This window comes from Streptomyces tateyamensis, assembly GCF_003205575.1.
GTDB classification, from domain to species: domain Bacteria; phylum Actinomycetota; class Actinomycetes; order Streptomycetales; family Streptomycetaceae; genus Kitasatospora; species Kitasatospora tateyamensis.
The window spans coordinates 21334-78138 of record NZ_PYBW01000070.1; the positions used below are offsets into that span (position 1 = coordinate 21334).

55 protein-coding genes and 2 pseudogenes (1 of these 57 only partly in view) are annotated in these 56805 nt (G+C 72.6%); 42 read left to right on the forward strand and 15 right to left on the reverse strand.

What is annotated here, in order from left to right:
• Positions 1-26: 26 nt before the first annotated feature.
• Together C7C46_RS19505 and C7C46_RS19510 are read right to left on the reverse strand one after the other, a co-directional pair.
• A complete protein-coding gene (locus C7C46_RS19505; RefSeq protein WP_110671152.1) occupies positions 27-698 on the reverse strand; it encodes a response regulator in 672 nt (223 codons plus the stop codon).
• The gene (locus tag C7C46_RS19510; RefSeq protein ID WP_181442423.1) at positions 699-1589 is read right to left on the reverse strand and encodes a RecB family exonuclease; all 891 of its coding nucleotides are present in this window, start codon (positions 1587-1589) and stop codon (positions 699-701) included.
• A gap of 198 nt (positions 1590-1787) precedes the next feature.
• On the opposite strand from C7C46_RS19510, the gene C7C46_RS19515 reads away from it, so the two are divergent.
• The 3 genes from C7C46_RS19515 to C7C46_RS19525 all read left to right on the forward strand — a co-directional run bounded on the left by C7C46_RS19515 (position 1788) and on the right by C7C46_RS19525 (position 4762).
• Positions 1788-3002: a site-2 protease family protein gene (locus C7C46_RS19515; protein ID WP_245984550.1), complete on the forward strand. Its 1215-nt coding sequence runs from the start codon at positions 1788-1790 to the stop codon at positions 3000-3002.
• Positions 3003-3045: 43 nt separating this feature from the next.
• Entirely contained in the window at positions 3046-4002 is a 957-nt protein-coding gene (locus tag C7C46_RS19520; RefSeq protein WP_110671155.1) for a tRNA (adenine-N1)-methyltransferase, read from the forward strand.
• 178 nt (positions 4003-4180) lie between these two features.
• The gene (locus C7C46_RS19525; protein ID WP_146259144.1) at positions 4181-4762 is read left to right on the forward strand and encodes a hypothetical protein; all 582 of its coding nucleotides are present in this window, start codon (positions 4181-4183) and stop codon (positions 4760-4762) included.
• Between the two features lie 72 nt (positions 4763-4834).
• On the opposite strand, the gene C7C46_RS19530 is transcribed toward C7C46_RS19525, so the two are convergent.
• Positions 4835-5137, reverse strand: coding sequence for a ferredoxin (locus C7C46_RS19530; protein WP_110671157.1), 303 nt, complete (start codon positions 5135-5137; stop codon positions 4835-4837).
• 221 nt (positions 5138-5358) lie between these two features.
• Here C7C46_RS19530 and arc point away from each other — a divergent pair, with 221 nt between their 5' ends.
• The 26 genes and pseudogenes from arc to C7C46_RS19655 all read left to right on the forward strand — a co-directional run bounded on the left by arc (position 5359) and on the right by C7C46_RS19655 (position 29822).
• Positions 5359-7125 carry a proteasome ATPase gene (arc, locus tag C7C46_RS19535; RefSeq protein ID WP_110671158.1) on the forward strand — a complete coding sequence of 589 codons (1767 nt, stop codon included), beginning with the start codon at positions 5359-5361 and terminating at the stop codon, positions 7123-7125.
• Positions 7126-7239: 114 nt separating this feature from the next.
• On the forward strand, positions 7240-8751 hold the full coding sequence (gene dop / locus C7C46_RS19540; RefSeq protein ID WP_110671159.1) for a depupylase/deamidase Dop: 1512 nt from the start codon (positions 7240-7242) through the stop codon (positions 8749-8751).
• A 138-nt stretch (positions 8752-8889) separates the two neighbouring features.
• A complete protein-coding gene (locus C7C46_RS19545; RefSeq protein WP_110671236.1) occupies positions 8890-9108 on the forward strand; it encodes a ubiquitin-like protein Pup in 219 nt (72 codons plus the stop codon).
• A gap of 327 nt (positions 9109-9435) precedes the next feature.
• Positions 9436-9639: pseudogene (locus C7C46_RS37575) on the forward strand (endonuclease VII domain-containing protein); the annotation flags it as partial.
• A 20-nt stretch (positions 9640-9659) separates the two neighbouring features.
• Positions 9660-10502 carry a proteasome subunit beta gene (gene prcB / locus C7C46_RS19555; RefSeq protein ID WP_110671160.1) on the forward strand — a complete coding sequence of 281 codons (843 nt, stop codon included), beginning with the start codon at positions 9660-9662 and terminating at the stop codon, positions 10500-10502.
• A gap of 33 nt (positions 10503-10535) precedes the next feature.
• Positions 10536-11345 (forward strand): proteasome subunit alpha, encoded by an 810-nt coding sequence (prcA, locus tag C7C46_RS19560; protein ID WP_110671161.1) that lies wholly within the window; start codon positions 10536-10538, stop codon positions 11343-11345.
• Between the two features lie 139 nt (positions 11346-11484).
• On the forward strand, positions 11485-12846 hold the full coding sequence (gene pafA / locus C7C46_RS19565; protein ID WP_110671162.1) for a Pup--protein ligase: 1362 nt from the start codon (positions 11485-11487) through the stop codon (positions 12844-12846).
• A gap of 131 nt (positions 12847-12977) precedes the next feature.
• On the forward strand, positions 12978-13961 hold the full coding sequence (locus C7C46_RS19570; protein ID WP_245984552.1) for an FKBP-type peptidyl-prolyl cis-trans isomerase: 984 nt from the start codon (positions 12978-12980) through the stop codon (positions 13959-13961).
• Between the two features lie 165 nt (positions 13962-14126).
• The gene (locus tag C7C46_RS19575) at positions 14127-15437 is read left to right on the forward strand and encodes an FKBP-type peptidyl-prolyl cis-trans isomerase (protein ID WP_110671163.1); all 1311 of its coding nucleotides are present in this window, start codon (positions 14127-14129) and stop codon (positions 15435-15437) included.
• Between the two features lie 173 nt (positions 15438-15610).
• On the forward strand, positions 15611-15985 hold the full coding sequence (locus tag C7C46_RS19580; RefSeq protein ID WP_110671164.1) for an FKBP-type peptidyl-prolyl cis-trans isomerase: 375 nt from the start codon (positions 15611-15613) through the stop codon (positions 15983-15985).
• Positions 15986-16135: 150 nt separating this feature from the next.
• Positions 16136-17116, forward strand: a complete 981-nt coding sequence (locus tag C7C46_RS19585; RefSeq protein WP_110671165.1) for a helix-turn-helix transcriptional regulator — start codon at positions 16136-16138, stop codon at positions 17114-17116.
• The gene (locus C7C46_RS19590; protein ID WP_110671166.1) at positions 17113-18066 is read left to right on the forward strand and encodes a helix-turn-helix transcriptional regulator; all 954 of its coding nucleotides are present in this window, start codon (positions 17113-17115) and stop codon (positions 18064-18066) included. Before C7C46_RS19585 ends, C7C46_RS19590 begins: the two co-directional genes overlap by 4 nt.
• Positions 18063-18317, forward strand: coding sequence for a hypothetical protein (locus C7C46_RS19595; protein ID WP_110671167.1), 255 nt, complete (start codon positions 18063-18065; stop codon positions 18315-18317). The genes C7C46_RS19590 and C7C46_RS19595 overlap by 4 nt, the downstream gene beginning before the upstream one ends.
• A 9-nt stretch (positions 18318-18326) precedes the next feature.
• Positions 18327-18500, forward strand: a complete 174-nt coding sequence (locus C7C46_RS35135) for a hypothetical protein (RefSeq protein WP_181442424.1) — start codon at positions 18327-18329, stop codon at positions 18498-18500.
• A gap of 125 nt (positions 18501-18625) precedes the next feature.
• Positions 18626-18895, forward strand: a complete 270-nt coding sequence (locus C7C46_RS19600) for a twin-arginine translocase TatA/TatE family subunit (RefSeq protein ID WP_110671168.1) — start codon at positions 18626-18628, stop codon at positions 18893-18895.
• A 67-nt stretch (positions 18896-18962) separates the two neighbouring features.
• The gene (tatC, locus tag C7C46_RS19605) at positions 18963-19913 is read left to right on the forward strand and encodes a twin-arginine translocase subunit TatC (RefSeq protein ID WP_245984554.1); all 951 of its coding nucleotides are present in this window, start codon (positions 18963-18965) and stop codon (positions 19911-19913) included.
• A 141-nt stretch (positions 19914-20054) separates the two neighbouring features.
• Positions 20055-21206: an NAD(P)/FAD-dependent oxidoreductase gene (locus tag C7C46_RS19610; protein WP_110671170.1), complete on the forward strand. Its 1152-nt coding sequence runs from the start codon at positions 20055-20057 to the stop codon at positions 21204-21206.
• Positions 21207-21261: 55 nt separating this feature from the next.
• The gene (locus tag C7C46_RS19615) at positions 21262-21576 is read left to right on the forward strand and encodes a (2Fe-2S)-binding protein (RefSeq protein ID WP_110671171.1); all 315 of its coding nucleotides are present in this window, start codon (positions 21262-21264) and stop codon (positions 21574-21576) included.
• On the forward strand, positions 21557-22981 hold the full coding sequence (locus tag C7C46_RS19620) for an FAD/NAD(P)-dependent oxidoreductase (RefSeq protein WP_110671172.1): 1425 nt from the start codon (positions 21557-21559) through the stop codon (positions 22979-22981). Before C7C46_RS19615 ends, C7C46_RS19620 begins: the two co-directional genes overlap by 20 nt.
• A gap of 110 nt (positions 22982-23091) precedes the next feature.
• Complete coding sequence (locus C7C46_RS19625) at positions 23092-24024, forward strand: dihydrodipicolinate synthase family protein (protein ID WP_110671173.1); 933 nt, start codon at positions 23092-23094, stop codon at positions 24022-24024.
• Positions 24025-24106: 82 nt separating this feature from the next.
• On the forward strand, positions 24107-25111 hold the full coding sequence (locus C7C46_RS19630) for a proline racemase family protein (protein WP_110671174.1): 1005 nt from the start codon (positions 24107-24109) through the stop codon (positions 25109-25111).
• Entirely contained in the window at positions 25108-26460 is a 1353-nt protein-coding gene (locus C7C46_RS19635) for an aldehyde dehydrogenase family protein (RefSeq protein ID WP_110671175.1), read from the forward strand. Before C7C46_RS19630 ends, C7C46_RS19635 begins: the two co-directional genes overlap by 4 nt.
• Positions 26457-27434 (forward strand): proline racemase family protein, encoded by a 978-nt coding sequence (locus tag C7C46_RS19640; protein ID WP_220040652.1) that lies wholly within the window; start codon positions 26457-26459, stop codon positions 27432-27434. The genes C7C46_RS19635 and C7C46_RS19640 overlap by 4 nt, the downstream gene beginning before the upstream one ends.
• Positions 27431-28327: an ornithine cyclodeaminase family protein gene (locus C7C46_RS19645; protein ID WP_110671176.1), complete on the forward strand. Its 897-nt coding sequence runs from the start codon at positions 27431-27433 to the stop codon at positions 28325-28327. Before C7C46_RS19640 ends, C7C46_RS19645 begins: the two co-directional genes overlap by 4 nt.
• Before the next feature lie 115 nt (positions 28328-28442).
• The gene (locus C7C46_RS19650; RefSeq protein ID WP_110671177.1) at positions 28443-29153 is read left to right on the forward strand and encodes a GntR family transcriptional regulator; all 711 of its coding nucleotides are present in this window, start codon (positions 28443-28445) and stop codon (positions 29151-29153) included.
• Positions 29154-29229: 76 nt separating this feature from the next.
• Positions 29230-29822, forward strand: a pseudogene (locus C7C46_RS19655) (Uma2 family endonuclease).
• Here C7C46_RS19655 and C7C46_RS19660 read toward each other — a convergent pair.
• Together C7C46_RS19660 and C7C46_RS19665 are read right to left on the reverse strand one after the other, a co-directional pair.
• Positions 29787-30515, reverse strand: coding sequence for an ABC transporter ATP-binding protein (locus tag C7C46_RS19660; protein ID WP_110671178.1), 729 nt, complete (start codon positions 30513-30515; stop codon positions 29787-29789). The pseudogene C7C46_RS19655 and the gene C7C46_RS19660 overlap by 36 nt on opposite strands.
• Positions 30512-31576: an ABC transporter permease gene (locus C7C46_RS19665; RefSeq protein WP_110671179.1), complete on the reverse strand. Its 1065-nt coding sequence runs from the start codon at positions 31574-31576 to the stop codon at positions 30512-30514. Before C7C46_RS19665 ends, C7C46_RS19660 begins: the two co-directional genes overlap by 4 nt.
• Positions 31577-31761: 185 nt before the next feature.
• Between C7C46_RS19665 and C7C46_RS19670 the strand changes: the two genes are divergently transcribed.
• Together C7C46_RS19670 and C7C46_RS19675 are read left to right on the forward strand one after the other, a co-directional pair.
• Positions 31762-33030, forward strand: a complete 1269-nt coding sequence (locus tag C7C46_RS19670; protein WP_342775415.1) for a sensor histidine kinase — start codon at positions 31762-31764, stop codon at positions 33028-33030.
• The gene (locus C7C46_RS19675) at positions 33027-33671 is read left to right on the forward strand and encodes a response regulator (RefSeq protein ID WP_110671180.1); all 645 of its coding nucleotides are present in this window, start codon (positions 33027-33029) and stop codon (positions 33669-33671) included. The genes C7C46_RS19670 and C7C46_RS19675 overlap by 4 nt, the downstream gene beginning before the upstream one ends.
• An 81-nt stretch (positions 33672-33752) precedes the next feature.
• Here C7C46_RS19675 and C7C46_RS19680 read toward each other — a convergent pair whose 3' ends face one another.
• On the reverse strand, positions 33753-34685 hold the full coding sequence (locus C7C46_RS19680) for a hypothetical protein (protein WP_110671181.1): 933 nt from the start codon (positions 34683-34685) through the stop codon (positions 33753-33755).
• Between the two features lie 261 nt (positions 34686-34946).
• Positions 34947-35969, reverse strand: coding sequence for a hypothetical protein (locus tag C7C46_RS19685; protein ID WP_110671182.1), 1023 nt, complete (start codon positions 35967-35969; stop codon positions 34947-34949).
• A gap of 173 nt (positions 35970-36142) precedes the next feature.
• Between C7C46_RS19685 and C7C46_RS19690 the strand changes: the two genes are divergently transcribed.
• The 3 genes from C7C46_RS19690 to C7C46_RS19700 all read left to right on the forward strand — a co-directional run bounded on the left by C7C46_RS19690 (position 36143) and on the right by C7C46_RS19700 (position 39488).
• Positions 36143-36826 carry a TetR/AcrR family transcriptional regulator gene (locus C7C46_RS19690; RefSeq protein WP_110671183.1) on the forward strand — a complete coding sequence of 228 codons (684 nt, stop codon included), beginning with the start codon at positions 36143-36145 and terminating at the stop codon, positions 36824-36826.
• 108 nt (positions 36827-36934) lie between these two features.
• The gene (locus tag C7C46_RS19695) at positions 36935-37966 is read left to right on the forward strand and encodes a nitronate monooxygenase (protein ID WP_220040653.1); all 1032 of its coding nucleotides are present in this window, start codon (positions 36935-36937) and stop codon (positions 37964-37966) included.
• 172 nt (positions 37967-38138) lie between these two features.
• Positions 38139-39488 carry a condensation domain-containing protein gene (locus C7C46_RS19700; protein ID WP_110671184.1) on the forward strand — a complete coding sequence of 450 codons (1350 nt, stop codon included), beginning with the start codon at positions 38139-38141 and terminating at the stop codon, positions 39486-39488.
• Positions 39489-39532: 44 nt separating this feature from the next.
• Here the strand turns inward: C7C46_RS19700 and C7C46_RS19705 are convergent, their stop codons facing one another.
• Complete coding sequence (locus C7C46_RS19705; protein ID WP_110671185.1) at positions 39533-40027, reverse strand: glutathione peroxidase; 495 nt, start codon at positions 40025-40027, stop codon at positions 39533-39535.
• Between the two features lie 198 nt (positions 40028-40225).
• Between C7C46_RS19705 and C7C46_RS19710 the strand changes: the two genes are divergently transcribed.
• A complete protein-coding gene (locus C7C46_RS19710; protein ID WP_110671186.1) occupies positions 40226-40699 on the forward strand; it encodes a carboxymuconolactone decarboxylase family protein in 474 nt (157 codons plus the stop codon).
• Between the two features lie 111 nt (positions 40700-40810).
• Positions 40811-42190, forward strand: coding sequence for an acyltransferase family protein (locus tag C7C46_RS19715; RefSeq protein ID WP_110671187.1), 1380 nt, complete (start codon positions 40811-40813; stop codon positions 42188-42190).
• A 14-nt stretch (positions 42191-42204) separates the two neighbouring features.
• Here C7C46_RS19715 and C7C46_RS19720 read toward each other — a convergent pair whose 3' ends face one another.
• From C7C46_RS19720 to C7C46_RS19745, 6 genes are all read right to left on the reverse strand, one after another.
• Complete coding sequence (locus C7C46_RS19720; protein WP_110671188.1) at positions 42205-42831, reverse strand: hypothetical protein; 627 nt, start codon at positions 42829-42831, stop codon at positions 42205-42207.
• 230 nt (positions 42832-43061) lie between these two features.
• Positions 43062-43772, reverse strand: a complete 711-nt coding sequence (locus C7C46_RS19725; protein ID WP_110671189.1) for an N-acyl homoserine lactonase family protein — start codon at positions 43770-43772, stop codon at positions 43062-43064.
• An 87-nt stretch (positions 43773-43859) separates the two neighbouring features.
• Positions 43860-44300, reverse strand: coding sequence for a hypothetical protein (locus C7C46_RS19730; RefSeq protein WP_146259145.1), 441 nt, complete (start codon positions 44298-44300; stop codon positions 43860-43862).
• A gap of 30 nt (positions 44301-44330) precedes the next feature.
• On the reverse strand, positions 44331-45179 hold the full coding sequence (locus tag C7C46_RS19735; protein WP_110671191.1) for a hypothetical protein: 849 nt from the start codon (positions 45177-45179) through the stop codon (positions 44331-44333).
• A gap of 426 nt (positions 45180-45605) precedes the next feature.
• A complete protein-coding gene (locus tag C7C46_RS19740; protein WP_110671192.1) occupies positions 45606-46088 on the reverse strand; it encodes a hypothetical protein in 483 nt (160 codons plus the stop codon).
• Positions 46089-46513: 425 nt separating this feature from the next.
• Positions 46514-47965 (reverse strand): aminopeptidase P family protein, encoded by a 1452-nt coding sequence (locus C7C46_RS19745; RefSeq protein WP_110671193.1) that lies wholly within the window; start codon positions 47963-47965, stop codon positions 46514-46516.
• Between the two features lie 217 nt (positions 47966-48182).
• On the opposite strand from C7C46_RS19745, the gene C7C46_RS19750 reads away from it, so the two are divergent.
• The 6 genes from C7C46_RS19750 to C7C46_RS19775 all read left to right on the forward strand — a co-directional run bounded on the left by C7C46_RS19750 (position 48183) and on the right by C7C46_RS19775 (position 55801).
• On the forward strand, positions 48183-49925 hold the full coding sequence (locus C7C46_RS19750; RefSeq protein WP_110671194.1) for an ABC transporter substrate-binding protein: 1743 nt from the start codon (positions 48183-48185) through the stop codon (positions 49923-49925).
• A gap of 20 nt (positions 49926-49945) precedes the next feature.
• A complete protein-coding gene (locus C7C46_RS19755) occupies positions 49946-50896 on the forward strand; it encodes an ABC transporter permease (protein ID WP_245984555.1) in 951 nt (316 codons plus the stop codon).
• The gene (locus tag C7C46_RS19760; protein ID WP_110671195.1) at positions 50893-51882 is read left to right on the forward strand and encodes an ABC transporter permease; all 990 of its coding nucleotides are present in this window, start codon (positions 50893-50895) and stop codon (positions 51880-51882) included. Before C7C46_RS19755 ends, C7C46_RS19760 begins: the two co-directional genes overlap by 4 nt.
• On the forward strand, positions 51879-52856 hold the full coding sequence (locus C7C46_RS19765) for an ABC transporter ATP-binding protein (RefSeq protein WP_110671196.1): 978 nt from the start codon (positions 51879-51881) through the stop codon (positions 52854-52856). Before C7C46_RS19760 ends, C7C46_RS19765 begins: the two co-directional genes overlap by 4 nt.
• Positions 52853-53818, forward strand: coding sequence for an ABC transporter ATP-binding protein (locus C7C46_RS19770; protein ID WP_110671197.1), 966 nt, complete (start codon positions 52853-52855; stop codon positions 53816-53818). The genes C7C46_RS19765 and C7C46_RS19770 overlap by 4 nt, the downstream gene beginning before the upstream one ends.
• A 213-nt stretch (positions 53819-54031) precedes the next feature.
• Positions 54032-55801 (forward strand): glycoside hydrolase family 36 protein, encoded by a 1770-nt coding sequence (locus C7C46_RS19775; protein WP_110671198.1) that lies wholly within the window; start codon positions 54032-54034, stop codon positions 55799-55801.
• 69 nt (positions 55802-55870) lie between these two features.
• On the opposite strand, the gene C7C46_RS19780 is transcribed toward C7C46_RS19775, so the two are convergent.
• On the reverse strand, positions 55871-56805 hold the final stretch of the coding sequence (locus tag C7C46_RS19780) for a S9 family peptidase (protein ID WP_110671199.1). 1129 nt of this gene lie beyond the right edge of the window; 935 of the gene's 2064 nt are visible here — the last part of the coding sequence; its start codon lies off the right edge, out of view; it ends in the stop codon at positions 55871-55873.

The following is a 56805-nucleotide window of genomic DNA, read 5'->3' on the forward strand; positions in this document are numbered from 1 at the left end:
CGCGGGCCCTCGTGCGTACCCGGGCGCTACAGCGCGCCGGGGCGCACCAGCCCGCTCTCGTAGGCGAACACCGCCGCCTGCACCCGGTCGCGCAGCCCCAGCTTGGTCAGCACGTGTCCCACGTGGGTCTTCACCGTGGTCTCGCTGACGAACAGTTCGGCGGCGATCTCCGCGTTCGACAGGCCCTTGGCGACCAGCCGCAGCACCTCCATCTCCCGCTCCGTCAGCGTGTTCAGCGCGGGGGAGGAGGTCTCCTCACCGGTCGGCAGCCGGGTGGCGTACATGTCCAGCAGCCGGCGGGTGATCGAGGGCGCCAGCATCGCCGCCCCGTCCGCCACCACCCGGATCGCCTGCACCAGCTCGTCGGCCGGCACGTCCTTGAGCAGGAAGCCGCTGGCCCCCGCCCGCAGCGCCTCCACCACGTACTCGTCCAGGTCGAAGGTGGTCAGCACCAGCACCTTCACCGGACCGTCCCGGCCCGGGCCGGCGATCCGTCTGGTCGCCTCCACCCCGTCCATCCGCGGCATCCGGATGTCCATCAGCACCACGTCCGGCTGCAGCGCCCGCACCTGCTCCAGCGCCTGCTGACCGTCCCCGGCCTCGCCCACCACCACCAGGTCGGACTCGGCCTCCAGGATCATCCGGAAGCCGGTACGCAGCAGTGGCTGGTCGTCGACCAGCAGCACTCGGATCGTCACCTACGACTCCTTGCTCGTCATGCCCGTCACACTCTCCTGCTCCTGCGACGCCGTCCGCTGCACCGGCAGCGGGTACGGGGGCGGCGTCCCCCCGAACTCCGGACAGCTGGCCTGGTGGTCGCACCAGTCGCAGAGCCGGTTGCGGGTGGCCGGGAACTCCCCGGTGGCCACCGCGCGGCTGATCGTCTCCCACAGTGCCAGCAGCTTGCGCTCCACCGCGCGCAGGTCCGCCTCGTCCGGGTCGTACGTGACCACGTCCCCGCTGCCGCCCAGGTACACCAGCTGCAGCCGCTTGGGCAGCACGCCCTTCCAGCGCCAGACCACCAGGGCGTAGAACTTCATCTGGAACATCGCCTTGCCCTCGAAGTCCCGCGAGGGCGCCCGGCCGGTCTTGTAGTCCACCAGGCGCACCTCGCCGGTGGGCGCCACGTCGACCCGGTCGATGTAGCCGCGCAGCTTCAGGCCCGACTCCAGCTCCGTCTCCACGTACAGCTCCCGCTCCACCGGGTGCAGCCGGGTCGGGTCCTCCAGGGTGAACCAGCGCTCTGTCAGCTTGCGCGCGTCCGCCAGCCAGCCGGCCAGCTCGGTACCCTGCGCGTCCTCGGGGAAGAGCTCGGCCAGCTCCGGGCGCTCGCCCAGCAGCCGCTCCCACTGCGGGGCCAGCAGCTCCAGCGCCTGCGCCACCGTCCGCTCGGCCGGCGGGTGGTCGAACAGCCGCTCCAGCACGGCGTGCACCAGGGTGCCCCGGGTGGCCGCCTTGCTCGGCGGCTCCGGCAGCTTGTCGATCACCCGCAGCCGGTACAGCAGCGGGCAGGTCAGGAAGTCCCCGGCACGGGAGGGGGAGAGCCCGGTCGGGGCGGCGGCCCGGCGCTCGGTGTCGGTCTGCGGCATACCCAAGACCCTAGGGGGTCGCACTGTCATCCGGCTGTCAGACCACCGGTATATACGCGATCCGACCGCCCGAAACGGGTATGAGGACGGTGTGGAGGGGGCGTCCCGGCAACCGCAGCCGAGATCACGTAGCGTGGGCAGCCACCCGTCCAGCTGGGCCGGGGCAGCCGGCGGGGGCGACGACCTGAAGGGGTCAGGGTGAGCGACACCACAGGGCAGCAGGCCTCGCAGCAGCAGCCGACGCCACCGCCGGACAGATCCCCCCGGGAACCCGACCGCCCCGGCGGCGGCATCCTGATGGGCCGTCCGTTCGGCGTGCCGATCTACGTCACCCCCACCTGGTTCCTCATCGCCGCCCTGATCACCTGGCTCTTCGGCGACCAGCTCGACGGCGTACTGCCCGAACTCGGCTTCACCCGCTACCTGGTCGCCTTCTCCTTCGCCGTCGCCTTCTACGCCTCCGTCCTGGTGCACGAACTCGCCCACACCCTGGTCGCGCTGCGTTACCGCCTCGGCGTGCGCCGGATCCAGCTGCAGTTCTTCGGCGGCGTCTCCGAGATCGAGAAGGAGGCCGAGACCCCCGGCAAGGAGTTCTGGCTCGCCTTCGTCGGCCCGCTGCTCTCCCTGGTGCTCGGCGGCCTGTGCTGGCTGCTCACCCTGACGGTCCGACTGGAGACCGTCCCCGGCGTGCTGCTGGCCGGCCTGATGGTGGCCAACCTGGTGGTCGCCGTCTTCAACCTGCTGCCCGGCCTGCCGCTGGACGGCGGGCGGATGCTGCGCGCCGTCGTCTGGGGCATCACCAAGCGCCCGATGAGCGGCACCCTGGCCGCCGCCTGGACCGGCCGGATGCTCGCGGTGCTGGTCCTGTTCGGCCTGCCGATGTTCGCCGCCGCCCGCGGCGGCAGCGCCCGCTCGGCCGGCGACTCGCTGCTCGACGCGGCGCTGGCCGCCGTGCTCGCGGTGGTGATCTGGAACGGCGCCGGCAACGCGGTGCGCAATGCCCGGCTCAAGGAGGCGCTGCCCGGCCTGACGGTGCGCAGCCTGACCCGGCGCGCGGTCTCGGTCGCCGCCGACACCCCGGTCGGCGAGGCGCTGCGCCGGGCCCGCGAGGCACAGGCCGGCGCCGTGGTGGTCGCCGACGCCAACGGCACCCCGATCGCCCTGGTCAAGGAGGCCGCGGTGCTCCGGGTCCCGGAGCACCGACGCCCCTGGATCGCGGCCGGCGCGCTGGCCCGCTCGCTGGAACCGGGCCTGACCCTGACCGCCGACCTCGACGGCGAACAGCTGCTCGCCGCCCTGCGCACCACCCCCGCCAGCGAGTACCTGGTGCTGGAGGCCGACGGCACCCTGTACGGCGTGCTCGCCGTCGCCGACGTGGAACGCCGCCTCAGCGCCGCGCTGACCCGCCGCTAGCAGGTGGTCAGCCGGTGCCCGGCGCCCCTATAGGATTGTCCGCATGTCCGAACCGACCGGTGCCACCCGCAGGCGGGGGCCATTCAAGGTCGGGGACCAGGTTCAGCTGACCGACCCCAAGGGCCGTCACTACACGTTCACGCTCGAAGCCGGGAAGAACTTCCACACCCACAAGGGTGCGTTCCCGCACGACGAACTGATCGGCGCCCCCGAGGGCACCGTGGTGCGCACCACGGGCAACGTGCCCTATCTGGCGCTGCGACCCCTGCTCCCCGACTACGTCCTGTCCATGCCGCGCGGAGCGGCCGTGATCTACCCGAAGGACGCGGGGCAGATCCTGGCCATGGCCGACATCTTCGCCGGCGCCCGCGTGGTCGAGGCCGGCGTCGGCTCCGGCGCCCTCTCCACCTACCTGCTGCGCGCCGTCGGCGACACCGGCCTGCTCGCCTCCTACGAGCGCCGCCAGGACTTCGCCGACATCGCCCGCGGCAACGTGGAGCGCTACTTCGGCGGCTCGCACCCGGCCTGGAAGCTCACCGTCGGCGACCTCCAGGACAACCTGGTGGAGACCGACGTCGACCGGGTCATCCTGGACATGCTGGCGCCCTGGGAGTGCCTGGACGTGGCCGCCGAGGCCCTCGTCCCCGGCGGGCTGATCTGCTGCTACGTGGCCACCACCACGCAGATGTCGCGCACCGTCGAGGCGCTGCGCGAGCACGGCTGCTTCACCGAGCCGCAGGCCTGGGAGACCATGGTGCGCACCTGGCACCTGGAGGGCCTGGCGGTGCGCCCGGACCACCGGATGATCGGGCACACCGGCTTCCTGCTCACCAGCCGCCGGCTCGCCGACGGCGTCGAGCCGCCGCTGCGCCAGCGCCGCCCCGCCAAGGGCGCCTACGGCGAGGAGGCGGACAACGACTCGCCCAGGCTCAGCCTGGCCGAGCGCGCCGCCGCCCGGGCCGCCGTCAAGGCCGTCACCCCGGTCATCGACCAGGACTGACCGTCCACCAGACCCTGAGGGCCCGTCGGATTCCGGCGGGCCCTCGGTACGTCCGGGCCCGCCCACCCCGTTGCCGACAGCAGCGCGCTGATGTGCGACGATGCTCCCCACACCCACGAGCCTGAGGGGACCTGCTTTGTCGGACGCCGCGGCCACAAGGCCCCCGATGAACGCGCCGGTGAGTGACGAACCGGCCCGGTCCGCGGCCCAGGCCCGCTCCGGTCCGCTGCGCTGGGGGGCCGTCGCCCTCGGCTGCGCCGCCCTGGTGGCCGGCTCGATAGCCGCCGCCCCCGGCGCGCGGCCGGCCGGCACCGCCCCCACCGCCGTCGGCACCCCCAGGAGCCTGCCCGCCGCCGGCGCCCCCGACGCGGGCCGGGCCCAGCTGCCGCTCGACTGCGGCCCGCTGCCCACCGCCGTCTCGGTCAGCTTCGCCGCCGACCTCGGCGACGGCACCCCCGCCACCGTCGCCGCCGCCCACTGCCAGGCCGGCAGCGGCACCGCCCCCGACGGCGTCTTCGTGCTCACCGCCGGGCCGGGCGGCGCCCCCACCGTGCACGACACCCTGGTCGACTGGAAGGAGGGCCTGACCGTCACCCGCCTCGCGCTGCGCTCCGACGGCACGCTGACCGCCGAGGCCAAGGGCTACTCCACCCCGGACGTCCCGCGCTGCTGCCCGGACCTGGCCGTCCAGCTCAGCTGGACCCGCCACGGCGCCCAGTGGAGCCGCACCCAGCAGAGCACCCCGACCGCCAGCACCTGACCCTGTTCGACTGTCACCTGGCGCGGCGTCAGGCCGCTTTCGGGAAGCAGTCGAACACCGCGCCGGGCCGGCTCAGTCCGCGTCCGGGCCGTGCACCTCGACCCCGTCACTCGCCCGGCGGACGTGGATGCAGTCACCCGGGCAGTCCCGCACCGAGTCGACCACGTCCTGAAGCAGCGTCAGCGGGACCGGCACCGTCTCGCCCGGCGACTGGCGCAACTCCTCGTCCGCGCCCTTCACATAGGCCAGACCGTCGATGTCCAGCTCAAAGACCTCCGGCGCGTACTGGGCGCAGATCCCGTCCCCGGTGCACAGGTCCTGATCGATCCACACCTCGAGCTGCTCCGAGGCGCCCGCCTCACTGGTCACTGACATCGGTTCCTGCCTAGCAACGGTCACGATCGGATATTTACTCGCCCGACCCTACCCCCCGGCCGCTTTCCGAGCGTGTGCGGTGGGTATCCCTCTGCCGAGGGGAAGCACACTCGGGTGAAGATCGGACACACCCCTTCCGTCTTTCTTGATCTAGGGGTTTACACGACCCCTGGTGCAGGTAGGGTCTGGAAGCATCCCGCTCCCCGGAGGAGGTGAGGACCGTGGCAGCCCACGATGACGACTACAACCGCAGTGCCGGCAAGCCCGCGCGTGGTTCCGACGAGGCCGCACAGGTCTCGTACCTGGAGCAGGAGATCGCCGTGCTGCGACGCAGGCTGGCAGAATCGCCCCGCTCTTCGAGAGTTCTTGAGGACCGGATCACCGAGCTGCAGACCAACCTGGCCGGAATGACCGCGCAGAACGAGCGGCTGGTCGCCACCCTGCGCGAGGCCCGCGACCAGATCGTGGCCCTCAAGGAGGAGGTCGACCGGCTCGCGCAGCCGCCCGCCGGATTCGGCACCTTCCTCGCCAAGAACGAGGACGGCACCGCCGACATCTTCACCGGCGGCCGCAAGCTTCGGGTCAACGTCAGCCCCACCCTCGAGCTGGACGAACTGCGCCGCGGCCAGGAAGTCCTGCTCAACGAGGCCATGAACGTGGTCGACGCCTTCGCCTTCGAGTCCATCGGCGACCTGGTCACCCTCAAGGAGGTCCTGGAGGACGGCGAGCGCGCGCTGGTCGTCGGCCACACCGACGAGGAGCGGGTGGTGCGGCTGGCCGAACCGCTGCGCGAGGTCACGCTGCGCCCCGGCGACGCGCTGCTGCTGGAGCCGCGCTCCGGCTACGTCTACGAGGTCGTGCCCAAGGCCGAGGTCGAGGAACTGGTCCTCGAAGAGGTCCCGGACATCGACTACCGCCAGATCGGCGGCCTGGCCAACCAGATCGAGCAGATCCGCGACGCGGTCGAGCTGCCCTACCTGCACGCCGACCTGTTCAAGGAGTACGAGCTGCGCCCGCCCAAGGGCGTCCTGCTCTACGGCCCGCCCGGCTGCGGCAAGACGCTGATCGCCAAGGCGGTGGCCAACTCGCTGGCCAAGAAGGTCGCCGAGGTCACCGGCCGCCCCCAGGGCAAGAGCTACTTCCTCAACATCAAGGGCCCCGAGCTGCTCAACAAGTACGTCGGCGAGACCGAGCGGCAGATCCGCCTGGTCTTCCAGCGGGCCCGCGAGAAGGCCAGCGAGGGCACCCCGGTCATCGTCTTCTTCGACGAGATGGAGTCGCTCTTCCGCACCCGCGGCTCCGGCGTCAGCTCGGACGTGGAGAACACCATCGTCCCCCAGCTGCTCGCCGAGATCGACGGTGTCGAGGGCCTGGAGAACGTCATCGTGATCGGCGCCTCCAACCGCGAGGACATGATCGACCCGGCGATCCTGCGCCCGGGCCGGCTCGACGTCAAGATCAAGATCGAGCGCCCGGACGCCGAGGCCGCCAAGGACATCTTCTCCAAGTACCTCAAGAACTCGCTGCCCTTCCACCCCGACGACCTCAAGGAGCACGACGGCTCGGTGGACACCACCGTGGTCGCCATGATCCAGGCGGTGGTCGAGCGGATGTACACCGAGACCGAGGAGAACCGCTTCCTGGAGGTCACCTACGCCAACGGTGACAAGGAGGTCCTGTACTTCAAGGACTTCAACTCCGGCGCCATGATCCAGAACATCGTGGACCGGGCCAAGAAGATGGCGATCAAGGACTTCCTCGACCACGGCCAGCGCGGCCTGCGCGTCTCCCACCTGCTCGCCGCCTGCGTGGACGAGTTCAAGGAGAACGAGGACCTGCCCAACACCACCAACCCGGACGACTGGGCCCGGATCTCCGGCAAGAAGGGCGAGCGGATCGTCTTCATCCGCACCCTGGTCACCGGCAAGCAGGGTGCCGAGTCCGGCCGCTCCATCGACACCGTCGCCAACACCGGTCAGTACCTCTAGCACTCTCCCGAGCCGCCACACCAGGCTCGAACCGCGGCTGGCGGAGCCGACGCTCCGTCAGCCGCGGCGCATACCGCAGCAACTCGGTGGTCAGACGGGCATATGGAGGGCCGCATGACCGTAAGGCGCGTGATGGGCATCGAGACCGAGTACGGGATCTCCGTACCCGGGCACCCCAACGCCAACGCCATGCTCACCTCGTCCCAGATCGTCAACGCCTACGCGGCGGCGATGCACCGGGCGCGCCGCGCCCGCTGGGACTTCGAGGAGGAGAACCCGCTGCGCGACGCCAGGGGCTTCGACCTGGCCCGCGAGGTGGCGGACGCCAGCCAGCTCACCGACGAGGACATCGGCCTGGCCAACATCATCCTGACCAACGGCGCCCGCTTCTACGTCGACCACGCCCACCCCGAGTACTCCTCGCCGGAGATCACCAACCCGCGCGACGCGGTGCTCTGGGACAAGGCCGGCGAGCGGATCATGGCCGAGGCCGCCGCCCGCGCCCTGGAACTGCCCAACGGGCAGACCATCCACCTGTACAAGAACAACACCGACAACAAGGGCGCCTCCTACGGCACCCACGAGAACTACCTGATGCAGCGGGCCACCCCGTTCGCCGACATCGTGCGCCACCTCACCCCCTTCTTCGTCTCCCGCCAGGTGGTCACCGGCGCCGGCCGGGTCGGCCTCGGCCAGGACGGCTCCGCCAACGGCTTCCAGATCAGTCAGCGGGCCGACTACTTCGAGGTCGAGGTCGGCCTGGAGACCACCCTCAAGCGCCCCATCATCAACACCCGCGACGAACCGCACGCGGACGCCGAGAAGTACCGCCGGCTGCACGTCATCATCGGCGACGCCAACCTCTCCGAGATCTCCACCTACCTGAAGCTGGGCACCACCGCGCTGGTGCTCACCATGATCGAAGAGGGCTTCATCGCCGTCGACCTCGCCGTCGACCAGCCGGTGCGCACCCTGCACCGGGTATCCCACGACCCCACGCTGCAGCACCTCGTCACGCTGCGCAACGGCCGCAAGCTGACCGCCGTCCAGCTCCAGATGGAGTACTACGAGCTGGCCCGCAAGTACATCGAGGACCGCTACGGCCACGACGCCGACGAGCAGACCATGGACGTGCTCACCCGCTGGGAGGACGTGCTCGGCAAGCTGGAGCGCGACCCGATGAGCCTGTCCAAGCAGCTCGACTGGATCGCCAAGCGCGAACTGCTCGAGGGCTACCGCCAGCGCGACGGCCTCGACTGGGACAACCCGCGGCTGCACTTGGTCGACCTCCAGTACAGCGACGTGCGGGCCGAGAAGGGCCTGTACAACCGGCTGGTGGCCCGCGGGCGGTTCGAGCGGCTGGTCACCGAGGAGGACGTGCTGCGCGCGGTGCACCAGCCGCCGGACGACACCCGGGCCTACTTCCGCGGCCGCTGCCTGGAGCAGTACGCCGAACACGTCGCCGCGGCCTCCTGGGACTCGGTGATCTTCGACCTGCCCGGCCGGGACTCGCTGCAGCGGGTCCCCACCCTGGAGCCGCTGCGCGGCACCCGCGCCCACGTCAAGGACCTGCTGGACCGCTGCCGCACCGCCGAGGACCTGGTCCGGGTGCTCTCCGGCGGCTGAGCGCCGGCTCCGTCATGACAGGTTCGTTGCGTGAGTGATCCGCTACCTTGGGTGAAAGGTCCGCTGACGGGGAATCATCCCAGTGCGGGTCGAACGTTCCACTACTAGACCGACCGACGATGCAGAGGGGTGAGGGACATGGCGACCAAGGACACCGGCGGCGGCCAGCAGCGGGCGAACCGCTCCACCGAGGAGACCGAGGAGCAGGCGGCGGAGGCCCAGCAGTCCGAGGAGCTCAAGGAGCGCCAGGAGAAGCTGGGCGACGACGTGGACGCGGTGCTCGACGAAATCGATGATGTGCTCGAGTCCAATGCCGAGGATTTTGTTCGAGGATTTGTCCAGAAGGGTGGGCAATAGTCCTAAATGTCCGATTCTGAAAGTCGGGCATGGTGCAGCAGGTGCCAGCAGTGGCTCGAACGTGATTCGTTCGCGCGCAACAAAGCCATGAAGAGCGGTCTTCAGGCTTATTGCCGGAACTGTTCGGCCCAGTACTACGACGCGCGGCAGCGGGCGAAGGGGAAAATCCCGCGGCCGCGCGTCGAAGTGCCTGCAGGGCACAAGCGCTGCCCGAAGTGCGAGCAGATCAAGCCGCATTCCGAATGGGACCGGAATCGTCGCTCGCCCGACGGGTGCTCGGCGTACTGCAAGGCCTGCAAGAAGGTTTACCAGCGGGGCCTCCATTTCATGAAGAACTACGGCCTCACCGAGGCCGACCTCGCCGTCATGCTCGAAGCCCAGGCCGGGACTTGCCCGATCTGTCTCGACAGACCGGCCGAGCATGTGGATCACGACCATGAAACGGGTAGGGTCCGTGGCATCCTCTGCTTCGCCTGCAATGCGGCGCTGGGACAGATGCGGGACCGGCCCGACGCACTTCGGCGGGCTGCCGACTACCTGGAAGGAATCGTGTGGAAGCCAACACTCGTGGCACCGGGCGTCTACCGGCTGCCTTCCTCACCCCGGGATCCTCGTCGTTCATCGAGTTCCTGGCCGAGCACTCGCCCGATCTGCTCCCGGGGCGCCGTGCGCTTCCCGCTGGGCTGACCATCGAGGCGCCGCACGGCACCACCATCGTGTCGGCGGTCTTCGACGGCGGCGTGGTGATCGCCGGTGACCGGCGCGCCACCATGGGCAACGTGATCGCCCAGCGCGACATCGAGAAGGTCTTCCCGGCCGACGAGTACAGCGCGGTCGGCATCGCCGGCACCGCGGGCCTGGCCGTCGAGATGGTGCGGCTGTTCCAGCTGGAGCTGGAGCACTACGAGAAGATCGAGGGCGCCGTGCTCTCACTGGAGGGCAAGGCCAACCGGCTGACCACCATGATCCGGGGCAACCTCGGCATGGCGATGCAGGGCCTGGCCGTGGTGCCGATGTTCGCCGGCTACGACCTGGACCTGGGGCGCGGCCGGATCTTCACCTACGACGTGACCGGCGGCCGGTCCGAGGAGCGCGGCTTCGCGGCCACCGGCTCGGGCTCGGTCTTCGCCCGCGGTTCGCTGAAGAAGCTCTACCGCAGCGACCTGACGGGTGATCAGGCGGCCATGCTGGTGGTGCAGGCGCTGTACGACGCCGCCGACGACGACTCGGCGACCGGCGGCCCGGACCTGGCCCGCGGCATCTTCCCGATCGTCAGCCTGATCACCGAGGAGGGCTTCCGCCGGCTCTCCGAGGACGAGGTGTCCGAGATCGCGATCTCGATCACCAACCAGCGCCGCCACCAGCCCGACGGCCCGCAGGCCCCCCTCCTCTAGTCCGCCACCCCAATCCAGAAGGGACGACCGCCGGTGTCGACACCGTTCTACGTCTCGCCCCAGCAGGCCATGGCGGACCGCGCGGAGTACGCCCGCAAGGGCATCGCGCGCGGCCGCAGCGTGGTCGTGCTCACCTATGCCGACGGCATCGCGTTCGTGGCGGAGAACACCTCCCGGGCGCTGCACAAGGTGTCCGAGATCTACGACAAGATCGCCTTCGCGGCGGTCGGTCGCTACAACGAGTTCGAGAACCTGCGGATCGGCGGCGTGCGCTACGCCGATCTGCGCGGATACTCGTACGACCGGGCCGATGTGACGGCCCGTGGGCTGGCCAACGTCTACGCCCAGACGCTGGGCACCATCTTCTCCTCGGTCGGTGAGAAGCCGTACGAGGTGGAGCTGATCGTGGCCGAGGTGGGCCGCACCACCGACGACGACCAGATCTACCGGCTCACCCCGGACGGTTCCGTGGTGGACGAGCAGAACTCGGTGGTGGTCGGCGGCAACGCCGACTCGATCGGCAACTACCTGGGGCAGCGCCACCGGCCCGGGATGGGCCTGGCGGAGGCGCTGAGCCTGGCGGTGGAGTCGCTGGCCCGGGACCCCAACGGCGGCACGCCACGGGCGCTGACGCCGGAGCAGCTTGAGGTGGCGGTGCTGGACCGCGCGCGGCCCCAGCAGCGCAAGTTCAAGCGGGTGCTGGGCAGCCAGCTGGCCCGGCTGCTGGCGGGTGACGAGGCGGCAGCTGACGCCGAGTCGGACGAGGAGCTGCCGGACGCTCCTGCCGGGGCCCAGGCGCCCGCGGTGCCGGAGGAGTCCGAGGAGTCCGCGGAGCAGGAGTAGCTCGCCACGGCGAAGGGGTGCGGCGCGCAGTGCGCCGCACCCCTTCGCCGTGCCGTTTCGCGGTGCAGGCGGTGGATCGTGATCCGATTGGCTCAGCGAAAACGGTTTCAGAAGCCCGCTAAAAGCGTAAAGTCCAGGCATGGATCGCCGAATTTTCGGGCTGGAGAACGAGTACGGCGTCACGTGCACGTTCCGGGGACAACGGCGTCTGTCTCCGGACGAGGTGGCCAGGTACCTCTTCCGTCGCGTAGTTTCCTGGGGCCGGAGCAGCAATGTGTTCCTGCGCAATGGCGCACGCCTCTATCTGGACGTCGGTTCGCACCCCGAGTACGCCACTCCGGAGTGCGACGACGTCACCGAGCTGGTGACCCACGACAAGGCGGGCGAGCGGATCCTCGAGGGTCTGCTCGTGGACGCGGAGCGGCGGTTGCACGAGGAGGGCATCGCCGGCGACGTCTACCTCTTCAAGAACAACACGGACTCGGCCGGCAACTCCTACGGCTGCCACGAGAACTACCTGGTGGCCCGCCACGGGGAGTTCTCCCGGCTGGCGGACGTGCTGATCCCCTTCCTGGTGACCCGTCAGCTGATCTGCGGGGCGGGCAAGGTGCTGCAGACGCCGCGCGGCGCGGTGTTCTGCGTCAGCCAGCGGGCCGAGCACATCTGGGAGGGCGTCAGTTCGGCGACCACCCGCTCGCGTCCGATCATCAACACCAGGGACGAGCCGCACGCGGACGCCGAGCGGTACCGCCGCCTGCACGTGATCGTCGGCGACTCGAACATGTCGGAGACCACCACGCTGCTCAAGGTGGGGGCGACCGACCTGGTGCTGCGGCTGATCGAGGCCGGCGTGGTGATGCGGGACCTGACGCTGGAGAACCCGATCCGGGCGATCCGCGAGGTCAGCCACGACCTGACGGGCCGTCACCAGGTGCGGCTGGCGAACGGCCGCGAGGCGAGCGCGCTGGAGATCCAGGAGGAGTACTACTCCAAGGCGCTGGAGTTCGCGGACCGCAAGGGGCTGAACTCGGGCACGATCGGCCAGGTGCTCGAGCTGTGGGGCCGCACCCTGGAGGCGGTGCGGACGGAGGACTTCGCGAAGGCCGGCACCGAGATCGACTGGATGATCAAGTACCGGTTGATCGAGCGGTACCGCGAGAAGCACCAGATGAGCATGAGCAATCCGCGGGTCGCCCAGATCGACCTAGCGTACCACGACATCCACCGTCGCCGGGGGCTGTTCTACCTGCTGCAGAACAAGGGGCAGGCGGCCCGGACGACTACGGACCTGAAGGTCTTCGAGGCGAAGTCGGTGCCGCCGCAGACGACTCGGGCGCGGCTGCGCGGGGATTTCATCCGCCGGGCGCAGGAGCAGCGGCGCGACTTCACGGTGGACTGGGTGCACCTGAAGCTGAACGACCAGGCGCAGCGCACGGTGCTGTGCAAGGACCCGTTCCGTTCGGTGGACGAGCGGGTGGAGAAGCTGATCGCCGGCATGTGAGCCCGCGTGTGACCCGGCCGGTGACCCGGCGTCCTGATTGCGGCCCCGCCTCCCACGGAGGCGGGGCCCGCTGCATTTACGCTGGGGCGGATCCGCTGATCCGTATATGTGACTGACAGTGAGGACCCGTCGTGCGTCGCACCGCCGGACTGCTCGTACTCCTGCCGATGCTGGTGCTGGCCGCCTGCAGCAGCGGCTCGCACGTGAAGAGCGGGCCCTCCGCGGCGCCGTCGAGTTCGGCGCCGGCCGTGCCGACGCCGGTGGCCTCGGCCTCGCCGATGCCGACGGTGGGCGGCAGTTTCGGCAGCAAGGCGACGATCACCATCCCGCCGGGGCAGCCGAGCGGGCAGTACGTGGTCACGGCGGTGTCCGAGGGTGACGGGGCGACGGTCAACAAGGGCGACTGGGTGACCGTCAACTACACCGCGAAGGACTGGACGAGCGGCAAGGACCTGTCGAGTTCCTACGACGCGGGAGCCAAGCCGCAGCTGTACCAGGCGGGCAGCGGGCAGCTGGTGCCGGCCTTCGACCAGAGCGTGCTGGGGCGCAAGGTGGGCAGCCGGCTGCTGGTGGTGGCGCCCCCGTCGGCGGGGTTCGGCAGCACCGGCAGCCAGCAGCTGGGCGTGGGCAAGGACGACACGGTGGTGTTCGTGCTGGACCTGGTGCAGGCGGTGCCGCAGGACTCGGTGGTGCCGGGTACGGACGCCGCGCTGCAGGCCAACCAGCCGCAGGTGAAGGAGAACGGCAAGGCGGCGCCGACGATCACCATCCCGGCGAACACGCCGGCACCGACCGACCTGCAGACCAACGTGCTGATCAAGGGTGACGGCAAGACGGTGCAGTCGGGCCAGTCGGTGGTGCTGCAGTACACCGGCGTGCTGTGGAGCAACGGCCAGCAGTTCGACTCCTCGTGGAACCACGGCGGGGCGCAGGTGCTGCAGATCGGCACCGGCAGTGTGATCGCCGGCTGGGACAAGGGGCTGGTGGGCCAGCCGGTGGGCAGCCGGGTGCAGCTGGTGATCCCGCCGGCGCTCGGGTACGGCGCAACAGCACAGAACGGTATCCCTGCGAACTCGACCCTGGTCTTCGTGATCGACATCCTGGAAGCTGTGTAGCGGTTGCCGAGGCCCGCAGGGGCCCGGGTGCCGGGCGCGACGTCACGCGGGCGGGTGTTCGCGGTGTGTCATGCACACTCGATGAATGCCCGCCCTCATGGCAAGCTGCCATACTGCTGCCGATTCGCAGAGCGGCGAGACACCTGAGGGCGAGGATGGGGAGAAATGGCTGAGAATCCGACCGGGCCGACCGAGGCCGACACCGCGAGTGGTGCGGTTCCCGACCCGGCGGCCTCTCGGCCCGGGGGCCCGCTGCCGGGCCAGGGCGAGTCGATCGTGATTCCGCCCTCCCTGGTTTCGCCGCAGGCCGGCTGGGTGCAGCCGGGCGAGGCCCCGCAGATCGCGCCCGGGCCCAAGCCCGAGGAGCCGCAGATCTTCGCCTCCACGGTGCGCAAGCAGACCACCTCCGAGGCCAACTACGAGAACGTGGGCGAAGGCGGCAAGCTGGGCGTGGTGCTCGGGGCGATCCTGGCGGTGCTCCTGGTGGGCAGCGGCATCGGCCTGTACGTGGTGAACCAGAGCCACGACTCGACGACCAAGGCGGCCGATCCGGCCACCAGCGCGCCGCCCAAGCCCAGCCAGGCGGCGGTGCCGCCGATCAAGGACAGCGCCAAGGTGCTGCCGACGGTCTCGGGCGACTTCGGCAAGAAGGCGACCATCACGCTGCCCTCGCAGCAGCCGGACGGCACCTTCGTGGTGAAGTCGCTGAGCGAGGGCGACGGGGCCAAGGCCGACAAGGGCACCTGGGTGACCGCCGACTTCACCCTGAAGGACTGGAACACCGGCAAGGACATCCAGGGCTCCTACGACAGCGGCAAGCCGCAGCTGTTCCAGGCGGGCCTGGGCAAGCTGATCCCGGCGCTGGACGCCGCGGTGGTGGGCCACAAGGCGGGCAGCCGGCTGCTGGTGGTGGCCCCGCCGGCCGCGGCCTTCGGTGACCAGGGCAACTCGCAGCTGGGCCTGGGCCCGACCGACAGCCTGGTGCTGGTGGTCGACGTCCAGCGGGTGAACAGCGCCAACTCGCGGGTCAGCGGCGACATGGTCAACCCGCCGGCCGACTTCCCGAGCGTGAAGGTGCAGGGCGACGGCAAGGCCGACCAGATCACCCCGCCGGCCAACGTGACCGACCCGACCGACCTGAAGACCGCGGTGCTGGTCCAGGGCAAGGGCCCGAAGGTCGAGTCCGGCGAGAAGGTGGTCGTGCAGTACAGCGGCGCACTGCTGAAGGACGGCAAGGCCTTCGACTCCTCGCTCACCCGCAAGCAGGCGTTCAGCTTCGTCACCGGTGGCGGCAGCGTCATCGAGGGCTGGGACAAGGGCATCGTGGGCCAGAACGTGGGCAGCCGGATCGAGCTGGTGATCCCCGCGTCGATGGCCTACAAGGACCAGGCGCAGAACGGCATCCCGGCCAACTCCTCGCTGGTGTTCGTGGTCGACATCCTGGATGCCGGGCTCGGTTCGGCCGACCAGGGATGACAAGATAGGGCGACCGGCACCGGGGAGTTCCGCCCCGCCTTCGGGCGGGGTGACCCCCACGGCCGGGCCTGATCAGCACGGGCGGCGGGCCGTCGTACGGTGGTTCCTGACGGAGCCACAGGTGCGGTGGTCCGCCGCCGTGTTGTGTGTTGAGACGATGAGATGAGGCAGTTGTGAGCCAGAAGACGAAGCCGGAGATCGACTTCCCCGAGGGCAAGGCCCCGGCGGAGCTGGAGATCACCGACCTCGAGGTCGGCACCGGCGAGGAGGCCAAGCCGGGCCAGGTCGTCGAGGTCCACTACGTGGGTGTCACCTTCGAGACGGGCGAGGAGTTCGACGCGAGCTGGAACCGCGGCTCGACCTTCAAGTTCCCGCTCGGCGGCGGCCGGGTCATCAAGGGCTGGGACCAGGGCGTGGCCGGCATGAAGGTCGGCGGCCGCCGCAAGCTGGTCATCCCGCCGCACCTGGGCTACGGCAACCAGTCGCCGACCCCGGCCATCCCGGCGGGCTCGACGCTGATCTTCGTGGTCGACCTGATCGGCGTCTGACCAGTCGTCGGCAGGACAGCGCGCTGCGGCCGCGCCCGGTGCTCCCGGGTGCGGCCGCCTCGGCTTTCGCCGCAGGTCCCGCTACCGGTACGGTCAAGGCGCCAGGTCCCCCGGGGTGGGGTGACGAAGCGGGTCACGGAAGGGTCAGCGATGGCGATCGCCAAGGCGGAGCGGCTGATGAATCTCGCCCTGTGCCTGATGAACACCAGACGTCCGCTCTCCAAGCGCGAGCTGCGGGAGTCCGTCGAGGCGTACCGGGAGGCCTGGGCCAACGGCAGCGAGGACGCCTTCAACCGGATGTTCGAGCGGGACAAGGACGACCTGCGCGAGCTGGGCCTGGTGATCGACGTCGACGAGAACACCCTGGACGGCGAGGCCGGCTACCTGGCCCGCCCGGACCGCAACCGGCTGCCGGAGATCGCGCTGGACGCCGAGGAGGCGGCCGCGCTGAGCCTGGCGGCCAAGGTGTGGCAGCAGGCCCGGCTGTCGGGGGCGGCCAGCGGCGCGCTGCAGAAGCTGCGGGCGGCCGGCGTGCCGTTCAGCGAGGGGGCGCCCGGCACCGCGCTGGAGCCCTACATCCCGGTGCGCGAGGCGGCGTTCGAGCCGCTGCTGCTGGCCGCGCGCGACCGGCGCCCGGTCAGCTTCGAGTACCGCAAGGCGGGGGCGGCCGAGACCTCGGCGCGCTCGGTGGAGCCGTGGGCGCTGGAGTGCTGGCGCGGCCACTGGTACCTGGCGGGCTGGGACCGTGACCGCGGCGCCTCCCGGGTGTTCCGGCTGAGCCGGATCGCCGGCAAGGTGCGCTCGCGCCAGGGCGCGTTCACCGCGCCGGTGCCCGAGCACGTGGACGTGCGGGCCACCGTGGCCCGGTTCGCCGGCGAGGGGGCGACCGCGACCGCGACCGTGCGGCTGCGCCGGGACAGCGCCTACCCGCTGCGGGCCAAGGCGGTGACGGTGGCTCAGCTGGACGCCGACTGGGACGAACTGACCATCCCGTACGGCTTCGGCCTGGACGCGGAGCTGGCCGAGTACGGTCCGGACGTGGTGGTGCTGGCGCCGCAGGAGCTGCGCGCCGAACTGATCGGGCGGCTGCGCGCGGTGGCCGGTCTCGCGGACCAGGGGGCGGCGGCATGAGCAACGCGATCGACCAGACCCGGCGGATGCTGTCGCTGGTCACCTACCTGCGCGAGCGGCCCGGCGCCGAGGTGGCGGAGGTGGCCCGCGCCTTCGGCATCAGCGAGCGCGAGCTGATCGCCGACCTGAACGTGCTGCCGATGTGCGGCACCAGCTTCCGCGGCGGCGACCTGCTCGACATCGACACCGACGGCGAGCGGATCTGGTGGCACAACGTGGACGACGTCGCCCAGCCGCTGCGGCTGGCCGCCGACGAGGCCACCGCGCTGCTGGTGGCCGCCCGCGCGGTGGCCACGCTGCCGGGCCTGCGCGAGCGGGACCGGCAGGCGCTGACCCGGGCGGTGGCCAAGATCGAGAACGCGGCGGGGGAGAGCGCCGAGGGCAGTGCCCGGGTCGGGGTGACCTTCGAGGGCGAGGGCCAGGTCTTCGCCGACATCGACCGGGCGCTCAGCGAGGGCCGGCGGATCTGGTTGCGCTACTACTCGCACGGGCGCGGCGGCATGACCGAGCGCGAGGTGGACCCGATCCGGCTGCTCACCGAGGGCCACACCTACCTGGACGGCTGGTGCCGCACCTCGGAGGACCGCCGGCTGTTCCGGCTGGACCGGGTGGCCGAGATCAAGGTGCTGGACGAGCCGGCCGACCCGCCGCGGCTGGAGCCGCGCGACCTGTCCCAGGGGCTGGTCAACCCGGGGGCCGACGACCCCGAGGTGGTGGTCGAGGTGGGCCCGGGCGGGCGCTGGGTGGCCGAGTACTACACCCACGACCTGGCCGAGGAGATGCCCGACGGCGGCCTGCGGATCACGCTGCGCAGCTCCGACCCGTCCTCGCTGCGCACGCTGGCGCTGCGGCTGGGCCGCGACGGGCGGATCACCGCCCCCGCGCCGGTGGCCGAGCAGGCCCGGCAGTCCGCGCTGGCGGCGCTGGCCGCCTACGGGGACGCCGAGTGACCGAGCAGGAACGGGGAGGCGCACCGGGTGCCACCCGGTTCAAGGTCTACTGCTCGCAGTGCCGGGAGAAGGTGGAGCTGCCGGTGGCGGCCTTCCGGCTGGCGCTGGGGCGGACCAGGGAGCGCACCTTCTACAGCTTCACCTGCCCCGAGTGCGGGGCGGCGGTGCGCAAGCCCGCCGGGGAGAAGATCGTGGCGGCGCTGACCGGGGCCGGGGTGTCGACCATCCGGCTCGTGGCGATCGAGGGGTAGGAGCGAGCGATGCCGTGGACGCTGATGGCGGCGGTCGGCCTGGCCACCGCCGGGCTGCTGGTGCTCGGGGTGCTGGTGGTGCGGCTGTGGGTGGACGTGCGGGCGCTGGCCGTGCAGGTGGACGGGGCCGCCCGGGCGCTGGCCGCGGCCGGCGAGCAGTTGGTGCCGCCCTCGTCCGAGTGATCCGCCAGGTGACGGCCGCCCAATCTTCACCGGTCTGTGAGGCCCCGCGGCCTGCTCGGCGCTGATCGCGGGGGTTAGGCTCTGATCGTGGTGCCCCCGGCCCCGTACCCGAAAGGTGGCAGTCCATGGGCAAGGTCCTGGCCGTCGTGCTGATCATCGCCATGGCGGCGGTGTTCTACGGCGGGAAGCGGCTGCCCGACCTGGCCCGCGCCTTCGGCCGGTCGATGCGGATCCTCAAGAGCGAGACGACCGCGCTCAAGAAGGAGTTCGCGGAGGAGTACCAGGGGCCGGCGAACTCGGCCCTGACGGACTCGACGCCGCTGATCAAGGCCGCCCCCGGTGATGCCTCCACCGCGCGGCCTGGCGCCGAGCAGCACCGCGACCGCGTGCAGTAGCGCGGCCGCACCGCCCCGTGGCCGCCGTCCGGCGGGCACGTCGCACGAGTTACCCAGAGGACCGGGGTTGAGCAAGTCTTCCAAACCGCCGAAGAGCCCCGACGGACGGATGTCCCTCGGTGATCACCTGCGCGAGCTGCGCAACCGGCTGGTCAAGTCGGTGCTGGCGATCGTGGTCTGCACGATCGCGGCGGCGTTCTTCAAGGACAAGCTGCTGCACTTCCTGATGACCCCGCTGCCGGCCTGCGCGGCGAACGGCCAGCCCCCCGCCGGGGTCAAGCACTGCGCCCAGATCGCGGTCATCGGTGTCACCCAGCCGTTCAGCCTCACCCTGAAGGTCTGCCTCACCGCGGGCCTGGTGGCGGCCGTCCCGATCTGGCTGTACCAGCTGTGGGCCTTCATCTCGCCGGGCCTGCACAAGCACGAGCGGCGCTACTCGCTGGCCTTCCTGACCGCGGGCACCCCGCTGTTCCTGGCCGGCGTCACCTGCGCCTACCTGCTGATGCCCACCACCATCGAGGTGCTGGGCTCGTTCACCCCGATCGGCGCCCAGCAGATCCTGCCGGTGGACGGCTACCTGAACATCGCCACCCGGATGCTGCTGGTCTTCGGCCTGGCCTTCGAGTTCCCGCTGCTGCTGGTGATGCTCAACTTCGGCGGAGTGCTCTCGGCCAAGCGGATGGCGGGCTGGTGGCGCGGCATGGTCATGGGCATCACCGTCTTCGCGGCGGTGGCCACCCCCAGCGCCGACCCGATCAGCATGCTGGCGCTGGCCGCGCCGATCTGGCTGCTGTACTTCGTGGCGGTCGGCGTCGCGCAGCTGAACGACCGGCGCCGGCGCCGCAACAACCCCGACGCGGACCTGGACGACGAGGAAGCCTCGCACGTGGACCTGTCGGTGGACGCGGTCGAGGGCGCCGAGTCGGTGGCCGCCTCCGGCCCGGCGGTGGCCTCGCCCACCCCGCGCGCCTCGGTCCCGTCCGCGCGCGCCGAGCAGGTGGACGACGACATCACCTGAGTCCGATCCACCCCGCGAAACGCCCCGGTCCGACTTCCCCCGGACCGGGGCGTTCCGTTTCCGCAGCTCGGGCCCGGCGGACTTCGCGGGTACGCGGTCAAGTGGCTTGGCGAACGTCTGGCAATGTGACATATTACTGCCGTGCTCACGAGACCAACCCACGATGTGGTGGTGATCGGCGCCGGCGTGGTCGGTGCCGCCTGCGCGTTCTACGCCGCCCGGGCCGGGCTGACCGTCGCCGTGCTGGACCGCGGCCCGGTGGCCGGCGGGACCACCGGCGCGGGGGAGGGCAACCTGCTCGTCTCCGACAAGGCGCCCGGACCCGAGCTCGAACTCGCGCAGCTGTCCAACCGGCTCTGGCGCGAGCTCGCCGAGGAGCTGCCGGCCGCCGTCGAGTACGAGGCCAAGGGGGGCCTGGTGGTGGCGGGGGAGCCGGCCGGGCTGGCGGCGCTGGCCTCCTTCGCCGACAGGCAGCGGGGCGCCGGCGTGCGGGCCGAGGCGGTGGCCGCCGACCAGCTGGCCGGCCTGGAGCCGCACCTCGACCCTGAGCTGGCGGGCGGCTTCCACTACCCCGAGGACTCCCAGGTGCAGCCGGCGCTGGCCGCCGCTCACCTGCTGCGCGCCGCGCGCAGGGCGGGCGCCGTGCTGCACCTGGGCGAGGCCGTCGAGGCGCTGCGCACCGGCGCCGACGGCCGGATCACCGGCGTGCGCACCGCCCGCCGCGAGCTGGCGGCCGGCGCCGTGGTCAACGCCGCCGGCACCTGGGGCGGTGAGATCGCCGCGATGGCCGGCGCCCACCTGCCGGTGCTGCCCCGGCGCGGGTTCGTACTGGTCACCGAGCCGCTGCCGCGCGTGGTGCGGCACAAGGTGTACGCCGCCGACTACGTGGCCGACGTGGCCAGCGGCTCGGCCGCACTGCAGAGCTCCGCCGTGGTGGAGGGCACCCCCTCTGGCCCGGTGCTGATCGGTGCGACCCGCGAGCGGGTCGGCTTCGACCGCACCCTGTCCACCGAGGCGGTGCGCCTGCTGGCCGCGCAGGCCGCCCGGCTCTTCCCGGTGCTGGCGCAGGTGCGGGTGATCCGCACCTACCGGGGCTTTCGTCCCTACCTGCCGGACCACCTGCCGGCGATCGGCGCCGACCCGCGCGCGCCGGGCCTGTACCAGGCCTGCGGGCACGAGGGCGCGGGCATCGGGCTGGCCCCGGCCACCGGACAGCTGATCGCCCAGCAGCTGACCGGCGCGCTCCGGTACGACCTCGCCCCCTTCGCCCCGGACCGCTTCACCGCCCACTGACCACGGCCCACCGAGAAGCCGCTGAGCACGGCTCACCGACAAAGGACACCGCCCCATGCGCCGAACCCCCGCCGCGCTGGCCGAAGCCTCGCCAGGGCCGGCCCACACCATCGAGTTCGACGGCCGTGCCCTGACCGCGCTGCCCGGTCGGAGCATCGCCGCCGTGCTCTGGTCGCACGGCATCCTGGCCTGGCGCACCACCCGGGTGGACGGCCGCCCGCGCGGCGCGTTCTGCGGCATCGGCGCCTGCTACGACTGCCTGGCCACCGTCGACGGCCGCCCGAACCAGCGCACCTGCCTGGTGCCGGCGCTGCCCGGCACCCGGGTGACCACCCAGGAGGGCAACGGCCGTGCCGACCTCGCCGTCTGAGCCCGACTACCAGCTGGCCGTGATCGGCGCCGGCCCGGCCGGCCTGGCCGGGGCGGTGGCCGCCGCCGACCGGGGGCTGCGCTGCGTGCTGCTGGACGCCGGCGCCCGGCCGGGCGGCCAGTACTACCGCCACCCCGCCGAGGAGCTCGGCGCCCGGCGCCCGGACCGCCTGCACCACCACTGGTCGACCTTCACCGACCTGGTGCGGCGACTGGACCGGCACCGGGCGGCCGGACGCATCAGCTACCTGGCGCACCATCACGTCACCCTGCTGGAGCGGGCCGAGCCGTGGCGGCTGCACGCCGTCACCGGCGCGGACGGCTCGGGCACGGCCGCCGTGCGGGCCGACGCGGTGCTGCTGGCCACCGGCGCCCACGAGCGCCAACTGCCCTTCCCCGGCTGGACGCTGCCCGGGGTGGTCACCGCCGGCGGCGCCCAGGCGATGCTCAAGGCCGGCCTGGTGCTGCCCGGCAAACGGGTGGTGGTGGCCGGCAGCGGCCCGCTGCTGCTGGCCGCGGCCGCCTCGCTGACCGCCGCCGGGGCCAGGGTGCCGGCCGTCGTGGAGGCCGGGAACTACCTCGGCTACGCCCGTCGGCCCGGCGTGCTGGCGCAGGTGCCCGGCAAGCTCCGGGAGGGCGTTACGCACGGCGCCGCGCTGGCCCGCCATGCGGTACGGCTGCACCGGTCCAGTGCCGTGGTCGAGGCGCACGGCACCATGGGGGTCCCCCCGGCCGGAGGCTGGGGGAGGGTCACCGGCGTGACCCTGGCCCGCCTGGACGCCGACTGGCGCCCGGTGCCCGGCACCGAGTGGCGGATCGCCTGCGACGCGTTGGCGGTCGGCCACGGCCTGGTCCCGCAGCTGGAGCTGGCCGTCGAGCTGGGCGCGGACACCCGCCACGTGCCCGACGGCACGCTCGCCCTGGTGGTGGACCGGCGCCAGCGCACCACGGTCGACGGGCTCTGGGCGGCGGGCGAGGCCTGCGGGGTGGGCGGGGCCGAACTGGCTCTGGCCGAAGGCGAGTTGGCGGCCCTGGCGATCGCCGGGGCGGACCGGGTACCGGCCGGGCTGCTGGGCCGGCGCCGCCGACTGCGGGCCTTCGCCGAGCTGATGGCCGCCGCGCACCGGCCCGGCGCCGGCTGGAGCGACTGGCTGCGGCCCGACACCGAGGTGTGCCGCTGCGAGGAGGTGCCCGCCGAGCGGATCACCGAGGCGGTCCACGAGCTCGGCGCGAGCGACGCGCGCACCGTCAAGCTGCTCACCCGGGCCGGCATGGGCTGGTGCCAGGGCCGGATGTGCGGGGCGGCGGTGGCCTGCCTGGCCGGCCAGGACGCGCCCGCGCCCGACCGGCGCCCGTTCTCCTGCCCGGTCCCGCTGGGCCGGCTGGCCGAGCTGCCGACCGACTGAGGCCCGGCGGCGGGACCGGCCGATGCCGGCCCGCCGACCGACTGAACCTGTGGGCGGTACCAGGGCTGGTGTGCTCATGCCCTTGTGCCGCCACTGGGGCTACCTATAAAATGTCACACCTCATAAAGGAGAGACGAACCGTGACCCAGCAGAACCGCACCCACCCCTGGCGCGGCATCATGGTCGCCACCACGCTGCCGCTGCGTGAGGACTTCTCGGTCGACTACGACGCCTACGCCGAGCACGTGCGCCGGCTGATCGACGCCGGCTGCGACGGCGTGGTCCCCAACGGCTCGCTGGGCGAGTACCAGACCCTCACCGCCGAGGAGCGCGCCAAGGTCGTCGAGGTGGCCGTCGAGGCCGCCGGCGACGGCTCCCGGGTGATGCCGGGCGTGGCCGCCTACGGCAGTGCCGAGTCGCGCCGCTGGGCCGACCAGGCCGCCGAGGCCGGGGCCGGCTCGGTGCTGCTGCTGCCGCCCAACGCCTATCGCGCCGACGCCGACTCGGTGCGCGCCCACTACGCCGAGGTCGCCAAGGCCGGCCTGCCGATCGTGGCGTACAACAACCCGATCGACACCAAGGTCGACCTGGTCCCCGCGCTGCTGGCCGAGCTGCACGCCGCGGGCTCGATCGTGGCCGTCAAGGAGTTCAGCGGCGACGTCCGCCGGGCCTACGAGATCGCGGAGCTGGCCCCGGGCCTGGACCTGCTGATCGGCGCCGACGACGTGCTGCTGGAGCTGGCCCTGGCCGGTGCGGTCGGCTGGATCGCCGGCTACCCCAACGCGCTGCCCGAGGCCTCGGTCGCGCTCTACAAGGCTGCCGTGGCGCAGGACCTGGACACCGCGCTGCCGCTGTACAAGGCGCTGCACTCGCTGCTGCGCTGGGACTCCAAGACCGAGTTCGTCCAGGCGATCAAGCTCTCCCAGGACATCGCCGGGATCCCCGGCGGCCCGGTGCGCCCGCCGCGCCGGCCGCTGTCGCCCGAGATCGAGGCGGCCGTGCGGGCCGCCACCGAGAAGGCGCTGGCCGAGGGCCTGAGCTGAGCGCCCGGGGGTCCGCCGCCCCCCTCGCGCGGCGGCCCCCCGGCCCGTACCCGTCCATCCACCAGTTGACGAAGGGTCACCGATGCGCACCCGCCACGTCTTCCACGCCGTCGACTCGCACACCGAGGGCATGCCCACCCGGGTGATCACCGGCGGGTTCGGCGTCGTCCCCGGGGCCACCATGGCCGAGCGCCGGGTCCACTTCCAGCTGCACCTGGACCACTTCCGGACCCTGCTGATGTACGAGCCGCGCGGCCACGCCTCGATGAGCGGGGCGGTCCTGCAGCCGCCGACCCGGCCCGACGCCGACTTCGGGGTGCTGTTCATCGAGGTCTCCGGGCTGCTGCCGATGTGCGGCCACGGCACCATCGGGGTGGCCACCGTGCTGGTGGAGACCGGCATGGTCCCGGTCGTCGAGCCGGTCACCACGGTGCGCCTGGACACCCCGGCCGGCCTGGTGGTGGCCGAGGTGCGGGTGGAGAACGGCGCCGCCACCGCCGTCACCATCCGCAACGTGGCCTCCTACTCGGTGGCCCTGGACCGCAAGGTCGAGGTCCCCGGCTGGGGCACCGTCAGCTACGACCTGGCCTTCGGCGGCAACTTCTACGCGATCCTGCCGCTGGCCGAGTTCGGCCTGCCGTTCGAGCGCGAGCGCAAGCAGGACATCCTGGCCGCCGGGCTGGCCCTGATGGACGCGATCAACGCGGGCGAACAGCGCCCGGTGCACCCGGTGGAACCGTCCTTCCACAGCGTGCACCACGTCTACCTGGCCGCCCCCGGCTCCGACGCCGTCCACTCGCGGCACGCGATGGCGATCCACCCGGGCTGGTTCGACCGCTCGCCCTGCGGCACCGGCACCTCGGCCCGGATGGCCCAGCTGCACGCCCGTGGCGAGCTGGCGATCGGCCAGGACTTCCGCAACGACTCCTTCATCGGCACCACCTTCACCGGCCGCCTGGTCGAGCAGACCGAGGTGGCCGGGCTGCCCGCCGTGGTGCCCACCGTCACCGGCCGGGCCTGGGTCACCGGCACCGCCCAGTACTTCCTCGACCCGACGGACCCCTTCCCCGGAGGCTTCCTGCTGTGAGCACCACCCTGAGCTCGTACAACCCCGCCGACCCCGCCGACCTGGTGGTCCAGCTGGAGACCGCCGGCGCCGAGGGGACGGCGGCCGCCGTCGAGCGCGCCCGGGCCGCCCAGCCGGGCTGGCTGGCGGCCGGGGCCGGCGCCCGCTCGGCCGCGCTGACCCGGGCGGCGGCCGCCGTGGAGGGCGCCGCCGAGGAGCTGACCGCGCTCGTCGAGCGCGAGGTCGGCAAGCCGCGCGGCGAGGCGGCCGGCGAGCTGGCCCGCACGGTGGCGATCCTGCGCTACTACGCCCAGGCCCCCTACGCGCCCACCGGGGCGGTGCACGAGCCGGCCGCCGGCGCGGGCCTGCTGCTCACCCGCCGCCGCCCGCACGGGGTGGCCGGGCTGATCACCCCGTGGAACTTCCCGCTGGCCATCCCGGTCTGGAAGCTCGCCCCGGCGCTGGCCACCGGCAACACCGCGGTGCTCAAGCCGGCCCCCGAGGCGACCGCCTGCGCGCTGCGGCTGGCCGAGCTGCTGGCGCTGCCCGAGGGCGTCCTGGAGGTGGTGCCCGGGGCCGCCGAGGAGGGGACGGCGCTGCTGGACGGCGCCGACGTGGTCTCCTTCACCGGCTCCACCGCCACCGGCGGCGCGGTGGTGCGGGCCTGCGCGGCCCGCGGCGTCCCGGTGCAGGCCGAGATGGGCGGGGTGAACGCCGCCCTGGTGCTCCCCGACGCCGACATCGAGCAGGCCGCCGCCCACCTGGCCTACGCCGTCGCCGGCTACGCGGGCCAGAAGTGCACCGCGACCAGCCGGATCATCGCGGTGGGAGCGGCCTACCAGCCGCTGCGCGAGGCGCTGGCCAAGGCGCTGGCCGGGCAGGCCGAGGTGGTGATCAACCAGGGTGCGCGCGAGCGGCTGGCCGGGGCGATCGACTCCGCACTGGCGGGCGGCGCCCAGCTGGTGGCGGGCGGTCAGCTGCCGCAGCGTCAGGGCTGGTTCATCGAGCCCACCGTGCTGGACCAGGTGCCCGCCGACCACCCGCTGCTGGCCGAGGAGTTCTTCGGCCCGCTGGCGGTGCTGCTGCCGGCCGCCGACCTGGACGAGGCGATCGCGCTGGCCAATGCCAACCGGCACAGCCTGGCCTGCTCGGTTCACTCGCGCGACCTGGACGCTGCGCTGGCCGCCGCCGACCGGCTGACCGCCGGGATGATCCGGATCAACGCGCCGTCCAGCGGGGTCGACTTCCACCTGCCGTTCGGCGGGGCCAAGGCCGCCTCCTTCGGTGCCCGCGAGCAGGGGCAGGCGGCGCTGGAGTTCTACACCGCGAGCCGCACCGTCACGCTGCTGCCGGGCGGGGGCGCGCGGTGACCGTGCTGGAGGTCGCCACCGTCGACTACCACACCGCCGGCGAGCCGTTCCGGATCGTGCCCGCCGGGCTGCCGCCGGTGCCCGGCGACACCGTCGCCGAGCGGCGGGCCATCGCGCTGGGCGCCGGCGGCACGGCGACCAGCCCGCGCCCGAGCGCACTGGACACCGTGCGCCAGCTGCTCACCCGCGAGCCGCGCGGGCACGCCGGCATGTACGGCGGCTTCGTGGTGCCGGCGGACGACAGCGAGGCCCACTTGGGCGTCCTGTTCTTCCACAAGGACGGCTACTCCACGGCCTGCGGCCACGGCACCATCGCGCTCGGCGCCTGGGCCGTGGACAGCGGCCTGGTCGCCGCCCCCGAGGACGGCACGGCCCAGGTGCGGATCGACGTGCCGTCCGGCCGGGTCACCGCGCTGGTCCACCGGGTGGGCGGTCGGACCACCGCGGTGACCTTCCGCAACGTCCCGACCAGGGTGCTCGCCCGCGCGGTGGGCGTCGACACCTCGGCCGGGAGGGTCGCGGTGGACCTGGCCGACTCCGGCGCCGTCTACGCCTCGGTGGCCGTGCCGGAGGTCTCGCCGGCCACCCTGGACGAACTGACCGCCCGCGGCCGCGAGATCCGGGCCGCACTGCTGGGCAGCCACGACCTGTACGGGGTGATCTTCCACCAGGAGTTGGCGGCGGGCCCCGAGGGGCAGCGGCGCCAGCGCAACGTCACCGTCTTCGCCGACGGCCAGATCGACCGCTCGCCCTGCGGCTCCGGCACCTCGGCCCGGCTGGCCCTGCTGGCCGCCGACGGCTGGCGCGGCGAGCTGCTCCACGAGTCGGTGATCGGCACCGTCTTCACCGGCCGGGTCACCGGCGAGCGGGACGGCGGCCTGGTCACCGAGGTCACCGGCCAGGCGCACCGCACCGGCGAGCACCGCTTCGTGCTCGCCGAGGCGGACGCGCTCGGCACGGGGTTCCTGCTGTGAGCCTGCCCGAGCCGGCCGTGGAGCTGACGCCCCGGCAGGCGGCGGCGGCGATCGAGGCGGTGCTGCTGGGCGGCCTGGACCCGGAGGGGTGTCCGGCCCGGCTGGGGGTGCCGGTGCCGGCCGGAGAGCTGCTGGTGATGCCGGCCGCCACCGAGCGGTACGCCGGGGTCAAGGTCGCCGGGGTCGCGCCGGCCAACCCCGGGCGCGGGCTGCCCCGGATCACCGGCAGCTACCTGCTGCTGGACGGGGCCACCCTGGTGCCGCTGGCCCTGCTCGACGGCATGGCGCTCACCACGCTGCGCACGCCCGCGGTGACCGCCCTCGCGCTGGACCGGCTCGCCGCCCCGGACGCCGCGCACCTGGTGCTGTTCGGCGCCGGGCCGCAGGCGTACGGGCACCTGGCCGCACTGGCCGCGGTGCGCCCGCTGCGCCGGGTCACCGTGGTGGCCCGGCGCCCGGTGCCCGAGCTGCTGGCCTTCGCCGCCTCGCTGGGGCTTGCGGCCGAGCAGGGCGGTCCGGACGCGGTGGCCGGGGCGGACCTGGTGGTCTGCTGCACTACGGCGCACGAGCCGCTCTTCGACGGGGCGCTGGTCGCCGACCACGCGGCGGTGGCGGCGGTCGGCTCGCACTCGCTGACCGGGCGCGAGGTGGACACCGTGCTGGTCCAGCGGTCCGCCTGCTACACCGAGGCGCGGGCGGTGGCCCGGCGGGAGGCGGGCGACCTGGTGCTGGGCGGCGCCGACTGGGCCTCGGTGGCCAACCTGGCCGAGCTGGTGACCGGCACCGCCGCGGTGCCGACGGACCGGCCGCGCTTCTTCAAGAGCGTCGGCATGGCCTGGGAGGACCTCGCGGTGGCCGCGGCGGTGCACGAGCGCGCAGCTGCCGGGGCGTGAATCGGGGCCCCGGCGTTCCCTGATGAGGCGTCACGCGGCATGATGGACCGATCCTGACCTTTTGAAGAAACGTGACATTGTACGCTGGTGCCTCCGCACCATCCGGAGGACCCCAGTGACCGAGTCGAAGCCCCGCCCCCTCATCTCCGTCCAGGAACGCCTGCGCGACCAGGTCGCGCACGCCCTGCGGGCCGCGCTGATCTCGGGTGAGCTGCGCCCCGGAGTGGTCTACTCCGCGCCTGCCCTGGCGGCCGACTTCGGGGTGTCGGCCACCCCGGTGCGTGAGGCGATGCTCGACCTGGCCCGCGAGGGCCTGGTCGAGGCGGTGCGCAACAAGGGCTTCCGGGTCACCGAGATGACCGAGCGCGACCTGGACGACTACACCGAGATCCGCGCGCTGATCGAGGTCCCCACGGTCGGCCGGGTCACCCGTACCGCCACCGCCGAGCAGCTGGAGGCGCTGCGCCCCGACGCCGAGGCCATCGTGGCCGCCGCCCGGGCGCACGACCTGATCGGCTACCTGGAGGCGGACCGCCAGTTCCACCTCTCGCTGCTGGCCCTGGCCGGCAACGCCCGCCTGGTCGAGGTGGTCGGCGACCTGCGCAAGCGCTCCCGCCTCTACGGCCTGACCCGGCTGGACCAGCGCGGCGAACTGGTCTCCTCCGCCGAGGAGCACCTGGAACTGCTCGACCTGATGCTCACCGGTGACGCCGAGGCCGCCGAGTCCTGCATGGCCCGCCACCTCGGCCACATCCGCTCCCTGTGGGCCGAGGGCCGCGAGGAGGAGGCGGCCGAGAAGCCGGCGCTGCGGCTGGGGATGCGGTAGCCGAACCCGATCGGGCGAAGCGGCGGTGATTGCCTACCATGCTGTGAGCGATACCTGGCCCTTACGGAGGTTGCCGATGTCCGCCGCTGCTTTGGGACACCCGCTCCACGAGCCGACGCTTCTTGAGATGGCGGACGAGATCTCGGACAAGTACCCGGGCCATCGCGTCGAGATCCTCGGGAGCCAGATCACCGTGAGGCCCCCCGCCGACGGGCCCCATGGCCGGTCTCTCACCCGCCTGATGAGGCCTCTCCTGGCAGCCGGCCTGGACGATGACGACACCAACGTGATCCAGGCCATGGGGGGCTCCCGGGCGGTCCTTCGGACTTCGCAATCCCGGACCTGGTGGTGGTCGAGTCCGATTTCGAGGACCACCTGGTCAAGAACAACAGCTACGACCCGGCGGTCTTCCGGATGGTCTTGGAGGTGACGTCCTCCAACTACAGCACCGATCTCTCGCTCAAGCGAGCGCTCTACGCCGGTGCCGATATCCCCGTCTACGTCATCGTAGACCGCAAGAACCGCCTGGTCCGCGTCCTGACCGAGCCTCAGGACGATGACTACGGCGTGCACGGCATCCACCGCCCCGGGGAGTCCGTCACCCTCCCCGCCTCCCTCGGTGCCGAGGTGACCCTAGAGGTCGACGCCGTGCTCGGCCCCGAGAAGTAGCCGCCCGTCCGCCATCTCCACCACCCGGTCGACCCGGTCCAGCTGGGCCCGGTCGTGGGTGACCATCACGGTGGCGGTCGCGTGGTCGCGGGTGACGGCGGCCAGCAGCTCGACGATCTGGGTGCCGCGCTCGTGGTCCAGCGCCGAGGTGGGCTCGTCGACCAGCAGCACCGAGGGGCTGCCGAACAGCGCCCGGGCGATGTTGACCCGCTGGCGCTCGCCGCCGGACAGCTGGTGCGGGCGGCGCTGCTGCTTGGGGCCGTTCAGGCCGACCGAGGCGAGCAGCTCCGCGGCCCGCTCCCGCGCCGCGCGCGGGCGCTCGCCGCGCAGGTCGGCCAGGACCAGCAGCTGCTCCACCGCGGTCAGCGAGGCCAGCAGGTTGGACTGCTGGAAGACGATCCCCAGCTTCTCCCGGCGCAGCGCCGTGCGCTCGCGCGGGCTGAGCGCGCCGGTGTCCTGACCGTCTATCAGCACCTGCCCCCGGTCGGGGGTGAGCAGGGTGGCCGCGACCGCCAGCAGGCTGGACTTGCCGGAGCCGGACGGGCCGGCCACCGCCAGGAACTCGCCGGGGGCAACGGTGAGCGAGACCTCGTCCAGCGCGGTGAGCCGCGCCTCGCCGTCGGGGTAGGTCAGGGTGACCTCGCGCAGCGCCAGGCCGGTGCGGGTGGAGACGGCGGACAGGGTGGCGGTCATCGGGCTGCTCCCAGAGCGGTGATCGGGTCGACGGAGGTGATGCGGCGCACCGCGAGGGCGGCGCCGAGCAGGCCGAGCAGCACCATGACGGCCACCGGCACCGCGACGCTGGCCGCGCTCAGCTCGAACGGGACGCCGCCCGAGGCGATCACCCCGCCGACGGCGCCCGCCGCGCCGCCGAGCAGCGCGCCGGCCAGCAGCACGGCGGCGGCCTGGGCGAGCGCGTCGCGCACCAGGTAGGCGCTGCTCGCGCCGACCGCCTTGAGCACCGCGATGTCGGGCTTGCGCTGCACCGTCCAGACGGTGAAGAAGGCGCCGACCACCAGGGCGCTGACCGCGAACAGGAAGCCCTGGATCAGCTGCAGGCTGCCCTGCTCGGCGGCGAACCCGTCGATCCCGGCCAGCGCGTCGGCGAGCGGGACCGCCTTGGTGCCGGGCACGGCGCCGGCCCCGGCGCCGGAGGCCAGGTCGAGGGCGAGCGCGGTGGGCTGGCTCTGGCCGCTGACGGTCTGCCAGGTGCTCTCGGTGGTCCACACGGTGGGCGCGTGGGCGTAGGAGCGGTCGGTGGTGATCCCGGAGACGGTCAGCGTCCGCGGCCCTATCCGGACCTGCTGACCGACCGACAGGTGGTTGTTTGCGGCGGTGGTGGCGCCGACGGCGACCTCGCCGTCCTGCGGGGCCCGCCCGCCGGCCAGCGGCGGCAGCAGGGCCGGGTCGGTGCCGACCACGCTGACCGCGGTGGCCGCGCCCGCCCCGGTCAGCCGGGTCATCGACAGGCCCAGCGGGTGCGCGGCCGTCACGCCGGGGGCCGCCGACCAGCGGCCCGCCTGGTCGGGCGAGATGCTGCTGGAGCTGAACGAGACGGTCGGGTCGGCCCCGGCGGGGGCGCCGAAGACGATCCGGTCCGCCGGCAGGTCGGCGATGGTGGCGGAGGCGGCGGCGGCCAGCCCGCCGGTGAGTCCGTAGAGGAACACCACGAGGGTGGTGATCATCGTGACCACCGCGCCCATCAGGGCGAAGCGGCCCCGGGCGAAGCGGATGTCCCGCAGAGCGACGAACACGGGGAAGTACCTTCTGGGTCGGGGGCGGCTGAGCGGTGCCCCTCCACCGTCGCGGTTTCCCGGCGTCTTTCCATCGGGGAGAGGAGCGGCTTCGCAGCCCGCCCGCCGGTGGAGCCGGGAATCCATCGAACGGTTGATGCCGCGGCGGGCGGGTCCGGTCCGCCCAGCCCGTAACCTCGGATGGCGTGAACCGTCTCGACCTGCCGGAGCCCGCCACCGGCCCGCCGCCGGCGCCCGTGGACCATGGTGCCGCCACCCCCGCCCTGCGCTGGTTGAACCTCGCCCTGCACGGGCTGTTCTTCACCCTGCTGGCGGTGCTGGTGCTGCGCGGCCTGCTCGGCGGTCGGCTGGCCGGCGCGGCCCTGGGCCTCGCGCTGGTGCTCGGCGCCGGGTACGCGCTGGGCGCGGTGCTGCCCGGGCTCCGCTCGGACCGCCGCCGGGCGCTGGGCTGGCTGGGAGCGGTGCTCGCGGTGTGGGCCGCGCTGGTGCTGCTGCGGCCGGAGTTCGGCTACCTCGCCTTCCCGCTGTACTTCGTCTGCCTGCACCTGCTGAGCACCCGCTGGGCACTGGCGGCGGTGTTCGGGGTGACCGCCGTGGTGGTGCTGGCCCAGGCCGGCACGGACGGCGGGCTGACCACCGCCAAGGTGCTCGGCCCGGTGGCCGGGGTACTGGTCGCGCTGCTCACCGCGTACGGCTACGCCGCGCTGTACCGGGAGAGCCGCCAGCGCCAGCAGCTGATCGACGACCTGGTGGTCACCCGCGGCGAACTGGCCGCCAGCCAGCGCGAGGCCGGGCGGCTGGCCGAGCGGCAGCGGCTGGCCGCCGAGATCCACGACACCCTGGCCCAGGGCCTGTCCAGCATCGTGCTGCTGGCCCGCTCGGCCGAGTCCGCGCTGCCCGCCGACCCGGGCACGGCCGCCGAGCGGATCGCCGAGGTGAGCCGCACCGCCGCCGAGAACCTGGCCGAGGCGCGCAGCTTCGTGCACGCGCTCACCCCGCCCGCGCTGCAGGGCAGCACGCTGAGCGAGGCGCTGCGCCGGCTGGCCGGGCGGTCCGGAGCCGGCTTCCACCTGGACGGCGAGCCGTACCCGCTGCCGGTGGAGGCCGAGGTGGCGCTGCTGCGGCTGACCCAGGAGGCGCTGGCCAACGCGGTGCGGCACGCCGCCGCGCAGCGGATCGCGGTGACCCTCAGCTACCTGGACGACGCGGTGACCCTGGACGTCTTCGACGACGGCGTGGGCTTCGACCCGCTCGCCGCCGCCCGCGGCACCGCCCGCCCCGGCGGCTTCGGCCTGCACGGGATGCGCGAGCGGATCGCCGCGCTGGGCGGCCACCTGACGGTGGAGTCCGCGCCGGGCGAGGGCACGGTGGTGGCGGTCTCGCTGCCGCTGGCGGGTGCGCTGCCACCGGTGGCCGGTGCGGTAGATGTGGTCGGCGCGGGGGAGGCGCGGTGATCCGGGTGCTGCTGGTGGACGACCACCCGGTGGTCCGGCGCGGCCTGCGCGCCCTGGTGGACGAGCTGCCCGAGCTGACCGCGGTCGGCGAGGCCGGCGACGGGGCGGCGGCGCTGGCGCTGCTCGCGGAGCTGGCCGAGCGCGGCGAGCCGCGCCCGGACGTGGTGCTGATGGACCTGCAGATGGGCACCGGCATGCACGGGGTGGAGGCGACCAGGCGGATCACCGCGCTGCCCGACCCGCCCGCCGTGCTGATCCTGACCACCTACAGCACCGACGCCGACATCCTGACGGCGGTGGAGGCCGGAGCCACCGGCTACCTGCTCAAGGACGCGCTGCCGCAGGACCTGGTGGCCGCCGTACAGGCCGCCGCCCGCGGTGAGACGGTGCTGGCGCCGCCGGTGGCGGCCCGGCTGCTCGGGCGGGTGCGGGCCGGCCGTCCCAGCCTCTCCCCCCGGGAGGCCGAGATCCTCCAGCTGCTGGCCGCCGGGCTGGCCAACCGGCAGCTCGCCAAGCAGCTGTTCATCAGCGAGGCGACGGTCAAGACCCACCTGGTGCACATCTACGAGAAGCTCGGGGTCGACAGCCGCACCGCGGCGGTCGCCGCCGGCCTGAGCACCGGTCTGATCCGCCCCAACTGAGCGGGCGGGCCGGCCGGTGGTGGTCCGGCCGGTCCGGCTGACGCGTGGTCGAGCCGGGCCGGCCGGACGTCTGGTGGGGCGTCAGCCCTTGGTGACGCAGGCGTTGGCCGAGTTGGACCACAGGCCCTGCAGGTCGAAGCTGCCGGTGGACAGCTTCACGAAGGAGTCCATGTTCTGGCAGGCGTCGCCGATCTCGCCGCTGCCGCCGTTCCAGCCGATGCTGGGCCAGAAGTCGGTGACGGTCTCCGCGTACTCGTGCGTCTCGGTGGACTCGATCCCGGACAGCGCCCGGCCGTCGCTGAGCGTGGTGCAGCCGTCGACGCCGGTGTCGGGCACGTAGGGCAGGTTGGTGTAGGCCAGCGTGCCGTAGGGGCTGCTGGTCTTGTCGTGCCAGGCGCAGAAGCCGCTGCTCGGGAAGCCGTCGGGGTGGGTGCCGGTCGCCGAGACCACCACGTACTGGGCGTTCAGGTTCGGCGCCTGGGTGGTGTTGCCGAAGTGCTGGGCGGCCTTGGCCGCCTCGGCGGCTATCTGGCTGGCGGTGGCGCTGCTCGGGGCGGCGGCGCTGTTGTCGAACCAGGTTCCGGCCAGCGGCGAGCTGGTCGGGTGCTGCACGTGGGTGCCGCTGCTGCCGCAGGTGACGGTGCCCTTGGCGACGCCCTCGCAGTACTGGCTGAGGATGGTGCCCCAGGTGTCCTGGGAGCCGTACAGACCGCGGAACATCGCCTGCATGTCGGGGGCGACGCCGGCCGGGTCCTTGGACCACTGCGACCCCCAGAAGACCAGGTAGACCTTCGGGGTCGGCGAGACCACGCCCTGGGTGGCGCTGGATCCGACCTTGAGGGTGCTGGTCGAGCGGGCGGCGGTCGATGCCGCGAGCACGCCCTGGTGCTGCGGCTTGACGCCGAAGTGGGTGGCGGCCGGGCCGGCCGAGGCGGGGGTGGCGCCGGCGAAGCCGAGGGCGGCCAGTGCGGCGGTGCCGAGCAGGGCGACGGCGGAGCGGGGGCGGATGGGCATGGGGGAGTCCTCCCGGCGTGACGGTTCACGGGATGTCGGACGTGCGGGGGTGCGGGGGAGTGCGGGGGGTGCGCCGCTACCCAAGCAGTTCGGCCGGGAGGCCGTCCATACCTCGAACATGACAAGACAAAAGATTTTACTGACCCGACATCAGCTGACGGTGGTTTATCCTGGGAAAACGGCCCGCACCAGCAGAAACTGGTGCGGGCCGCCTGCGGGGTGAGACCCGCGGCTCAGCAGACCGGCCTCAGCAGACCGGCCTCAGCAGACCGGGACGAGCACGGTCAGGACGAACTGGTGCGGATCCGGGTTGGCCGGGGCCTGCATGGTGAGCGTCACCGGAATGCTGCTGCCGGGGGTGGCGGCCGGGTCCACCTGCAGCGCGAGGCCGCGGTTGTAGTTGGCCCAGGTGTTGTTCACGATGTCCGCGCAGGTCGCGGTGGTGCCGTCGGCCGAGATCCGGCACGGGTTGGAGGCCGGCGCCGAGCTCAGCCACTTGGAGCCGGGCGGCAGCTGGGCGACCAGTTGGCCGCGCCACGGGTAGTCGGTGGACGGCCCGAGGTTGCGTTCCAGCACCTCGAAGTCGGCCGGGTTGCCGGGCGCGGCCGGCTTGGGCGGGCGCCACAGCTCCAGCACCGCGTCGGTCACCGGCGCGGAGGTGGCGAAGGCCCAGTCGGCCGAGTTGTCGTCCGGGTTCTGCGCCGGGTCCCAGCTGACCACCGCGGTGCCGCCCGGGTAGTCGGCCGGGCCGGGGGTGGTGCTCAGCGTGTTGGCGAAGACCGTCTCGGTCTCGCAGCTGGCCGGGGCGAGGTTCTGCGCGACCGGGAACCGGATCCAGTTCCAGCCGCCGTCGACCGGACCGGCGTGGCTGGTGCTCAGGGTCAGCCCGGGGTTGCCCGGCCCGTTGACCACCAGGGTGGCCGAGCTCGGCGTCTCGGTGCCGTTGTTGCAGACCGTCACCAGCACCGTGCCGACCGCGCCGGGCGCGGTCGGGAACGAGGGCGGGCTGACCGTCACGCTCAGATCCTTGGCGTAGGCCGACCGGTGCGCGGCGCCGGCCGAGCGGACCGCAGGGCCGACGTACTTGTGCGGCATCTGGGAGACGATCGCGGGCAGCGTGGCGGGCCGGCCCGCCTGGGCGGGCGACTGCGAGGGCGCGGCCGGGGCCTGCGCGGCGAGCGGGGCGGGGGCATCGGTCCGGGCGGTGGGGGCGGCGGCCTGGGCGGCCTGGGCGAGGGGTAGCGGCAGCAGCAGGGCGGCCGCGAGCAGAGCGGGAATCCGCATCGGGGGTACTCCGGGATCGGGCGGGGAGGTCCTGTCGGACGGGAGTGTCGGACTGGGGCGGTCGGACGGGGATGAACGCCGTCCTCCGCTGTGAAGCTACGCACAGTCAGGGCGGATCGCGCTGCGGAGTTACTCCGCCCGGTGGGCGTGTCGGACTGTGGGAGGATCGTGCGATGCCCGCCAACGAGCCGAGCTCGGCCACGCCCACCACCAGTGCCTCGCCCCGGGGCGCCGCCGCCCGTGCCCAGGTGCTGGCCGCGGCCGCCGAACTCTTCACCCGCGACGGGTACGCCGCCACCACGACCCGCGCCGTGGCCGAACGCGCCGGGCTGCGCCAGGGCACGCTGTACCACCACTTCGCGGCCAAGGAGGACATCCTGGCCACCCTGCTGGAGGCCACCGTGGCGCCCTCGCTGGCGTACGCGCGCCGGCTGCTGGAGCCGGCCGAGCCGGTGCCGGGCGCCCGGCTGTGGGCACTGGTGCGGTTCGACACCGAGCTGCTGCTGGGCGGTCTGTCGAACGTGGGCGCGCTCTACCAGCTGCCCGAGGTGCGCGGCGAGCGGTTCGCCGAGTTCCGGCAGGTCCGCTGCGACCTGGCCGGTGCCTACCGGACGGTGCTCGCCCCGCTGGACGAGCTGCCCGAGGACCAGCTGCGGCTGCGCGCCCAGCTGGTGCTCGGCCTGGTCGAGGGCGCGGTGGCGGTGGCCCGCGAGTGCGCCGAGCAGGAGGCGGCCGTGGTCCCGGCGGCGGTCGCGGACGCGGCCGTCCGGCTGGCCTCGCCGCAGGGGTGCACCGAGGAGCGGCTGGCCGCGGTGCGGGAAGCAGCGCTGGAGCTGGCGGTGCTCGCCGGACGGTGAGCCACCGGGGCCGGCGATCGGCCGCGGGGCCTGCCCCGGGGCGGACCTGACGGCCCGTGGCGTGCCGCGCTCCTGGGCGCGGACCTGACGGCCCGTAGGGTGGGCCGGGTGCTGACCCTGACGGACCTCGCCCTGCCCGTGCTCGCCGCCCCCATGGCCGGCGGCGCCTCCACACCCGAGCTGGTCGCCGCCGTGAACGCGGCCGGCGGCCTGGGCTTCCTGGCGGCCGGCTACCGCAGTGCCGCCGCGCTGGGCGAGCAGGTCGCGCGGACCAGGCAGCTCACCGACCGTCCGTTCGGTGTCAACCTGTTCGTCCCCGCCGCCAGCGACCCGGCCGCGCTGGCCGCGCTGCCCGCCTACCGGGAGCGGCTGCGCCCCGAGGCCGCCGCGCTCGGCGCCGAGCTGCCCGAGTCGATCCCGGCCGACGACGAGGACTGGGCGGCCAAGATCGAGGCGCTGCTGGCCGACCCGGTGCCGGTGGTCTCGTACACCTTCGGCCTGCCCGGCCCCGCCGAGGCGGCGGCGCTGCGGGCGGTGGGCACCGCGCAGGTGGCGACGGTGACCAGCGTGGCCGAGGCGCGGGCGGCCGCGGCGCTGGGGATGGACGCGCTCTGCGTCCAGGGCCCCGAGGCGGGCGGACACCGCGGCACCTACCAGGTGGCCGCCGAGCCGGGCCGCGAGCCGCTGACCGCGCTGCTGGCTGCCGTCGGCGCGGCGGTCCCGCAACCGCTCGTCGCGGCCGGCGGGCTCGGCGACGGGCCCGCGATCGCCGCCGCGCTGGGCGCGGGCGCGGCGGCCGTCCAGTTGGGCACGGCGTACCTGCTGGCGGCCGAGGCGGGCACCTCGGCGGGCCACCGCGCCGCGCTCACCGACCCGGCGTTCACCGGGACGGCGCTGACCCGCGCCTTCACCGGCCGTATTGCCCGGGGCCTGCGCAACGCGTTCATGGACCGGCACGAGGGCCGGGCCCCCCTGGCCTACCCCGAGGTCCACCACCTCACCGCGCCGCTGCGGGCGGCCGCCGCCCGGGCCGGCGAGCCGCAGTCGATGCACCTGTGGGCGGGCACCGGGTACCGCATCGCGCGCCGGGGTTCGGCGACGGAGCTGACACTGGCGCTGTGGCGCGCCGCGCAGGGCTGAAGGCAGGGCTGAAGGGCGGTGCCCACACGCTGGATTGACGGGTAGTCAGTTCGCCTGCGAATCCCGCTCGCACGCTGGACGGCGTGCCGGCGGGGCAGCAGACTCGTGCAGGCGCTCCCACCGCACCGGTACCGCCCTGACCCGCCGCGCCCGCGTGCATCGGAGCTGATCCATGACCACACCCACCGCGCTGGACCTCCTCTTCACCGCCGGCCGGTCCGGCAGCGGCCCCGCGACCTGGGGCCAGCAGGCCATCTGGTCCACTCTCGCCGCCCTGGACCCCGCCGACACGCCCCGCTACAACGTGGCGGCCGCCGCCCCGCTGGAGCCGGGCCTGCCCCGGGCCGTGGTGCTCGCGGCGCTGCAGCAGCTCCTGCACCTGCACGACGCCTTGCACACGCGGCTGGTGGCCGGCCCGGACGGCGGTCTGCGCCAGGTGGCCGACCCCGCGGGCAGCGTCCCGGTGCAGGTGGTGACGGCGGACGGGGCGGACCAGGTCCGGGCCGTCGAGGAGCTGCACCGCGAGCTGGCCGGGCAGCCCTTCGACACCGCCCGGCAGTGGCCGATCCGGGTGGGCCTGGTCGAAGCAGGCGGACTGGTGCGGCAGATGAGCTTGGTGCTGGCCCACACCGCCGTCGACGGCACCGCGTTCGGCACCGTGGTGGCGGACCTGGCCGCACTGGCCGGCGGTGCCGACCGCGCCGAGCTCGAACGGCGGCGCAGCGGGACCAGGCAGCCGCTGGCCGAGGCCGAGGAGCAGGCGGGGGAGCGGGCCCGGCGGCGCGACCGCGCGGCCCGCGAGCAGTTCCTGCGCAAGCTGCGCCTGGGCCCGCCGCGCCAGTTCCCGGCCGCCCCGGCCGCCGGCGCACCGTTCCCGAACGCCGTCCTCAGCTCGCCCGCGCTGGGCGTGGCGGTGGACGCGGTGGCGGCCCGGCACCGGGTCAGCTCCTCCTCGGTGCTGCTGGCCGCCACGGCGGCGACGACCGCGCGGCTGGCCGGGCGGTCGGAGGCGGTGTTGCTGGTGGTGGTCAACAACCGCTTCCTGCCGGGGCTGGCCGAGGCGGTGAGCACCGTCTCCAACCAGGTGCTGCTCCACCTGCCCGCGGCCACGGGGGAGTTCGGCGAGCTGGTGCGCCGTACCCAGGGTGCGGCGCTCGCCGCCTACCGCCACGGCTACTACGACCGGCGGCAGTTGGTGCGGCAGATCGACCAACTGGCCGCGACCGGGGTGCCGCTGGCCGACCGCTCCTGCGTCTTCAACGACACCCGCGACCTGCTGCCGGCCGAGCTGGCCGCCGAGGCCGCGGCCCCGGTCCTGCCGGACCGGGGCCGCACGGTGCTGGAGTGGCCGGGCGAGTTCGCACCCCGCCCCGGGCTCAGCTACGCGCTGGACGTGCTGCCCGGCACCGAGGCGCTGCGGCTGGCCATGACGGCGAACCCGGCCGTGCTGCCTCGACCCGCGATGGAGCGGTTCCTGTACGGGATCGAGGAGTTGGTCGTCACCGAGGCGCGGCGGCCCTGACCGGGCCGCCGCGCCTCGGTGACCGGGCCGGGCCGGCCTCGGGGTCAGGCGGCGGGCAGCTGGGCCTCGATCGCGGCCACCACGGCGGCGTCCTCCGGCTCGGTGCGCGGGCGGAACCGGGCCACCACCTCGCCCTCGGGGGAAAGCAGGAACTTCTCGAAGTTCCACTGCACGTCGCCCGCGGTGCCCTCGGCATCCGCGAACGCGGTCAGCTCGGCGTAGAGCGGGTGGCGGCCCTCGCCGTTGACCTCGATCTTCTCCAGCAGCGGGAAGGAGACCCCGTAGGTGGTGGAGCAGAAGGTCTGGATCTCCTCCGCGCTGCCCGGCTCCTGCCCGAGGAACTGGTTGCACGGCACCCCGAGGACGGTGAAGCCGCGCTCGCCGTACTGCTGCTGCAGCCGCTCCAGCCCGGCGTACTGGGGGGTGAGCCCGCACTTGGACGCCACGTTGACCAGCAGCACGGCCTTCCCCTTGTACGCGGCGAGCGAGGTCGGCTGCCCGGTCAGGGTGTGCACGGGGATCTCGGTGAGCGCGGTCATGGCGGTCCTTTCGACGAGGGATTCGGCGATCACCGTAACGCGGGCCGGTCCGCTTTTGTGCCCGCACCGCTGGCTGCGCGAGAGCGTCCGGGAGGCGGCCCGCTAGAGTGACGCAGGTCACATTTCGCTTCGTGTCACGTTCGGGCGGGCCGTTCGGTCAAAGCAGTGCAACGGTCCACCACGGCAAGGAGAACCACCATGGACGCCCGTCTCAACCTGTTCGCCAACCCGGTCGCGGCGAAGTTCCTGCGGCACATCAACACCGCCGGCAAGGTGGTCACGGACTCGGGGGTGCCGCACGCCGTCCAGGAGCTGGTGAAGCTGCGGGCCAGCCAGATCAACGGCTGCGGCTTCTGCACCGACATGCACAGCAAGGACGCCCTGCACGCCGGCGAGTCCCAGACCCGCCTCAACCTGGTCGCCGCCTGGCGCGAGGCCACCGTCTTCACGGAGGCCGAGCGGGCCGCCCTGGAGCTGACCGAGCAGGGCACCCGGATCGCGGACGCGGCCGGCGGAGTCACCGACCAGGCCTGGGCGAACGCCGCCAACCACTTCGAGGAGGACCAGCTGGCCGCGCTGGTCTCGCTGATCGCGCTGATCAATGCGTACAACAGGCTGAACGTGATCGTCCAGCAGCCCGCCGGCGAGTACCAGCCGGGCATGTTCGGCTGACGGAAAGTCAGGTGCGGGGGCCCGGTCGGCCCGCGGTGGCGGCCCGGCCGGCCGTCCCCGCGGGCCCTCGGGGCGGCCGGTGGCTCGCACGCGATCCGCTAGTCTCCCTCCGTGAATCTGATAACAGCCCGTTCGGGCTTGCGCGGCCGTCGGACCGACGGCGGACAGCGCACCGGCAGCGGGCAGTCCCGCCTCGGCTGGCTGGACGGCCTGCGCGGGATCGCGGCCCTGGCCGTGGCCCTGCAGCACTTCGACATCACCACCCTGGTCTCCTGGGGCGGTGACGTGCGGCAGAACTTCGACTTCGGCCTGTACGGCGTGATGGCGTTCTTCCTGGTCAGCGGCTACATCATCCCGGCCTCGCTGGAGCGCCGGGGCGACGTGCGGGCGTTCTGGGTCGGCCGCGTCTTCCGGATCCACCCCGCGCTGATCGCCACCATCGTGGTCTGCCTGCTGGTGCTGCCGGCCGACAAGCAGGCGGTGGCGATCTTCCAGTCGAAGCACCCCTCGCTCGACCTGCTGGCGAACTCGCTGATGCTGCAGGACCTGATGGGCGTGACCAGCGGCCTGCGGGTGATGTGGACGCTCACCTACGAGATGATCTTCTACTTCGTGGTCAGCGCGCTGTTCGTGCTCGGCTGGCACCGGCGCAGCGCCGGGGTCGCGATGCTGAGCGCGGGAGTGGCCCTGCTCTTCGGCACCGCCATCGCCACCTCGACCATCACGGTGAGCCTGGCCTCGACCAAGCACCTGGTGCTCGCGGTGGCCGTGATCGTGGTGACCGCGCTGGCGCTGATCCTCACCGGCGGCAAGTCGGCGATCCGGACCGGCGCGCTGATGCTGGCCGGGGTCGCGCTGACCCTGGTGCTGCTGAACGGCCGGGCGCCGGCCTACGAGACCTTCATGATCTTCGCCACGATGTTCGCGGGCACCGTGATCTACCGGGCCGAGCAGGGGCAGATCGACCGCGTGCTGGCCTGGGTCTGCTGCGGCTTCGTGCTGCTGGCCGGCGTCCTGGTCGGCCCGCTGTACAACCACGACGGCTACCAGAACCAGACCTGGACCACCGGCTGGGTCTCCTGGAGCTCCTCGTACGCGCTGGCCTGGGGGTCGTTCGGCCTGTTCATGCTGCTGCGCAAGCGCCGGATCCCGCGGGTGCTCACCTGGCTGGGGGCGATCAGCTTCTCGGTCTACCTGGTGCACGTGCCGGTGCTGATGGCGATGGGCGGGCCGGCCGAGCGGCCGACCTTCACCGCCCCGCTGTCGCAGAAGGTGCTGTGGACCGTCGGCTTCTTCGTCTTCGTACTGATCTCCAGTGAGCTGCTGTACCGCCTGGTGGAGATGCCGATGCAGAAGGTGGGCCGACGGGTCGTCAAGGCGCTGGACCGGCGCACCGCCACGCCGCCCGCGGCGCCGGTGCTGCCCGCGCAGCCGGGCCCGGGCGAGCCCGAACTGCTCCCGGCCGGCGCGGGCGGGCCCAGCGCCGGGTAGCGGTCCGGTCCGGATCAGTACGGCGTGTCGAAGCAACTGGTCTGCTGCCAGGCCGACACGCCGTACTGGTTCACCGCACGCATCGTGACGCAGATGTGGTCGCCGGAGGACGGACTGTTGATCACGTAGCTGGTGCCGGTGGCGTTGTAGACGGTGTTGATCTTCTTGGTCTGGTTGTTGTACTGGATGTCGTAGCTGGTCGCGTCCGACTGCTTCTGCCACTCCATGGTCAGCGGCATCTGGGCGCAGTAGCCGACGCAGCTGTTGTAGAAGTGCGCGCCGTAGCCCGCCATCGTGGCGGGCGGCGAGCCCTTCGGGGACTGCGGCGGCGCCTGGGTCGGGGCTTGGGTGGGCGCCTGGGTGGGGGCCTGGGTCGGGTTGGAGACCGTGCCGCCGTTGCTGCCGCCCGAGGAACTGCCGCCGCTGGTCCGGCCGGGGGCCTTGCTGGTTCCGGTGCTCGTGCCGCTGTCCGGGGTGGTCGGGGCGTCGCTGGGTGGCGTGGTCGAGGGGGCCGCCGAGTTGGGCGGCGCCACCCCGTCGCGCCGCCCCAGGTACACCTTGCCCATGCCGCCCGCGCCGAGCACCCCGAGCAGCTCGTACGGTCCGACTCGCAGCGGATCGCCGTCCTGAAGCGCCTTCACCGCACCACCCCCCTCGGTGAGTCCGCATCCGTCGGAAACCGGTTGTGCAGCACGGTGAGCAGGCCTCTCGCAGGTGGCGGCCCCGTGGACGCGCGGGCAGGGGCGATGCTCGCGCGGCGGGTGGCGGGTGTCTTGTCGAAATCTGACTCACCTGTAGCGACGCGGCCGGACGTGTGGACTCGCGCTCGACCGCACGTCAGACTGCGGGCTGACGGCGAGTGCGAACACGTTCAGCCGCTCTGACGGGACGGTTCCCAGACCGAGCAGTCGTGTGCGAAGAGCACGCGTCGCGGGTCGAAGTCGGCGAGCCGCTCCAGCCACGGCTGGTAGGTCGGAAGCGGCTGTTCCAGGCCCTGCAGCGTGGCGTGGCGGGAGAGCTGGTCCGAAGCGAACTGCGACGCGAAGTCGTATGCCTGGCCGGCCAGGACCATCGTCCCGTCGCTCTTGCTGACCACCAGCGACTGGTGTCCTTCGGTATGCCCGGGGGTCGGGACGATCCGGACTCCCGGCCAGACCTCGGCCTCGCCGGTGATCTGCTCGTAGGTCGCACCGGGGAAGTCGATGAGTTCGTCGATCGTGTAGTCACCCTGGCGAGCGGTGGCCAGCTCCACGGCCTGCACCAGGATCGGCTTGCCGGCCAGCGAAGGGTTCCCGCCGCAGTGGTCGAAGTGAAGGTGGCAGTTCACGACCAGCGAGACATCCGCGAGGGTGACGCCGACCGCCGCGAGGGCGCCTTCCAGCGGCCGCCGTTGGGGGCGGTAATGGGCCTCGGTCTCAGGATCGGCGGCTCCCACACCGGTGTCGAACAGGATCAGCCCTTCATCCCGCCGCACCAGGTACGCGAGCACGGGTTCAACCCGCGGGTGCGGGCCCCCGGTCTCGGATGCGGGTCGGACGAAGTACCCGAGGTCGAGTCGGTGTACCGCTGTGCTCTGCTCCATCCGGTCATTCTGGCGCGCTGGGGTGCTCTTTTCGCGGTGTCCACTGACAGCGGACGCGGCCGGTTCGCTCCCGCTGCTGCTTGAGCGTCAGTCCCGCCATCTGCCCCAGAACAGCCAGGTCAACCGCTCCGTGAAGTGCTGCCGCCAGAGCCACCACGGAAGCCGTCGGTGGGCAACGAAGGACCACAGGTCGTCATCGGCTTCGTTGCCACGCGGGCAGCTGCGCAGGAGGTCGAGAGACCGCTGATCGACGGTCCGGTGCAGACGGGCGACGTGGGCCAGAGCGATGACACCTTGGCGGCGGATCTCCGTATCCTGCGACTCCAGTGCTTTGCCCACTCGGGGCAGAATCGCTTCCGCGTCCGGGTGATTCAGGGCGAGAAAGATCACGGCCACTCCGACGAGCGGCTCGCCCCGGTCGAACGCGGCATCGACCTCCTCAGGCTGATCGGTCCAGCGCAACGTCGAGCCGTCCTGCCAGTTCAGGACAGGTGCCGGGCCGGCAGGGTCGCTCGCATCACGGTGCACGGCCCGACCCTACCGAGCCGCCCCGAGGCGTCAAGGCCTCCATGACGGAGCGCGATCGCGGGCCCGGGTGGCTCGGCGCTCCCTGGCCTGTGCGAGCACTGCGGCTCTGGCTTCCTCCCCGGGATCGAATGGTGCGGGGGAGAAGCGGTTGCAGGCCCTGGCGTGGCGTTCCCAGCCGTCCTGCCAGAACTCGACCGTCCAGCCCGGCCACAACTCCGGTACCTGGTAGGCCTGGGGGGAGGAGCAGAGGGACCACCAGCCCAAGCGGCGGCGCTCCGGATCGAGGTGGATACCGGCGTTGGTGTGCAGTCGGCAGACTCCGTGCTCAGGCGCAGTCGCCAAGCGCTCGAGCAGGGACAGCCCCTCGCGGACGGGGTGGTCGAAAACGCCGGAGGCGACGTGGCAGCTGCCGGCGCTGACCGTGACCACCACGCCGTCCGGGTCGGGCCAGGCCAGGTCCTCGTCCTCGGGAGCGAGGAACGGGGCGACAGCGAGACCCGAGTCGCGGCACCGGACGTACTCCGGGTCCAGCCCGAGGTGCTCGCGCAGTTCGGCCGCGCCGTCGTACAGCCAGCGGACCTCCCAGCCCGGCCACGACGCTCGGATCAGCTCGAACATGGCTGAACGGTGGCGGAGTTCAGTGCTCGGCCCCTCCCAGGCGAAGAACAGGAGCAGCTTCCGACCGAGGTCGAGCAGTACCCCGCCCTGGGCCATGACGTCGTCCAACCACCAGCCGTCCTGGCGGAGTCCGGGAAGCATCGCGAGAACCGCCGCCGGCCCCTCCAGCAAGTCGAGGTCAATGCCGACCGCCCAGCCGGTCCGGTACAGCTCATGTGTGCTGTCCTCGCGGACCACGATGACGTTGGCTCTGTCTCCCATGGGGTCAGGATGACCAGGTGGGGAGCGGTCGGCCAATCGTTTTCCGCCGAGTTGAGTTGCAGGTCATGAGCGGCATCACGGCCGTGTCGGTGAGAGACACGACTCCGGGGTCCACCCCGAAGCCGCCGTTGGCGACCTGGCCGCAGATCCTCCGCAGCGGTGGCGGCATCGGACACCGGCGTCATCGGGCTTCGGGCGGCGGCTCTTCCTATTGGGTGAGCAGGAGAAGAAGTGTGCCCAGGACCAGCGTTGCCGCGATCGAGACCGCATAGGCGTGCTGCGTGGGGGTCACGAGGCAGGTCGTGGCGGAGTACAAGGATTGACCGGCGGTCCGTCGAAGCGCCGGTGCGAGTGGGTCACCTCGGCGCAACGTGACTGCGGCGCCCACCGTCCGGTGGGCGCCGCAGTCATGCGATTCGACTCTTCTCAGGTGCAGATCGGGGCGCTCTCGACGTCCCCGACGACCGTCTGGCCGCTGTTCGTCGCCCAGGCCCGGGCCCACCAGCAGCCCGCGGTGGTGTCGACGGAGCCGTTCGGCTGGGCGATGTAGTGCCAGTTGGAGTCGGGGCCGACGACCTGGCTCACGGCCGGGCCGTCCCAGCTGATCGGCGAGGTGGCGGTCTGCGACCAGCCCTGCTGCATGTAGAACCGGATGTCGGTCCGCGGCGAGTACACCGAGGCCTCGGCCTGCCAGACCCAGTCGTTGGCGCCGTCGTAGCCCCAGATGTAGTGGATGCACGGGTTGATGGCGATGCCGTCGTAGTTGGAGTAGTAGGCCCCGCCGGTGCGGCACATCGTGGTGGGCCAGGCCTGGGCGGCCGGGGCGGTGACGGCGGTGAAGGTGAGCATCGCGGCCACGGCGGCCAGTCCGGCGCCGAGGCGGGTGGTGGTGCGGCGGGTCAGCTTCATGGCGGTGTGCTCCTGTCGATGACGGCAAGTCAGATGGCGGATCAGTACGGGAAGCCGGTGACCGAGACCCCGTTGCCTGGACGGTGGCCGCACCCGCGTCGCGGAGAGGTTTTCGCGGGAACACCAGAAGCATCGCCCGCCTGCCGGGGCGCTGTCAGCGTCCGGGTCCTGGCACGTAGGTGCCTGGCGCGTAGCGGTCAGCTCGGGCGGTGCGCGATCATGGGCACGCTCTCCTCGTCGGTGGTCACCCAGCGGCTGTCGGCCCGCACCAGGCAGCAGGAGCTCGCCGCGCAGCGGGCGGACGCAACTCGATCGCGATGCGCAAGGTGATGCGCACCGACCTCGGCCTCGCGCCCTGAGGACCCGCAGGAGCGCAATGCGTCCGGGCCACCCGGGGCGGAAACCCCAGTCAGTCTGACGCCACGTCAGCCCAGCAGCCCGTCCATCCACTCCTCGATGTCCGCCACCGAGCGCGGCAGCGCGCCCGACATCAGCCGGGCGCCGTCCTCGGTGATCACCAGGTCGTCCTCGATCCGCACCCCGATGCCGCGCAGCTCGGGCGGCAGCGTGTCGTCGTCGGGCTGCAGGTACAGGCCGGGCTCGACGGTGAGCACGTGGCCCGCCTCCAGCACCCCGTCCAGGTAGGTCTCGCTGCGCGCCTTGGCGCAGTCGTGCACGTCCATGCCGAGCATGTGGCCGCTGCTGCACAGGGTGTACCGCCGGTACAGCCCGGACTCGGTGGCCATCGCCTCGTCCGCCGAGACCCGCAGCACGCCCCAGTCGGCCAGGCCCTCGGCGATCACCCGCATGCCGGCCCGGTGGAAGTCGCGGAAGCTGGCGCCGGGCTTGAGCGCCGCGATTCCGGCGTCCTGGGCGGCCAGCACCAGCTCGTAGACGTCGCGCTGGACGGGGGAGAAGCGGCCGCTGAGCGGCAGGGTGCGGGTGATGTCGGCGGTGTAGAGGGTGTCGGTCTCCACGCCCGCGTCCAGCAGCAGCAGGTCGCCCCGGTCGAGCCGGCCGTCGTTGCGGATCCAGTGCAGCACGCCCGCGTGCGCACCGGAGGCGGCGATGGTCTCGTAGCCGGTCCCGTTGCCCTCGGCCCGCGCGCGCAGGTTGAAGACGCCCTCGACCCAGCGCTCGCCGCGCGGGTGGCGCAGCGCCTCGGGCAGCGCCCGGACCACGTCCGCGAAGCCGGCGGCGGTGTGGTCCACGGCGAGCTGCAACTGCTCGACCTCCCAGGCGTCCTTGACCAGGCGCAGCTCGCTGAGCACGGTGGCCAGCCCGTCGGAGAGGTTGAGCAGCGAGTCCACCAGCGGGTCGACCCCGGCCAGCACCCGCACCCCGGCGGCGGGTTGGGCACCGGTGAGCAGCTTCTCCAGGTCGTCCAGGTGCGCGGTGCGCACGCCCGTCAGCCGCTCGGCCTCGGCCAGGTCCGGCCGCCGCCCGACCCAGAACTCGCCGTACCGCCGGTCCCGGAAGAACTCGCCGTTGCCGCCGTCGCGCGGCGAGCGCGGCCGCAGGTAGAGCACCGGCTCGTGGCCCTCGGGTCCGCTGGGCTCCAGCACCAGCACGTGGCCCACCTGGTCCTCGCCGGTCAGCCCGGTCAGCCAGGCGTAGGCGGAGTGCGGGCGGAACCGGTAGTCGCAGTCGTTGCTGCGCACCTTCAGCCGGCCGGCCGGAACCACCAGGCGCTCGCCGGGAAAGGCGGCGGAGAGCCGGGTCCGACGCCCGGGCAGGGCGGCGTAGCCGGGCACCCGCTGCTCGGCCGGCAGCGGGGTGGGGGCCCAGTTGGTGCCCATGAAGGCGGACAGGGCGGCGGAGACGGGCAGGTCGTGGCTGCCGGTGTTCAGCGGCCTGGAGGCCTGGGAGGAGATCATGCGGGGCTCCTGAGCTGCAGCGATTTCTCTGGGTGCAGGGCGAGTTGACGGTCCGTTCGGACACAGGTGGGTAACGAGACCGGCAGTCTCTTGCTAGTGCAATTTCACATTACTATGTTACGGGTCACACCTCAGAAGCGGCTAGTCCCAGCCCGGCACCGGTGCCACACCCCGGATCCACCCGTGGACACCCAGTCCTCCCAGCACGGAGTTGCACATGACCAGGCGTACCCACGTCGCCCTCGCGGCGGCGATCACGGCGGCACTGACCCTCTCCCTCGGAGCGTGCACCAGCAGCAAGAGCGGCAGCGGCGACGGAAACGGTGACGGCAAGGGCATCACCACGGCCGGGAACGGGATCATCGGTGGCACGCCGGTCAAGGGCGGCACCCTGCACATCCTGTCCAACCAGGACATCTCCCAGCTCGACCCGGCGCGCAACTGGACCGAGCCCGAGATGGACTTCGGCATCCGGCTGCTCTACCGCACGCTGACCACCTTCAAGGCCGCGCCGGGCAAGGACGGCCTGCAGATCGTCGGCGACCTGGCCACCGACACCGGCCAGTCCAGCGACGGCGACAAGACCTGGACCTTCCACCTGAAGGACGGCGTCAAGTACGAGGACGGCACGCCGATCGTCTCGCAGGACATCAAGTACAACGTCGAGCGCTCCTTCGACCCGGACCTGTCCGGCGGCCCGGACTACGCCAAGAACTACCTGGTCGCCCCGGCCGGCTACAAGGGCCCGCTGAAGGGTGCCGAACTCGGCAACGACTCGGTCGAGACCCCGGACGCGAAGACCATCGTCTTCCATCTCAAGCGCCCGGTGGCCGAGTTCGGCTACACCGTCACGCTGCCGACCTTCGCCCCGGTACCCAAGGCCCACGAGGGCGGCACCACCTACGGCAACCACGTCTTCTCCTCCGGCCCGTACAAGGTGGAGGCCTACGACCGCGGCAAGCAGCTGACCCTGGTCCGCAACACCAACTGGGACCAGTCCACCGACTCGGTCCGCAAGGCCTACCCGGACAAGATCGTGATGGACCAGTCCGGCAGCCCGGAGGGCATCGCCGACCGCATGATCGCCAACCAGGGCGACGACCAGAGCGCGGTCATGTACGCCGACCTGTCGCACGCCAAGGTCGCCGACGTGATCACCAACCCGGACGTCAAGGCCCGCCTGGTCAGCGAGAACGAGAACTGCACCGCCATGGTCACCATGGACACCCAGAAGGCGCCGTTCGACAACGTCAACGCCCGTCTCGCGGTCGAGTACGCGATCGACAAGGAGGCCTACCAGTCGGCCGCCGGCGGCCCGGCGCTGGCCGACTTCGCCACCACCTTCCTGCCGCCGGCGCTGACCGGCGGCACCGCGGTCGACCACTTCAAGATCCCGACCGCCGGTGACCCGGACAAGGCCAAGGCCTATCTGGCCAAGGCCGGCCTGCCGAACGGCTTCTCCACCGAGATCACCGTCTCGAACGGCGGGAAGGCCCAGGCCGAGGCGGTCCAGGCCGGGCTCAAGCGGGTCGGCATCAACGTCACCATCAACGCGGTCGACGCGAGCGTGGCCACCTCCACCATCGGCGACAAGAACAAGCAGACCGGCCTGTCGCTCAACGGCTGGTGCCCGGACTACCCGTCCGGCGCCACCTTCCTGCCGATGCTCTTCGACAGCCGGATCATCTCGGACACCGGCAACAGCGGGAACTCCAGCCGCCTGGCCGACCCGGCGGTGGACGCGGAGATGGACCGGATCGCGACCCTGACCGACTCGACCGCGGCCGACCAGGCCTGGAACGCGCTGGACGCCAAGATCATGGACGCGGCACCCGCGGTCCCGGTGACCTGGCAGAAGAAGCCGCTGCTGGTCGGCTCCAACGTGGCCGGCGCCTTCGGCAGCCCGATCTGGTCCGCGCAGATCGACTACGCCACCGTCGGCCTCAAGTCCGTCAAGTAGCCACGAGGGACTGCGAAAAGGTGACCACCACCGTTCCTGCCGTGCAGGAGCCGACCGAGCGTCAGGGCCAGGTCCCGGCCTCGCCCTGGCGCTCGGCCTGGCGCCGCCTGCGCCGCCGCCCGATCGCCCTGGTCGGCCTCGGCCTCATCGTCTTCTTCGTGCTGGCCGCGCTGCTGGCTCCGGTGCTGACCGCGATCTCCGGCCACGGGCCGACCGACACCGACAAGCTGGCCGTCGACCGCTTCCTGGGCGGCCTGCCCAAGGGCAGCCTCGGCGGGGTGAGTTCGCAGCACTGGCTGGGCGTCGAGCCGGGCCTGGGCCACGATATCTTCGCCCGGCTGCTCTACGGGGCCCAGATCTCGCTGCTGGTGGCGTTCAGTGCCGCACTGCTGATCACCGTGGTGGGTGTGGCGCTCGGCGTCACGGCCGGCTACTTCGGCGGCAAGGTCGACATGGTGATCAGCCGCTTCATGGACATCATGATGTCCTTCCCGAGCCTGATCTTCATGATCGCGCTGCTCTCGGTGGCCAAGGACGTCAACCGGGTGCTGCTGCTGATCATCGTGATGTCGCTGTTCACCTGGCCCTACATCGCCCGGGTGATCCGCGGTCAGACGATCTCGCTCAAGCACCGCGAGTACGTCGAGGCGGCCCGGGCCGGCGGTACCAGCAGCACCCGGATCGTGCTCACCGAGATCCTGCCCAACCTGACCAGCACGATCATCGTCTACATCACCCTGGCGATCCCGGGCCTGATCGGCTCCGAGGCGGGCCTGACCTACCTGGGCGTCGGCGTCCAGCCGCCCACCCCGTCCTGGGGCCAGATGATCGCCGACTCCGAGCTCTACTACAAGCTCGACCCGATGTTCTTCGTCCTGCCCTGCGCCTGCCTGTTCCTGGTGGTGCTCGGCTTCACCCTGCTCGGCGACGCGCTGCGCGACGTCCTGGACCCGAAGGGCGGCAACGGGTGATCGGCTACCTGATCCGCCGGCTCGCCGGAATCGCGCTCACCCTGCTGGTGATCTGCGCGGTCACCTTCACCATCTTCTACCTGCTGCCCTCCGACCCCGCGCAGGCGTTCTGCGGCAAGGACTGCACGCCGGACCGGGTGGCCGAGGTGCGCCGGCAGATGGGCCTGAACGCCCCGCTGATCGTGCAGTTCGGCCGCTACGTGCTGGCCATCTTCGCCGGCCGCACCATGGGTACCGGCAGCTACGCGGTGCACTGCGACTTCCCCTGCTTCGGCTACTCCTTCCAGACCGGCCTGCCGGTCTGGAACATGATCACCGACCGGCTGTCGGTCAGCATCTCGCTGGCCATCGGCTCGGCCGTGCTCTGGCTGGGCATGGGGCTGCTCACCGGCGTGGTCTCCGCGCTGCGCAAGAACAGCTGGGTGGACCGCACCCTGATGATCGGCACCATCGGCGCCGCCGCCATGCCGGTCTACTTCACCGCGATGCTGCTGCTCTACTTCTTCTGCGCGCAGACCAATCTGATCCCATACCCGCGCTACGTCGACTTCACCGCCGATCCGCTGGCCTGGTCGCAGAACATGCTGCTGCCCTGGCTCACCCTGGCGCTGGCCACCGCGGCCATGTACGCCCGGATGACCCGCAGTTCGGTGATCGAGACGCTCGGCGAGCCGTTCGTGCGCACCGCCAGGGCCAAGGGCCTGCGTGAGCGCCGGGTGGTCAGCAAGCACGGCCTGCGACCCGCGCTGACCCCGGTGGTCACCATGCTCGGCATGGACCTCGGCGGCCTGCTGGCCGGCGCCGTGATCACCGAGCAGCTGTTCGGACTGCCCGGGGTCGGCAAGCTGTTCGCCGACGCCCTGCACAAGTCCGACCAGCCGGTGGTCATGGGCGTCACGCTGGTCGCCTCCTTCTTCATCGTCACGTCCAACCTGGTGGTCGACGTGCTCTACGCCTGGATCGACCCGCGAGCGAGGCTGTCGTGACACTGCTCGAAGTCCGCAACCTCGCGGTGGAGTTCAACACTCCCGACGGCGCGGTCCAGGCGGTCAAGGGGGTCGACTTCGCGGTCGACCGCGGTCGGGTGCTCGGCCTGGTCGGCGAGTCCGGCTCGGGGAAGTCCGTCACCTCACTGGCCGTCATGGGCCTGCACCGCGGCGCCAAGGTGACCGGCTCGGCGGTCTTCGACGGCACCGAGCTGATCGGCGCCGACCCGGAGGCGGTCCGGCGACTGCGCGGACGCCGGATGGCCATGGTCTTCCAGGACGCGCTGACCGCGCTGCACCCGTACTTCAGCATCGGCGACCAGATCGCCGAGGCGCACCGCGAGCACTTCGGCTCCAGCCGCAAGCAGTCCTGGGCCCGCGCGGTCGAGGTGCTGGGCGAGGTCGGCATCCCCGAACCGGCGCGCCGTGCCGGGGAGTTCCCGCACCAGTTCTCCGGCGGCATGCGCCAGCGCGCGATGATCGCGCTGGCGCTGTCCTGCGAGCCCGAGCTGGTGATCGCCGACGAGCCGACCACCGCGCTGGACGTCACGGTGCAGGCCCAGGTGCTGGACCTGCTGATGCGGCTCAAGGACGACCGCGGCCTGGGCATCATCATGATCACCCACGACCTCGGCGTGATCGCCCGGGTGGCTGACGAGGTGCTGGTGATGTACGGCGGCTCGGCCGTCGAACAGGCAGGCGTGGACACGCTGTTCACCGCACCCCGGCACCCCTACACCCGAAGCCTGCTGGACTCGCTGCCTCGGTTGGAGAGCGCCGAGGGCGAACCGCTGCGGGCCATCCCCGGCAGCCCGCCCTCGCTGCTCACCCCGCCGGCCGGCTGCGCCTTCCACCCGCGCTGCCCGGTCTACGCGGCCGCCCCGCACGACGGCTGCACCGCGCAGCGCCCGCCGCTGCTCGCGGTGGCCGCCGCCCACCGCAGCGCCTGCAGCCACCCCGAGGTGACCGAATGACGACTCCCCTGATGCAGGTCACCGACCTCGGCATGACCTTCGCCGCCCGCCGGCGCGGCCCCGGGATCAAGGCGGTCGACGGCCTGGACTTCGAGGTCCGGGCCGGCGAGACGCTGGGCCTGGTCGGCGAGTCCGGCTGCGGCAAGTCCACCACCGGGCGGATGCTGGTGCGCCTGCTCGACCCGACGGCCGGGCAGGTGCACTTCCGCGGCCAGGACATCAGCACCCTGAGCCAACGCCAACTGCGCCCACTGCGCAGCAAGTTGCAGATCATCTTCCAGGATCCGTTCGCCTCGCTGAACCCGCGGCAGACGGTCCGCCAGATCATCAGCGCCCCGCTGCGGGCCCAGGGGGCGGGGAAGGCCGAGATCCAGCGCGAGGTGCGGGAGCTGGTGGGCCTGGTGGGCCTGACCGCCGAGCACCTGGACCGCTACCCGCACCAGTTCTCCGGCGGCCAGGCTCAGCGGATCGGCATCGCCCGCGCCCTGGCCACCCGCCCCGAACTGGTGGTGGCCGACGAGCCGGTCTCCGCGCTGGACGTCTCCATCCAGGCCCAGATCGTCGGCCTGCTGGAGCGGCTGCAGCGCGAACTGGGAGTCGCCTACGTCTTCATCGCGCACGACCTGGCGGTGGTGAAACACATCAGCCACCGGGTCGCCGTGATGTACCTGGGCCGCATCGTCGAGATCGGCGCCAAGGAGCGGGTCTACGCCGAACCGGCGCACCCGTACACCAAGGCCCTGCTGTCCGCGGTGCCGCTGCCGGATCCGGCGGCCGAGCGGGCCAGGGAGCGGATCGTGCTGCTCGGCGACCCGCCGAGCCCCGCGAACCCGCCCAGCGGGTGCACCTTCCACCCCAGGTGCCCCAAGGCCCAGGAGATCTGCCGCAGCGAGCCACCCCTGCTGCAGCTCACCACCGGCCCGGGGGAGCGGCAGGTCGCCTGCCACTTCCCGCAGGCGTAGCGCCGCGGGTGGGGCCCGGCCGGTCAACCGCACCGGCCGGGCCCGGACCCGGCTCCCGGACCATGCCGAACCCGCGTCACCGTCAACCGCTTCCCGGTGGCGCGGGTCCGGGGTCGCCCGGCGGCCGCATCGACTCCCGGTCGGGTGCAGTGGGGAACCCTGCGAGGACTGCACCCGACCGGGTCCAAGTGCTGTGCGGAGAGGAACGAGTGCGTGGCAACGCTGAGTTGGGACGGCAGTGCGCCGCCCTCGGGGCGGACCGAGACCAGCCGCGAGGTGGCGCTGCCGGTGGCGGTGGCGGTGTCGGACGCGGAGGCGGCGTCCGGGACGGTGGCCGGTCTGCGGGTGCGGGCGACCGCGATCGGGGCCGCGGACCTGCGGGTGGAGGTCTCGCCGGCCGGACCCGGGGTGTGGCTGATCGCGGTCGCGCCGCTCGGCGCGGTGGATGCCGACCCCGCGCGGGTGCGGGTCGAGTGGCGCCTGCCCTGCGCCGGGGCCACCGCGTTGTGGCGGCCCGACACCGATGCCCGCTGGTTGCCGCCGTCCTGGAGCCGGCCGCGGGTCGCCTCCTTCGCCCAGGGCGTGCCGGTCGGCTGCCTGGTCGGCGCCGGCGACGCCGCGCTGGTCGGCTACGCGGTGGCCGAGCGGGTGCTGCCGGTCAGCATCGGGGAGGGCACGGTCGAGGAGACCGGGGACTTCGCCTGCTGGGTGGAGCAGGAGGGGGAGCTGCTGCTGCGGCTGGATCTGAGTGGCCGTCAGTTCAGCGATGCGGTGCAGGAGATGGCCCGGTGGTGGGCCTCGTCGCACGGGTCGGCGATCGAGGTGCCGGCCGGTGCCTTCGAGCCGGTCTTCTGCACCTGGTACGCGCGGCACCTGGAGATCACCGCCGGGGAGGTGGAGCGGCTGGCCGCGCTGGCCGCGCCGCTCGGGTTCACCGGGCTGATCGTGGACGACGGATGGCAGACGGCGGAGACCTCCCGCTCCTACGCCACCACCGGCGACTGGGAGCCCGCCTTCCCGGACTTCGCCGCGCACGTGGCAGGGGTGCAGGGGCTGGGCCTCGCCTATCTGCTGTGGTGCGCCCCGCCGTTCGCCGGCGACCGGAGCGCGGCCGGACAGCGGTTCGGGAAGCAACGGCTTGAGTACCGCGAGGAGTTGGAGACCTCGGTGCTCGACCCCGCGGTACCCGGGGTGCGGGCGCACCTGGTGGCGCGGCTGGCCGTCCTGGTCGAGGAGTACGGGTTGGACGGCCTGAAGGTGGACTTCGTCGACACCTTCGCGCGCTACGGCGGGGACGCGGCGGCGATCCGGCAGCTGCTCGCCGAGCTGGCCAGGGCGCTGCCGCCCGGCCTGCTGATCGAGCACCGGCAGCCGTACGTGGGTCCCGGGTTGTGGCCCTACGCGACCATGGTGCGGGCCACCGACTGCCCGCACAACGCGGCCGAGAACCGCCAGCGCACCGCCGACCTGCGGCTGACCGCCGGGCCACTGGCCGTGCACGCGGACCCGCTGACCTGGCATCCCGCGGAGTCGCCGGCCGGGATCGCGGCGCTGATCCAGAACGTGCTGTTCGCCACCGTGCAGGTCTCGGTGGACCTGGGTGTGCAGCGCGAGGAGCAGTTGGCCGCCCTGCGGTTCTGGCTTTCCGTCAGCCGGCAGTACGTGGACCTGTTGCAGAAGGGCGAGTTCCGCGCGCACCGACCGGACCTCGGGTACCCGCTGCTGTCCGCCTCGCTCGGGGCGCAGCGGGCGTACGGGCGGTACGGGCCGGTGCCGATCGCGGGGGACGGGGACTGGAGCCTGCTCCTGGTGGCGAACGCGGACCCGGACCCCCTGGTGCACCTCGGCTTCCCGCAGCCGCTCGGCCCCACCACCCTCCTGGTCCAGGACCCGACCGGAGCCACCCTGACCCGCACCACGGTCCGGAGCGACACCCTCCAGGTCCGGGTCCCCCGGGGCGGGTTGCTGACGCTGACGCGGTAGGGGGGCGGCATGGCCTCGCGCGGGCGGGCCCGCCTCCCCTGCGGGGACGGGCCCGCCCGCGGGGCGCCGTCAGCCCAAGGCCTCCCGCAGGAACGCGAGTTCGGCGCTCACGATGCGCTCGTTCGCCCCGTACGGGGTCAGGTGGGTGATGCCCGGGAGTGCGAGCAGGTTGTGCGGGCGGCCCGCCCGGTGCAGGGCCTGCGACAGCCGCAGCGTGTGCGAGGGGTGCACGTTGTCGTCCGCCAGGCCGTGGATCAGCAGCAGCGGCCGAGAGAGTGACGGAGCATCAGGCAGCAGGCAGTCCGCCAGGTAGCCGGCCGCGTTCTCGGCCGGCAGGCCGAGGTACCGCTCCGTGTAGGCGGTGTCGTAGCACCGGAAGTCCGTGGGTCCGGCCCCGGCCGAGGCCGCGTGGAACACGTCCGGGCGTCGCAGCACCGCCATCGCGGCGAAGTACCCGCCGTACGACCAGCCGCGGACCCCGACCCGGGCCAGGTCCAGGTCCGGCTCCCGCTCGGCCAGCGCGTGCAGGGCTGCCACCTGGTCCTCCAGGGTGACCTTGGAGAAGCCCCGGAACATGGCCCGGGTGAAGGACGGCGACACGAACGGCGTCCCCCGGTTGTCCGTGGTCACCACCGCGAAGCCCTGGTCGGCCCACCACTGCCGCAGCTGCCAGCGCCGCGGCTCGTTGGCCACCGCCTGGTAACCGGGCCCGCCGTAGACGTCCAGCAGCACCGGAAGCTTGCGCCCGGCCACGTGCGCGCGGGGGTACACCACGGCCGTGGGCAGGCCCAGTTCGGTGACCCGGGCCAGCTTCGGGCGCACCAGGTAGGGGAACGGCTCGGCGAGGTCGGCGAGTTCGATCCCGGTGCCGAGGATCCGGCGGCGGATCCCCTCGGGGGTCGCGGAGACCAGCAGCACGTGCGCCCCGCCGGCCAGCGCCGCGTGCACGCCGGGACCCTCGCTGAGCTCCTCGAGCGTGCCGTCCGCCGGGTCGAGGGCGAAGA

What these genes read in the sequence shown, in the direction of transcription:
- C7C46_RS19510 (WP_181442423.1), bottom strand. Translation starts at nt 1,589, where the DNA reads ATGCCGCAGACCGACACCGAGCGCCGGGCCGCCGCCCCGACCGGGCTC.
- C7C46_RS19520 (WP_110671155.1), top strand. Translation starts at nt 3,046, where the DNA reads ATGTCCGAACCGACCGGTGCCACCCGCAGGCGGGGGCCATTCAAGGTC.
- C7C46_RS19530 (WP_110671157.1), bottom strand. Translation starts at nt 5,137, where the DNA reads ATGTCAGTGACCAGTGAGGCGGGCGCCTCGGAGCAGCTCGAGGTGTGG.
- dop (WP_110671159.1), top strand. Translation starts at nt 7,240, where the DNA reads ATGACCGTAAGGCGCGTGATGGGCATCGAGACCGAGTACGGGATCTCC.
- C7C46_RS19545 (WP_110671236.1), top strand. Translation starts at nt 8,890, where the DNA reads ATGGCGACCAAGGACACCGGCGGCGGCCAGCAGCGGGCGAACCGCTCC.
- pafA (WP_110671162.1), top strand. Translation starts at nt 11,485, where the DNA reads ATGGATCGCCGAATTTTCGGGCTGGAGAACGAGTACGGCGTCACGTGC.
- C7C46_RS19575 (WP_110671163.1), top strand. Translation starts at nt 14,127, where the DNA reads ATGGCTGAGAATCCGACCGGGCCGACCGAGGCCGACACCGCGAGTGGT.
- C7C46_RS19585 (WP_110671165.1), top strand. Translation starts at nt 16,136, where the DNA reads ATGGCGATCGCCAAGGCGGAGCGGCTGATGAATCTCGCCCTGTGCCTG.
- C7C46_RS19590 (WP_110671166.1), top strand. Translation starts at nt 17,113, where the DNA reads ATGAGCAACGCGATCGACCAGACCCGGCGGATGCTGTCGCTGGTCACC.
- C7C46_RS35135 (WP_181442424.1), top strand. Translation starts at nt 18,327, where the DNA reads ATGCCGTGGACGCTGATGGCGGCGGTCGGCCTGGCCACCGCCGGGCTG.
- C7C46_RS19600 (WP_110671168.1), top strand. Translation starts at nt 18,626, where the DNA reads ATGGGCAAGGTCCTGGCCGTCGTGCTGATCATCGCCATGGCGGCGGTG.
- C7C46_RS19615 (WP_110671171.1), top strand. Translation starts at nt 21,262, where the DNA reads ATGCGCCGAACCCCCGCCGCGCTGGCCGAAGCCTCGCCAGGGCCGGCC.
- C7C46_RS19625 (WP_110671173.1), top strand. Translation starts at nt 23,092, where the DNA reads ATGTCACACCTCATAAAGGAGAGACGAACCGTGACCCAGCAGAACCGC.
- C7C46_RS19630 (WP_110671174.1), top strand. Translation starts at nt 24,107, where the DNA reads ATGCGCACCCGCCACGTCTTCCACGCCGTCGACTCGCACACCGAGGGC.
- C7C46_RS19660 (WP_110671178.1), bottom strand. Translation starts at nt 30,515, where the DNA reads ATGACCGCCACCCTGTCCGCCGTCTCCACCCGCACCGGCCTGGCGCTG.
- C7C46_RS19680 (WP_110671181.1), bottom strand. Translation starts at nt 34,685, where the DNA reads ATGCCCATCCGCCCCCGCTCCGCCGTCGCCCTGCTCGGCACCGCCGCA.
- C7C46_RS19685 (WP_110671182.1), bottom strand. Translation starts at nt 35,969, where the DNA reads ATGCGGATTCCCGCTCTGCTCGCGGCCGCCCTGCTGCTGCCGCTACCC.
- C7C46_RS19690 (WP_110671183.1), top strand. Translation starts at nt 36,143, where the DNA reads ATGCCCGCCAACGAGCCGAGCTCGGCCACGCCCACCACCAGTGCCTCG.
- C7C46_RS19700 (WP_110671184.1), top strand. Translation starts at nt 38,139, where the DNA reads ATGACCACACCCACCGCGCTGGACCTCCTCTTCACCGCCGGCCGGTCC.
- C7C46_RS19705 (WP_110671185.1), bottom strand. Translation starts at nt 40,027, where the DNA reads ATGACCGCGCTCACCGAGATCCCCGTGCACACCCTGACCGGGCAGCCG.
- C7C46_RS19710 (WP_110671186.1), top strand. Translation starts at nt 40,226, where the DNA reads ATGGACGCCCGTCTCAACCTGTTCGCCAACCCGGTCGCGGCGAAGTTC.
- C7C46_RS19725 (WP_110671189.1), bottom strand. Translation starts at nt 43,772, where the DNA reads ATGGAGCAGAGCACAGCGGTACACCGACTCGACCTCGGGTACTTCGTC.
- C7C46_RS19735 (WP_110671191.1), bottom strand. Translation starts at nt 45,179, where the DNA reads ATGGGAGACAGAGCCAACGTCATCGTGGTCCGCGAGGACAGCACACAT.
- C7C46_RS19740 (WP_110671192.1), bottom strand. Translation starts at nt 46,088, where the DNA reads ATGAAGCTGACCCGCCGCACCACCACCCGCCTCGGCGCCGGACTGGCC.
- C7C46_RS19745 (WP_110671193.1), bottom strand. Translation starts at nt 47,965, where the DNA reads ATGATCTCCTCCCAGGCCTCCAGGCCGCTGAACACCGGCAGCCACGAC.
- C7C46_RS19750 (WP_110671194.1), top strand. Translation starts at nt 48,183, where the DNA reads ATGACCAGGCGTACCCACGTCGCCCTCGCGGCGGCGATCACGGCGGCA.
- C7C46_RS19770 (WP_110671197.1), top strand. Translation starts at nt 52,853, where the DNA reads ATGACGACTCCCCTGATGCAGGTCACCGACCTCGGCATGACCTTCGCC.